Origin of the sequence: Mycobacterium sp. 012931, from assembly GCF_000419295.1 — a bacterium.
GTDB lineage: Bacteria > Actinomycetota > Actinomycetes > Mycobacteriales > Mycobacteriaceae > Mycobacterium > Mycobacterium marinum.
In genome coordinates this window covers 4,957,816-5,015,486 of the sequence record NZ_AOPX01000001.1, presented here as the reverse complement: position 1 = coordinate 5,015,486, position 57,671 = coordinate 4,957,816, and the positions used below count along the sequence as shown (strand labels likewise).

47 protein-coding genes and 4 pseudogenes (2 of these 51 only partly in view) are annotated in these 57,671 nt (G+C 66.1%); 30 read left to right on the top strand and 21 right to left on the bottom strand.

The annotated features are described in order from the left end of the window. Positions 1-5,562, top strand: the 3' portion of a protein-coding gene (locus MMSP_RS22010; protein WP_020788403.1) for a non-ribosomal peptide synthetase. The gene continues 3,831 nt to the left of window position 1, outside the view; 5,562 of the gene's 9,393 nt are visible here — the last part of the coding sequence; its start codon lies beyond the left edge, outside the window; the stop codon is at positions 5,560-5,562. Positions 5,563-5,583: 21 nt separating this feature from the next. Here MMSP_RS22010 and MMSP_RS22005 read toward each other — a convergent pair whose 3' ends face one another. The 6 genes and pseudogenes from MMSP_RS22005 to MMSP_RS21980 form a co-directional block, all read right to left on the bottom strand. Beyond that, on the bottom strand, positions 5,584-7,377 hold the full coding sequence (locus MMSP_RS22005; RefSeq protein WP_036426865.1) for an acetyl/propionyl/methylcrotonyl-CoA carboxylase subunit alpha: 1,794 nt from the start codon (positions 7,375-7,377) through the stop codon (positions 5,584-5,586). 110 nt (positions 7,378-7,487) lie between these two features. Beyond that, positions 7,488-7,907 carry a SufE family protein gene (locus MMSP_RS22000; protein ID WP_020788401.1) on the bottom strand — a complete coding sequence of 140 codons (420 nt, stop codon included), beginning with the start codon at positions 7,905-7,907 and terminating at the stop codon, positions 7,488-7,490. Beyond that, a pseudogene (locus MMSP_RS21995) lies at positions 7,904-8,808 on the bottom strand (sulfurtransferase). Before MMSP_RS21995 ends, MMSP_RS22000 begins: the two are co-directional and overlap by 4 nt. Positions 8,809-8,847: 39 nt before the next feature. Then, positions 8,848-9,498, bottom strand: coding sequence for a nucleoside triphosphate pyrophosphatase (locus MMSP_RS21990; protein WP_011740577.1), 651 nt, complete (start codon positions 9,496-9,498; stop codon positions 8,848-8,850). Continuing rightward, positions 9,495-9,704 (bottom strand): annotated as a pseudogene (locus tag MMSP_RS21985) (acyl-CoA carboxylase subunit epsilon); the annotation flags it as partial. The pseudogene MMSP_RS21985 and the gene MMSP_RS21990, both read right to left, overlap by 4 nt. Positions 9,705-9,811: 107 nt before the next feature. Continuing rightward, on the bottom strand, positions 9,812-11,452 hold the full coding sequence (locus tag MMSP_RS21980; RefSeq protein WP_020788398.1) for an acyl-CoA carboxylase subunit beta: 1,641 nt from the start codon (positions 11,450-11,452) through the stop codon (positions 9,812-9,814). A gap of 150 nt (positions 11,453-11,602) precedes the next feature. Here MMSP_RS21980 and MMSP_RS21975 point away from each other — a divergent pair, with 150 nt between their 5' ends. After that, positions 11,603-12,433 (top strand): biotin--[acetyl-CoA-carboxylase] ligase, encoded by an 831-nt coding sequence (locus tag MMSP_RS21975; RefSeq protein ID WP_020788397.1) that lies wholly within the window; start codon positions 11,603-11,605, stop codon positions 12,431-12,433. Between the two features lie 62 nt (positions 12,434-12,495). After that, positions 12,496-13,014, top strand: coding sequence for a PH domain-containing protein (locus tag MMSP_RS21970; protein WP_012393132.1), 519 nt, complete (start codon positions 12,496-12,498; stop codon positions 13,012-13,014). Here the strand turns inward: MMSP_RS21970 and MMSP_RS21965 are convergent. Next, the gene (locus tag MMSP_RS21965; RefSeq protein WP_011740572.1) at positions 12,969-13,652 is read right to left on the bottom strand and encodes a GtrA family protein; all 684 of its coding nucleotides are present in this window, start codon (positions 13,650-13,652) and stop codon (positions 12,969-12,971) included. The genes MMSP_RS21970 and MMSP_RS21965 overlap by 46 nt on opposite strands. 100 nt (positions 13,653-13,752) lie before the next feature. On the opposite strand from MMSP_RS21965, the gene MMSP_RS21960 reads away from it, so the two are divergent. From MMSP_RS21960 to MMSP_RS21935, 6 genes are all read left to right on the top strand, one after another. Further along, a complete protein-coding gene (locus MMSP_RS21960; RefSeq protein WP_161628272.1) occupies positions 13,753-14,967 on the top strand; it encodes a 5-(carboxyamino)imidazole ribonucleotide synthase in 1,215 nt (404 codons plus the stop codon). Beyond that, positions 14,960-15,475: a 5-(carboxyamino)imidazole ribonucleotide mutase gene (gene purE, locus MMSP_RS21955; RefSeq protein WP_011740570.1), complete on the top strand. Its 516-nt coding sequence runs from the start codon at positions 14,960-14,962 to the stop codon at positions 15,473-15,475. The genes MMSP_RS21960 and purE overlap by 8 nt, the downstream gene beginning before the upstream one ends. Before the next feature lie 24 nt (positions 15,476-15,499). Continuing rightward, positions 15,500-16,669: an acyl-CoA dehydrogenase gene (locus MMSP_RS21950; RefSeq protein ID WP_012393135.1), complete on the top strand. Its 1,170-nt coding sequence runs from the start codon at positions 15,500-15,502 to the stop codon at positions 16,667-16,669. A 193-nt stretch (positions 16,670-16,862) separates the two neighbouring features. Beyond that, positions 16,863-18,101, top strand: coding sequence for a PP2C family protein-serine/threonine phosphatase (locus MMSP_RS21945; protein ID WP_020727291.1), 1,239 nt, complete (start codon positions 16,863-16,865; stop codon positions 18,099-18,101). Beyond that, positions 18,098-19,720, top strand: coding sequence for a CHASE3 domain-containing protein (locus MMSP_RS21940; RefSeq protein ID WP_036426863.1), 1,623 nt, complete (start codon positions 18,098-18,100; stop codon positions 19,718-19,720). The genes MMSP_RS21945 and MMSP_RS21940 overlap by 4 nt, the downstream gene beginning before the upstream one ends. Further along, positions 19,717-20,157, top strand: a complete 441-nt coding sequence (locus MMSP_RS21935; RefSeq protein WP_020788394.1) for a response regulator — start codon at positions 19,717-19,719, stop codon at positions 20,155-20,157. Before MMSP_RS21940 ends, MMSP_RS21935 begins: the two co-directional genes overlap by 4 nt. 13 nt (positions 20,158-20,170) lie before the next feature. On the opposite strand, the gene MMSP_RS21930 is transcribed toward MMSP_RS21935, so the two are convergent. The 3 genes and pseudogenes from MMSP_RS21930 to MMSP_RS21920 form a co-directional block, all read right to left on the bottom strand. Beyond that, complete coding sequence (locus MMSP_RS21930) at positions 20,171-22,417, bottom strand: bifunctional SulP family inorganic anion transporter/carbonic anhydrase (protein ID WP_020788393.1); 2,247 nt, start codon at positions 22,415-22,417, stop codon at positions 20,171-20,173. A 275-nt stretch (positions 22,418-22,692) separates the two neighbouring features. After that, positions 22,693-23,880, bottom strand: a pseudogene (locus MMSP_RS21925) (CoA transferase). A gap of 176 nt (positions 23,881-24,056) precedes the next feature. Further along, positions 24,057-24,701, bottom strand: coding sequence for a TetR/AcrR family transcriptional regulator (locus MMSP_RS21920; RefSeq protein WP_232022774.1), 645 nt, complete (start codon positions 24,699-24,701; stop codon positions 24,057-24,059). Positions 24,702-24,785: 84 nt separating this feature from the next. Between MMSP_RS21920 and MMSP_RS21915 the strand changes: the two genes are divergently transcribed. Together MMSP_RS21915 and MMSP_RS21910 are read left to right on the top strand one after the other, a co-directional pair. After that, complete coding sequence (locus MMSP_RS21915; RefSeq protein WP_020788389.1) at positions 24,786-26,492, top strand: CocE/NonD family hydrolase; 1,707 nt, start codon at positions 24,786-24,788, stop codon at positions 26,490-26,492. 78 nt (positions 26,493-26,570) lie between these two features. Then, positions 26,571-27,272, top strand: coding sequence for a hypothetical protein (locus tag MMSP_RS21910; protein WP_020788388.1), 702 nt, complete (start codon positions 26,571-26,573; stop codon positions 27,270-27,272). Between the two features lie 43 nt (positions 27,273-27,315). On the opposite strand, the gene ctpC is transcribed toward MMSP_RS21910, so the two are convergent. The 4 genes from ctpC to MMSP_RS21890 form a co-directional block, all read right to left on the bottom strand. Further along, on the bottom strand, positions 27,316-29,514 hold the full coding sequence (gene ctpC, locus MMSP_RS21905) for a manganese-exporting P-type ATPase CtpC (protein WP_020788387.1): 2,199 nt from the start codon (positions 29,512-29,514) through the stop codon (positions 27,316-27,318). A 9-nt stretch (positions 29,515-29,523) separates the two neighbouring features. Then, positions 29,524-29,802, bottom strand: coding sequence for a DUF1490 family protein (locus MMSP_RS21900; protein ID WP_011740561.1), 279 nt, complete (start codon positions 29,800-29,802; stop codon positions 29,524-29,526). A gap of 115 nt (positions 29,803-29,917) precedes the next feature. Further along, a complete protein-coding gene (locus MMSP_RS21895; RefSeq protein WP_020788386.1) occupies positions 29,918-30,640 on the bottom strand; it encodes a TIGR03089 family protein in 723 nt (240 codons plus the stop codon). Beyond that, complete coding sequence (locus MMSP_RS21890; protein WP_036426862.1) at positions 30,628-32,085, bottom strand: LCP family protein; 1,458 nt, start codon at positions 32,083-32,085, stop codon at positions 30,628-30,630. Before MMSP_RS21890 ends, MMSP_RS21895 begins: the two co-directional genes overlap by 13 nt. A 67-nt stretch (positions 32,086-32,152) precedes the next feature. Here MMSP_RS21890 and rfbD point away from each other — a divergent pair, with 67 nt between their 5' ends. Genes rfbD through MMSP_RS21875 form a run of 3 tightly spaced genes read left to right on the top strand, consistent with a single transcriptional unit; the run spans position 32,153 to position 35,034 of the window. Then, the gene (gene rfbD / locus MMSP_RS21885) at positions 32,153-33,079 is read left to right on the top strand and encodes a dTDP-4-dehydrorhamnose reductase (RefSeq protein ID WP_036426861.1); all 927 of its coding nucleotides are present in this window, start codon (positions 32,153-32,155) and stop codon (positions 33,077-33,079) included. Then, complete coding sequence (locus MMSP_RS21880) at positions 33,072-33,956, top strand: glycosyltransferase family 2 protein (RefSeq protein WP_036426860.1); 885 nt, start codon at positions 33,072-33,074, stop codon at positions 33,954-33,956. Before rfbD ends, MMSP_RS21880 begins: the two co-directional genes overlap by 8 nt. A gap of 1 nt (position 33,957) precedes the next feature. Beyond that, complete coding sequence (locus tag MMSP_RS21875; protein WP_011740556.1) at positions 33,958-35,034, top strand: sugar phosphate nucleotidyltransferase; 1,077 nt, start codon at positions 33,958-33,960, stop codon at positions 35,032-35,034. 28 nt (positions 35,035-35,062) lie between these two features. On the opposite strand, the gene MMSP_RS21870 is transcribed toward MMSP_RS21875, so the two are convergent. From MMSP_RS21870 to cofD, 4 genes are read right to left on the bottom strand one after another with little or no spacing between them, the layout of a single operon-like run. After that, a complete protein-coding gene (locus tag MMSP_RS21870) occupies positions 35,063-35,611 on the bottom strand; it encodes an NUDIX hydrolase (RefSeq protein ID WP_012393149.1) in 549 nt (182 codons plus the stop codon). Further along, complete coding sequence (locus tag MMSP_RS21865; protein WP_020788382.1) at positions 35,608-37,194, bottom strand: class I SAM-dependent methyltransferase; 1,587 nt, start codon at positions 37,192-37,194, stop codon at positions 35,608-35,610. The genes MMSP_RS21870 and MMSP_RS21865 overlap by 4 nt, the downstream gene beginning before the upstream one ends. Positions 37,195-37,222: 28 nt before the next feature. Continuing rightward, the gene (locus MMSP_RS21860; protein ID WP_020788381.1) at positions 37,223-38,587 is read right to left on the bottom strand and encodes a coenzyme F420-0:L-glutamate ligase; all 1,365 of its coding nucleotides are present in this window, start codon (positions 38,585-38,587) and stop codon (positions 37,223-37,225) included. Then, the gene (cofD, locus tag MMSP_RS21855; RefSeq protein ID WP_020788380.1) at positions 38,584-39,573 is read right to left on the bottom strand and encodes a 2-phospho-L-lactate transferase; all 990 of its coding nucleotides are present in this window, start codon (positions 39,571-39,573) and stop codon (positions 38,584-38,586) included. The genes MMSP_RS21860 and cofD overlap by 4 nt, the downstream gene beginning before the upstream one ends. 419 nt (positions 39,574-39,992) lie before the next feature. Here cofD and MMSP_RS21850 point away from each other — a divergent pair, with 419 nt between their 5' ends. Further along, entirely contained in the window at positions 39,993-40,349 is a 357-nt protein-coding gene (locus tag MMSP_RS21850; RefSeq protein WP_020788379.1) for a WhiB family transcriptional regulator, read from the top strand. Between the two features lie 65 nt (positions 40,350-40,414). Here MMSP_RS21850 and MMSP_RS21845 read toward each other — a convergent pair whose 3' ends face one another. Continuing rightward, the gene (locus MMSP_RS21845; protein ID WP_020788378.1) at positions 40,415-40,837 is read right to left on the bottom strand and encodes a metallopeptidase family protein; all 423 of its coding nucleotides are present in this window, start codon (positions 40,835-40,837) and stop codon (positions 40,415-40,417) included. A 173-nt stretch (positions 40,838-41,010) separates the two neighbouring features. Here MMSP_RS21845 and MMSP_RS26390 point away from each other — a divergent pair, with 173 nt between their 5' ends. The 4 genes from MMSP_RS26390 (at position 41,011) to manA (ending at position 45,344) form a co-directional block, all read left to right on the top strand. Further along, a complete protein-coding gene (locus tag MMSP_RS26390; protein WP_181005660.1) occupies positions 41,011-41,457 on the top strand; it encodes a DUF3499 domain-containing protein in 447 nt (148 codons plus the stop codon). Positions 41,458-41,603: 146 nt separating this feature from the next. Beyond that, positions 41,604-43,004, top strand: coding sequence for a phosphomannomutase/phosphoglucomutase (locus MMSP_RS21840; protein WP_020788377.1), 1,401 nt, complete (start codon positions 41,604-41,606; stop codon positions 43,002-43,004). Next, complete coding sequence (locus tag MMSP_RS21835) at positions 43,001-44,110, top strand: hypothetical protein (RefSeq protein WP_020788376.1); 1,110 nt, start codon at positions 43,001-43,003, stop codon at positions 44,108-44,110. The genes MMSP_RS21840 and MMSP_RS21835 overlap by 4 nt, the downstream gene beginning before the upstream one ends. A 7-nt stretch (positions 44,111-44,117) precedes the next feature. After that, positions 44,118-45,344, top strand: coding sequence for a mannose-6-phosphate isomerase, class I (gene manA / locus MMSP_RS21830; RefSeq protein WP_020788375.1), 1,227 nt, complete (start codon positions 44,118-44,120; stop codon positions 45,342-45,344). Here the strand turns inward: manA and MMSP_RS21825 are convergent. Then, the gene (locus MMSP_RS21825; RefSeq protein WP_086084697.1) at positions 45,322-46,707 is read right to left on the bottom strand and encodes an NAD(P)/FAD-dependent oxidoreductase; all 1,386 of its coding nucleotides are present in this window, start codon (positions 46,705-46,707) and stop codon (positions 45,322-45,324) included. The genes manA and MMSP_RS21825 overlap by 23 nt on opposite strands. Positions 46,708-46,779: 72 nt before the next feature. Continuing rightward, on the bottom strand, positions 46,780-48,168 hold the full coding sequence (locus tag MMSP_RS21820) for an NAD(P)/FAD-dependent oxidoreductase (RefSeq protein WP_020788373.1): 1,389 nt from the start codon (positions 48,166-48,168) through the stop codon (positions 46,780-46,782). Between the two features lie 56 nt (positions 48,169-48,224). Here MMSP_RS21820 and MMSP_RS21815 point away from each other — a divergent pair, with 56 nt between their 5' ends. From MMSP_RS21815 to mtrB, 11 genes and pseudogenes are all read left to right on the top strand, one after another. Beyond that, positions 48,225-49,709 carry an APC family permease gene (locus tag MMSP_RS21815; protein WP_012393160.1) on the top strand — a complete coding sequence of 495 codons (1,485 nt, stop codon included), beginning with the start codon at positions 48,225-48,227 and terminating at the stop codon, positions 49,707-49,709. Positions 49,710-49,819: 110 nt separating this feature from the next. Then, entirely contained in the window at positions 49,820-51,070 is a 1,251-nt protein-coding gene (locus tag MMSP_RS21810) for an alkane 1-monooxygenase (RefSeq protein WP_020788372.1), read from the top strand. Continuing rightward, complete coding sequence (locus MMSP_RS21805) at positions 51,070-51,240, top strand: rubredoxin (protein WP_020788371.1); 171 nt, start codon at positions 51,070-51,072, stop codon at positions 51,238-51,240. The genes MMSP_RS21810 and MMSP_RS21805 overlap by 1 nt, the downstream gene beginning before the upstream one ends. After that, the gene (locus MMSP_RS21800) at positions 51,241-51,423 is read left to right on the top strand and encodes a rubredoxin (RefSeq protein WP_011740541.1); all 183 of its coding nucleotides are present in this window, start codon (positions 51,241-51,243) and stop codon (positions 51,421-51,423) included. Positions 51,424-51,464: 41 nt separating this feature from the next. Then, on the top strand, positions 51,465-52,070 hold the full coding sequence (locus tag MMSP_RS21795) for a TetR family transcriptional regulator (RefSeq protein WP_036427480.1): 606 nt from the start codon (positions 51,465-51,467) through the stop codon (positions 52,068-52,070). Between the two features lie 104 nt (positions 52,071-52,174). After that, positions 52,175-53,653 carry an adenosylhomocysteinase gene (gene ahcY, locus MMSP_RS21790; protein WP_012393163.1) on the top strand — a complete coding sequence of 493 codons (1,479 nt, stop codon included), beginning with the start codon at positions 52,175-52,177 and terminating at the stop codon, positions 53,651-53,653. A 531-nt stretch (positions 53,654-54,184) separates the two neighbouring features. Beyond that, on the top strand, positions 54,185-54,466 hold the full coding sequence (locus MMSP_RS29975) for a PE domain-containing protein (protein WP_369797334.1): 282 nt from the start codon (positions 54,185-54,187) through the stop codon (positions 54,464-54,466). Further along, positions 54,373-55,452, top strand: a pseudogene (locus MMSP_RS21785) (hypothetical protein); the annotation flags it as partial. The gene MMSP_RS29975 and the pseudogene MMSP_RS21785, both read left to right, overlap by 94 nt. A gap of 63 nt (positions 55,453-55,515) precedes the next feature. After that, the gene (locus MMSP_RS21780) at positions 55,516-56,169 is read left to right on the top strand and encodes a dTMP kinase (RefSeq protein WP_020788368.1); all 654 of its coding nucleotides are present in this window, start codon (positions 55,516-55,518) and stop codon (positions 56,167-56,169) included. 70 nt (positions 56,170-56,239) lie between these two features. Then, positions 56,240-56,926: a two-component system response regulator MtrA gene (gene mtrA / locus MMSP_RS21775; RefSeq protein ID WP_015354856.1), complete on the top strand. Its 687-nt coding sequence runs from the start codon at positions 56,240-56,242 to the stop codon at positions 56,924-56,926. Positions 56,927-56,975: 49 nt separating this feature from the next. Next, positions 56,976-57,671, top strand: the beginning of a protein-coding gene (mtrB, locus tag MMSP_RS21770; protein ID WP_012393168.1) for an MtrAB system histidine kinase MtrB. 984 nt of this gene lie beyond the right edge of the window; only the first 696 of its 1,680 coding nucleotides appear in the window; its start codon is at positions 56,976-56,978; its stop codon lies off the right edge, out of view.

The window sequence follows — 57,671 nt, the reverse complement described above, 5'->3', positions numbered from 1 at the left end:
TATTGGAGTGAGTATCTGCGCGATGCGCCGCCGGCGATCGATCTGCCCAGGGATTTCCCGCGCCCGCTGCGGGGTAGCTTCCGCGGGGCGCGAGTGCCGATCGTGATCGACGACGACGACCGGGCGGCGGTGCGAGCACTGGCTCGCGAGCATGGCGCGACCCCGTACAGCGTGCTGGTCGCGGCCTTCATGGCGTGGATCGCCAGCCGTGGCCGCCAGCGCGACATCGTGATCGGCGGCGTGACCGCCGGGCGTGAGCATTCCGGCATCGAGAACGTGATCGGCAACTTCGCCAGCACCCTGCCGTTGCGCTGCCGGCTGCGCGACAACCCCACGTTCGCCGACCTGGTCGTCCGCGCCCGCGATGAGGTCCAAGCCATGGTCGACCACAGTGCTTTGGCATTCCCCGACATCGTCAATGTGGTCCGCGCGGAGCGCGCTGGTACCCGCAACCCGATCTTCCAGGCCGTGGTCACGTTGTTCGACGGCGATATCGCCCCGGTGCGCATCGAGGGTGCCGAGGTCAGTCACGTGGCGGTCGACCCGGGGTCGGCCAAATTCGACTTGGTGGCGTCGTTTGCCGACGACGGGAAAACGCTGGGCGGTTTCCTGGAATACGACCGCGAGCTGTTCAAAGCGGCCACGGCCGAACGGCTGGCGGCCGAGCTGGTCGCGACCATCGGTTCGCTCACCCGAACACCCGAATGCCGCATCGAGGACTACGCCGTGGGCGGTGGGGCCTTCGTTGCGGTCACCCCAGCCCCGCTGACCCATGCCCAGCTGCGGATCTGGCTGCTCGACCGGAGGAACGCGGGTGGCCCGGAACTGTGTGCGCAGCGGTATTTCGACCTGCGCGGCAAGGTTGACGTCGAGCGGTTGCACGACGCCCTGGAGCTCCTTGCACAGCGCCACCCCGTGCTGCGGACCAGATTCCCCGAACGCGCGACCGGGCCGGTCCAGATAATCGGGGATGCCGAGCCGGTGCAAGTCCGCGATCTGCGCGGCCATGACCCAAGCGATCAGGAATCGCTACTGCGAGAGCTGGTCTGCGCGGATGCCGCCAGACCGATCGACATCACCACCGACTCTCCGCTGCGTGCGCTCATTCTTCGGCTGGCCGACGACCGGGTGGTGCTCGGACTCAACTACCACCAAATCGTTGCCGATGATTGGGCCGGGGCGACGATCTTGGCCGAACTGTCCCGGCTCTACGGCGCCCTGGGCGACGGGCCGCTCGATGATGAACCCCCCGTCGCGCCGACCATGGGGCAGCTGGCCCTGGCCGAGTCCGCCCAACCCCGCCATCGGCTGGAGGAAACCGACCTGCCGTTCTGGGACGAGATGCTCTCCGGCCTCCCGGGTCGCCTGGAGCTTCCCACTGATTTCCCGGCGCCGTCGGTGGCGTCGTTTTCCGGGGCCAGGTTCGAATCGCCGCTGCCCGATGATGTGCTCGAGCGGCTGGACCGGTTCGCGGCGCAGATCCAGGTGCAGCGGTCCACGGTGGTGCTGGCGATGTGGCAGTACCTGCTGCACCGCTACTCCCAGCAAGACGCGTTGCTGGTTGGGCTGCCGTTCCCGGCCCGCCCCGCCGGGGTGTCCGAGGCCGCGATCGGATATTTCGCAAACCTCCTGCCGGTGCGCGCGGATTTCTCGCCGGCGCTCACCTTGCGGTCGCTGACGACCGCGACCGCCGAGCGGCTGGCCGCGACGACGGCCCACGCCGACGTGCCCTTCGAAGAGCTGCGGGAGCGGTTCGCGGCGCGGGACAAGGCCGCGTCGCTGATCGAGGCGGCGTTCGTTCCGGAGGTCCCCGGCTCCTATCGGCCGACGCTGGACGGGCTCGACGTCACCCCGGTGCCACACGACCCCGGCCGTTCGCTGTTCTGGCTTTCGCTGTCCTTGCAGTCCGATGGGACCGCATTGCGGCTGGTGTTCGAATACCGCGATGCGTTGTGGGACGCACAGAGCATCGCGCGGATGGCCGCTCATCTGGTGACACTGCTGGCCGCGGGTCTCACCCAACCCGACGCCACGTTGGCCGAGTTCTCCATGCTCACCCAGGGCGAGACCGACCAGTTGCGGGCTCTGGATGGACGCCGCGAGATTCGGCCCGCACACCCTGCGCTGCACCGATGGTTCGAGGACCGGGTGCGAGTTGATCCGGACGCCGAAGCCGTCCGGTTCCTGGGGCGTGGGCTGACCTATGCCCAGCTGGACGCCGAGTCGAACCGGCTGGCCAGGTTACTGATCGCCGGTGGCGTGCGCCCCGGTGACAAGGTCGCGATGCTGCTCGAACGCACCCCGCTGATACCCATTGCGGTACTGGCCATCATCAAGACCGGCGCCGCCTATGTGCCGCTGGACCCGAGCTGGCCACCGCAACGAGCCGAACTCGTGCTGTGCGACTGCGCCCCGACGGCAATCCTCACCGAGACCGCGCTTCAACACGTGGTGGCCGACCATGACGCGCCGATCCTGCAGCTGGATGCGCTGGACCTCTCCGACCAGCCCGGGACCGGGGTCGACATCGAGGTGAACGACGACGACGTCGCCTATGTCATCTACACCTCGGGCTCGACCGGCCGCCCCAAGGGTGTCGAGGTTACCCACGCCAATGTGATGCGGCTGTTCAGCGCGACCGAGGGGCTCTTCGAGTTCACCAGCGCGGACCGTTGGACGATGTTCCACTCCATCGCCTTCGACTTCTCGGTTTGGGAGCTGTGGGGACCGCTTCTGTACGGCGGATGCGTGGTGATGGTGCCCTATCTGGAGACCCGGACCCCGCGCGCGTTTCGCGAATTGCTGTCACGTGAGCGGATCACCGTACTCAACCAGACGCCGTCCGCGTTTCGACTGCTGCGCGACGCTGACGCCGAGGCCGACACACCGCTGTATTTGCGCTACGTGATCTTTGGCGGCGAAAGGCTGACGTCCTCGGACCTGATCCCCTGGATCGAGGCACACGGCGATTCCCATCCCGACCTGATCAACATGTACGGCATCACCGAGACGACGGTGCATGTGACGTTTCGTCGATTGCGCCGCGAGGATGTGCTGGGCGGGCGGGGTTCGCGGATCGGACGCCCGATACCCGACCTCGAGTGCCTGCTCACCGACGCTGCCGGCAACCTGGTCCCGCTCGGTGTGCGCGGCGAGATCTGCGTGGCCGGTCCCGGGCTGGCAAAGGGCTACCTGGGGCAGCCGGAACTGACCGGTCAACGCTTTGTCCCACACCCGTTTCGCCCTCGGGAGCGGCTGTACCGAAGCGGCGACGTCGGACGGCGACTGCCGTCGGGCGAGATCGAGTACTTCGGCCGCCTCGATCACCAAGTCCAATTGCACGGTTTTCGGATCGAGCTCGGAGAGGTCGAAAACGCCGTCTCGGGGCTGGAAGAGGTGGTGGCCTGTCATGCGATGGTGCGCCACGACGACGACAAACCCCGGTTGGTGGCCTACGTGGTGACCTCGACCGGCGAGCAACTGCCGATCAGTTCCAGCCGCCAGAAGTTGGCCGCCCGCCTTCCCGGCTACATGCTCCCGTCAGCGATCGTCACCGTCGAATCCCTGCCACTGACCGCGAACGGCAAGATCGATCAGCGGGCGTTGCCGGCACCGATGGTGGCGGCCGGGGCGCCCAGCGCAACGCCGAGTGAGACCACCGACTCCACCCGGAATCTCGCCGCCTCGACGGTTGACCAGATCCGGCAGGTGTTCGCCGAGGTCCTGGGACTTCCCTCGGTCGGTGCTGACGACAACTTCTTCGATATCGGCGGCGACTCGATGCACGCGGTGCAGCTCTCGGCGAAGGCCAGAGCGTTGGGGCTGGCGGTGGAGGTTCAAGATCTCTTCCAGTGCCAGACGCCCGAGCAACTCGCGGCCGGCATGATCCGCACCGGTTCGGCCGGTGCGGCGCTGCAATCGGAGCCGCGAACGCCGATGGTCGAGGGTCCGCAACCCAGCGATCTGCCGCCGGGTGTGGAGGATGCCTACCCCCTGGCCGCCCTACAGGCCGGGATGCTGCTGCACAGCCGAGTCGATGGGCCGTGCATCTATCACGACGTGTTCAGCTATCTGGTAGACGCCCCGTGGGACGAGATCGCGTTCCGCGCCGCCGTCGACGTGGTCACCGCCCGGCACCCGATCCTGCGGACGACCTTTGATCTGTCCGGCTATTCGCGACCGCTACAGGTGGTGCGTGAAGAGGCGTGCACCCCACTGACGGTGATCGACCTGTCCGGGCAGAGCGCCGCCGAACAGGAGGCCACCGTGGCGGCCTGGATGGAAGCCGAATCGAGTGCGGCCATGCAGTGGCAAACCCAGACTCCGTTCGGGGTGGTGATCCACGTGCGCGATGGCGAACGCTTCGAACTGGGGCTGACGGTCCACCATGCGCTTCTGGATGGGTGGAGCGTGGCCGAACTTCAGCGTGACCTGCTCGTCAGCTACGACGCATTGCGGACCACCGGCGCGCCCCCGGCCCGACCGCGGCTGCAGAACCATTTTCGGGAATTTGTCATGCTCGAGAGCGAAGCCGAGGCCAGCCCGTCGAGGGCCTTCTGGCTCGATCGGCTACAGGGCTTCCAAACGCTGCGCTTCGCGGGTGACCGCCTGCAGCACGTCCGCCCCAAGTTCCGGTGGATCGAGCTGCCCGAGCGCATCGAGGCGGGCCTGGTGCGGATGGCTCGCAGTCGACACGTACCGCTGAAAAGCACGCTGCTGGCCGCCCACCTGGCGGTCAACGGCCGTCTCGGCGCCACCGACGACGTCCTGAGCGGGGTTGTCGTCAACGGCAGGCCCGAAACCGACGACTCGGCCAGCGCCCTGGGGATGTTCTTGAACACGGTCCCGTTGCGGATCAAGATGACGGCACCGGACTACGCCGGGCTGGTCGACCAGGCGTTCGCCGCCGAGCGCGACCTGTTGCCGCATCGTCGGGTGCCGTTGCGGGCAATCCGGCGTGACATCGGCATCGGCGGATTGTTCGAGACGGCGTTTAACTTCGTCAGCTTCGACAAGGCCGGTGCCAGTGAGCGCACACCGGTTTCCGCGGGTGCCAGGGATTCGAGAACCTTGCGGCGCAAGATGATCGCCCACACCAATCTGCCGTTGGTCACCATATTCGCCCGCGAGTACGGTGCCCTCGGCATCGGCATCGAATACGATCCGCGGCTGGTTTCCGACGAACAGTTCGACGCGATTGTCGCCGCCTATCTGGATGCCATCGAAGCCATCGCCGATGGTGGATCAGCTCGACTTCCGGTGTTTCGGCACGAGACGGAGTTGAACTTCCTTCGCCCGACGGGTCTGGTGGCGCCACACGTGGCGGCCAACCCCCAGGAAGTCACCCGCAGGCAGCTGGAGCGGATCTGGGAGCGGGTTCTGGGCCATCCCGTGGTCGGTACGGATTCGGTGCGCGATTGCGGCGGCGACTCCATCGACGCTTTGGTCATCGGTGAGCACATCGCCACCGAATTCAAGTGCGATCCGCCCCTTGCCGAACTCCTCGACGGTGCCACCGTGCATTCGCTGGCGTCGACGCTGACGCCGGCGGGCACCGGGTGAAATCTGTGGCCGGGGGCGGCCCTACTTGATCTCGGCGAGCACCGTTCCCTGGGTGATGGCCGCGCCGGCCTCGACCGCAAGCCCGGTGATGACACCGTCTTTGTGAGCGGTGACCGGGTTCTCCATCTTCATCGCCTCGAGGACCACGACGAGCTCGCCGACGACGACCTCCTGGCCTTCTTCGACCGCCACCTTCACCACGGTGCCCTGCATCGGCGCAGTCACGGCGTCGCCGGAGGCGGCGGCACCGGTGTGGGCACCGCGCTTGCGCGGCTTGGGCTTGCGCCGGATGACACCCGCATCGGCGCCGGAGCCGTTGGACATCGCCAGATCGGCGGGCAGCGAGACCTCGACCCGGCGACCATCGATTTCGACGACCACGGTTTGGCGTGGGCGGAAGTCTTCGTCGTCGAGCGGTTCACCGGCGGTGAACGGTTCGATCGTGTTGTTCCATTCCGTCTCGATCCAGCGCGTGTGCACCGAGAAACCGTGCTCGTCGCCGATGAATGCCGGGTCGGAGACCACCGCGCGGTGGAACGGGATGACGGTGGCCAGGCCCTCGACCTGGAACTCGGCCAGAGCGCGTCGAGCTCGCTTCAGCGCCTCGGTGCGGTTGGCGCCGTACACGATCAGCTTGGCCAGCATCGAGTCGAATTGGCCGCCGATCACCGAGCCGGTCTCCACGCCGGAGTCCATCCGCACGCCAGGACCGGCCGGCGGGTGGAACTTGGTGACCGGACCGGGAGCCGGTAGGAAGCCGCGGCCGGCGTCCTCGCCGTTGATCCGGAACTCGATTGCGTGTCCCCGCGGGGTGGGGTCTTCGGTCAGGTCCAGCTTCTCGCCGTTGGCGATGCGGAACTGCTCGCGGACCAGGTCGATCCCCGCGGTCTCCTCGGTGACCGGGTGTTCGACCTGAAGACGGGTGTTGACCTCCAGGAAGGAGATCAGGCCGTCCTGGCCGACCAGGTATTCGACCGTGCCGGCGCCGTAGTAGTGGGCCTCTTTGCAGATCCGCTTGGCCGACTCGTGGATCTCCTTGCGCTGGGCGTCGGAGAGGAACGGCGCCGGAGCCTCTTCGACCAGCTTCTGGTAGCGGCGCTGCAGCGAGCAGTCGCGGGTACCGGCGACCACGACGTTGCCGTGCTGGTCGGCGATCACCTGCGCCTCGACGTGGCGCGGCTTGTCCAGGTAGCGCTCGACAAAGCACTCGCCGCGGCCGAATGCCGCGGTGGCCTCGCGCACCGCCGACTCGTAGAGCTCGGGAATCTCTTCCATGGTGCGGGCGACCTTCATGCCGCGCCCGCCGCCACCGAAGGCCGCCTTGATGGCGATCGGCAGCCCGTACTCCTGGGCGAAGGCGACCACTTCTTCGGCGTTCTTGACCGGGTCGGGAGTGCCGGGCACCAGGGGCGCCTTGGCGCGGGCGGCGATGTGGCGGGCGGTGACCTTGTCGCCGAGGTCGCGGATGGACTGCGGGCTGGGACCGATCCAGATCAGGCCGGCGTCGATCACGGCCTGGGCGAAGTCGGCGTTCTCCGACAGGAAGCCGTAGCCGGGGTGGATCGCGTTGGCTCCGGACTTCGCCGCCGCGTCGAGGAGCTTCTCAAAGTCCAGGTAGGACTCGGCGGAAGTCTGGCCGCCCAGGGCGAACGCCTCGTCAGCCAGGCTGACGTGCGGGGCCTCGGCGTCGGGTTCGGCGTAGACCGCCACGCTGGCCAGGCCCGCGTCCCGGGCCGCCCGGATCACTCGGACTGCGATCTCGCCGCGATTGGCCACGAGAACCTTGGAGATCCTGGAGCTGGCGTGACTGGCCACTGCGCCTCCTGTAGGGCTGGAAGTCTCTTCGTCTTTAAGAGAATTTCTTACAAGTCTTGTCCGGGGAAGTTTAAGCGGCGCGCCGGAAGCTCGGTCACGCGGTTCCCCTTTCACAAGGTCTCGCGCAGCCGCCGCTTGATTCGGGCGAGCATCGCCGACATCCCGCGCAGCCGTAACGGGCTGATCAGATCCGCCAGGCCCAGTTCGCTGTAGAAGTCCTCAGGCACGGCCAAGATCTCGGATGCGGGTTGCTCGTCGAGGCCGGCGGCCAGGATCGCGGCAAAGCCACGGGTGGTCGGCGCCTGCGCCGGGGCGCTGAAGTACAGCCGCACCCGGTCCGGGTCTTGCGCGTCGACATGCAGGAACAGGGGGGACTGGCACTCGGGCACGGGCTCCATGGCGGCCTCGGCGAGGTCGGACGGCAGCGGCGGTAGCTCGTTGGCGAATTCCAACAGCAAGGCGAGCTTGTCCTGGCCCTGGACTTCGCCAAAGTCGGACACCACCTCCGCCAGCGGAGCGGGCATGCTCATCGCGGCGACGCAAGTCCATCGGCGGATCCGGGGCTCTCGCCCCCGACGATCGGCACCCGCACGGTATTGCCCCACTCGGTCCAGGATCCGTCGTAGTTGCGCACCCCGGGCTTGCCCAACAGATGGGTGAGCACGAACCAGGTGTGGCTGGAGCGCTCGCCGATGCGGCAGTACACGATGGTCTTGTCATCGGGGTCCAGGAAGCCGTAAAGCTCGTCGAGCTCGGCGCGGCCGCGGAACCGCCCGCTCTCGTCGACCGCCTTGGCCCACGGAATGGACTGCGCGTGGGGATGTGGCCGCCCCGCAACACGCCTTCCTCCGGGTAGTCGGGCATATGCGTGCGCTTGCCGGTGTACTCGTCGGGGGAGCGCACGTCGATCAGCGGCTGGGTGCCCAATGTGGCCAGCACGTCGTCCTTGTAGGCCCGGATGGGGGCGTCGTTTCGCTCCACGATCGGATAGCCCGCGGAGGTCTTGGCGGGCACGGTCAGCGAGGTGTCCCGGCCCTCTGCGATCCACAGGTCGCGGCCCCCGTTGAGCAAGCGCACGTCGGGGTGGCCGAACAGGGTGAACACCCACAGGGCGTAGGCCGCCCACCAGTTGCTCTTGTCGCCGTAGATCACCACGGTGTCATCGCGGCTGATGCCCTTGCGGTCCATCAACTCGGCAAATTGCGCACCGTTGATGTAGTCGCGCACGCGCGGATCGTTGAGGTCGGTATGCTAGTCGATCTTGACGGCGCCCGGGATGTGGCCGATGTCGTAGAGCAGGACATCTTCGTCGGACTCCACGATTGCCAGGCCGGGAACGCCCATGTGTGCGGACAGCCAGTCGGCGGTCACCAGGCGTTCGGGGTGGGCGTAGGCCGACAGGGTGGGATTTGGGTCTGGGGGCAACGGCACGGTGTCAGCCTACCCATCGCACTATCAGGTCAAGCAGCATCAGGGGAGCGGATTCGACGCCCAAAGTGCGGCTATGGATATACCGGCGCGGCTGATCAGGTCCCGCGTCAGCGGCAGCCCAATTCCCACCACGGCGGACGGATCGCCCTCGACGCCGGTGATGAACCAGCCGCCCAAGCCGTCCAGGGTGAACCCGCCGGCCACCTTCAACGACTCCCCGGTGGCCAGATAGGCCTCCAGGTCGTCGTCCGAGGGGGCCGCGAAGTGGACCGTGGTGGTCGAGGTCTCGTCGTCGCGGTGCGTGACGCGTTGCTCGGTCAACCGTACGACGCTGTGCCCGGTGTACAGGTGCCCGCAGCGACCGGCCATCGAGCGCCACAATTGCCGGGCGTCGTCGACGGTCTCGGGCTTTCCGCACAGCCGGCCGTCAATGTAGAGCATCGAATCGCAGCCGATGACAAGGCAGTCCGCGGCGACGGAAGCCTGCTGCCCGGTCAGGGTGGTTGCTACCTGTTCGGCCTTTGCGCGTGCCAGCACACGCACCACATCCGCCGGTGTTGCGGCCGGACCCAGCCCGGCCATGATGGCGTCCTCGTCGACTCCGGAGACCACCACCAGCGGATCAACGCCAGCCTGCTGAAGCACCTTGAGCCGACCCGATGAGGCCGAGCCCAGTACCAGTCGGGTCATCGCCGCATGTGCGTCATTTCCTGCAACGTGATGCGCTGCCAACTGAAGACGGGGTAGCGCAATCTGTCTACCGGCAACCCCCACCGGGATGGCTCGGGCGCTGCGGCCGGGGCTGCGCTGCGCAGGCTGCCCAGCACCGCGACCAGCGCCGCGAGCTCCTGTTCGGTCGGCGCTCCCTTGAGCACGTGGATGTGCGGTTCCAGCGGGTCATGCGCCGGCGCGGTCACCGTACCCTCGCCGCCCTCGCTGGCCTCGGTGGCGTCGCTGGTCTCGGGCTGTTGATCGATCGGCTGGTTGCCGTTGTTCACGTCGCTCACAGGGGGATGTTCCCATGCTTCTTGGGGGGCTGCTGGGCGATCTTGCGTTCCAGCAGACGCAACGCGGTTCCGATGTACCCGCGGGTGTACGACGGCGGGATCACCGCGTCGACGTACCCGCGTTCGGCGGCGATGTAGGGATTGACCAGGGTGTCCTCGTACTCCTGCTGCAGCTGCAGCAGGAGCGCGTCGACATCCTTGCCGGCCTCGGCCGCTTCCTTGAGCTGCTGGCGATACACGAAGCCGACCGCCCCGGACGCGCCCATCACCGCGATCTGCGCTGTCGGCCAGGCCAGGTTGACGTCGCAGCCCATGTCTTTGGAACCCATCACGCAGTACGCGCCGCCGTAGGCCTTGCGGGTGATGACGGTGACCTTCGGGACGGTGGCCTCGCCGTAGGCGTAGAGCAGCTTGGCGCCGCGGCGGATGATGCCGTTGTACTCCTGGCCGGTTCCGGGCAGGAAGCCCGGAACGTCCACCAGCATCACGATCGGGATGTTGAAGCAGTCGCAGGTCCGCACGAAGCGGGCCGCTTTCTCGGAGGCATCGATGTCCAGGCAGCCGGCGAAGTGGGTCGGCTGGTTGGCGACGATGCCCACCGGCCGGCCCTCGATGCGCCCGAACCCGACCACGATGTTCTGCGCATAGCCGGCCTGGATCTCGAGGAACTCGTCCTCATCGAGGATCCGGGTAATGACCTCATGCATGTCGTAGGGCTGGTTGGGCGAGTCCGGGATCAGCGTGTCCAGCTCCAGGTCCTCGTCGGTGAGGTTCTCCTCGATGGGCCCCTCGGGGGCGGGAGCGGGGTAGCGCGGTGCGTCGGTGGCGTTGTTGGGCGGCAGATAGCTCAGCAGCTCGCGCACATATTCGAAGGCGTCCTGCTCGCCGGACGCGACATAGTGGGCGGTACCCGACTTGACCATGTGGGTGTGGGCACCGCCGAGCTCCTCCATGGTGACGTACTCGCCGGTGACGGTCTTGATGACGTCGGGTCCGGTGATGAACATCTGACTGGTCTGGTCGACCATGACCACGAAGTCGGTCAGTGCCGGGGAGTAGACGTGCCCGCCCGCGGCGGCTCCCATGATCAGCGAGATCTGCGGGATGACGCCCGAGGCCAGGATGTTGTTGCGGAAGATCCGGCTGTACAGGCCCAGGGAGACGACACCTTCCTGGATGCGCGCGCCGGCGCCGTCATTGATGCCGATCAACGGTCGTCCGGTCTTGACCGCCAATTCCTGAACCTTGACGATCTTCTCGCCGTACACCTCACCCAGGCTGCCGCCGAACACGGTGGCGTCCTGGCTGAAGATGCACACGTCGCGGCCGTCGATGGTGCCGTAGCCGGTGACCACACCGTCGCCGACCGGGCGGTTGCTCTCCAGGCCGAAGTTGGTGCTGCGGTGCTTTGCCAGCGCGTCCAGCTCCACGAACGAGTCCTCGTCGAGCAGCGCATAGATCCGTTCGCGTGCGGTCAGCTTGCCTTTGGCGTGCACCTTCTCGATGGCGCCCTCGCCGACCGGATGCAGCGACTCGGCGCGGCGCTTGTGTAGCTCTGCGAGCTTGCCCGCGGTGGTGTGGATATCGATGGCGTGCTCGGCAGCGGGCTCAGCAGTGTGGTCGGTAACGCTGGTCATGGGAGTTGATGGTATCGGCCGCACCCGCATCGGTTGGCCCGGGCGTGCCTGAGCACCCGACGGTCGCGCGGGGATTGCCGATGTGCGCCGCGGCGAACCGTCCGACAATTGATCTCCCACGGCCGGCCCGGCGTTCTCTAGGCTTGTGCCGTGACGGACCGCGATCAGCTCAGGTTGCCGTTGGACGCCAGCAAGCTGCGTAGTGAGGCGATCGACTCGGGATGGCGCCAGCTCGACGTCGTCGATGAGACCGGCTCCACCAACGCCGATCTGCTGGCCCGGGCCGCTGCCGGGGCCGATATCGAAGGGGCGGTGCTGATCGCCGAACACCAGACGGCCGGACGGGGGCGGCTGGGGCGCGGCTGGTCGGCCACGGCGCGAGCGCAGATCACCATGTCGGTCGGGGTGCGGGTGGACGGCGTCCCCACCGCCACCTGGGGCTGGCTGTCGCTGGCCACCGGGTTGGCCGTGGTGGACACGGTGACCCCGTTGCTTGACGGCACGGCGGCGCAAGCGGGTTTGAAGTGGCCCAACGATGTGCTGGCCGGTCTGCCCGGATCGCTGGGCAAGCTGGCGGGCATTCTCGCCGAGGTGGCGATGCCCTACGCGGTGATCGGCATCGGGCTCAATGTCACCCAGGCGCCCGACGAAATTGCGGGGCCCGCAGCGACCTCGCTGCTGGACCTCGGGGTGCCGGCACCGGATCGCAACGAACTGGCTGCCCGGCTGTTGCGCGAGCTTGCGGCGCGGATCGATGAGTTCAGACGCGCTCACGCGCGGCTATTGGCGGACTACCGGGCCCGCAGTCTGACCATCGGTTCGCGCGTGCGTGCGCAACTCCCCGGCGGGCGCGAGATCGTCGGGATCGCCCGCGACATTGATGAGCAGGGGCGATTGCGCCTGCAGACTACGCCCGACGAGGCGGGCAAGTCCGGCGAGACGGTCGTGGTCGCCGCGGGTGACGTGGTGCATCTGCGCTAGTGCGGCGCGGCCATCCGTCCAACTTCAGCAAACAGCAGCCAACGGGGGATAGGGTCGCCACCATGGGCTATCCGGACAATGCCATGGCCGCAGGCGAGCAGGTCGTCCTGCATCGTCACCCGCACTGGACCCGGCTGGTCTGGCCGGTCGTGGTGTTGATCCTGATCACCGGGCTGGCCGCGCTGGGTTCGGGGTTCGTCAACTCGACGCAATGGCAGCAGCTGGCCAAGAACATCATCCATGGCGTCATCTGGGGGATCTGGCTGGTGATTGTCGGCTGGCTCACACTATGGCCGTTCCTGAGCTGGCTGACCACACATTTCGTGGTCACCAACCGCCGGGTGATGTATCGCCAGGGCGTGCTGACCCGCAGCGGGATCGACATCCCGTTGGCCCGGATCAACAGCGTGGAATTCCGGGACCGGATATTCGAGCGAATGCTTCGCACCGGGACGCTGATTATCGAATCGGCGTCACAGGATCCGTTGGAGTTCTACAACATTCCGCGCCTGCGAGAAGTGCACGCGCTGCTCTATCACGAGGTTTTCGACACCCTGGGCTCCGAGGAAGCCCCCAGCTGAGCGGCCGATCGCGCATCTGAGCGGTTGGCCCTGGCGGACTTGTTGCGCCAGGAGCGCAGCAGGGTGACGTTGCCGCCCTCGATCTCGTCTTCGAAGACTTCGGCGATACCGCCCGCGGTCAGTGCCGACTCCAGCGCCTTGTCCGGGTTGCGTGCGAACTCGTCGGGGAACACCCAGCGGCGGAACGCCCAGAACCGGAAGGCCATCTGCAGCAGATTTCCGATGATGTAGGCCGAGACAAAGTCGGCCAGGTTCTCCACGGTCAGCGAGACCATCGGCACCCGTAACTGCAAGACATAGCTGGAGAACCACAGCGGGGCCATGCTCAGCAGCACACCCACGCCGCTGAACGCGAAGAACAGCAGCGCCTCGTGGTGGCGCTCCCGGCCGCCACGGTCGCGGAAGCTCCATTCCCGGTTGAGCACATAGGACGCGATGACAGCGACGATTCCGGCGATCACCTTGGCCGTCACCGGCTTGGGTTCCAGAATCGTCAACTTCAGCGTGTAGAAAATTGCCGAGTCGATGATAAAAGTAGTGCCGCCGACGATGGCAAATTTGATCAGTTCATGATGACGCTGCGCAAAGGGCTGAACCACCCTGGGAAGGCGCGCGATTGTGGCATCGGCAAAGGACACAACAAGTCAGTGTACGGATTGACACGAACATAGACGCAAAATGATACATAACGATTTGGTGTTGCAGCCGCCAAACACGCCGGTCATGGGCCATGACACCATGATGGCCGTGCCAAGTTCTCGCACCCCCCAGGTTGCCATGGTCGGTGGTGGCCAGCTCGCCCGGATGACCCATCAGGCCGCTATCGCCCTGGGTCAGAACCTGCGTGTGTTGGTTAACTCCGCCGATGACCCGGCGGCGCAGGTGACACCCAATGTGGTGATCGGATCGCACACCGATCTGGACGACCTGCGCCGCATCGCGGCCGGAGCCGACGTGGTGACCTTCGACCACGAGCACGTTCCCGCCGAGCTGCTGGACAAGCTGGTGGCCGAGGGAGTCGTGCTGGTGCCGCCGCCACAGGCTCTGGTGCATGCGCAGGACAAGCTGGTGATGCGCCGGCGGCTGCAGGCACTCGACGTCCCGGTGCCGCGCTACCTGGGCATCCACCAGCTCGAGGAACTCGGTGAGCTGGACGCGTTTGCCCGCGAGCTGGACGCGCCGCTGGTGGTCAAGGCGGTCCGGGGCGGTTACGACGGCCGCGGTGTGCAGATGGCGCGCGATCTGGCCGATGCCCGCGACATCGCCAGCGGCTACCTGGCCGGGGGTGTTCCGGTGCTGGTCGAGGAGCGGGTCCAGTTGCGTCGAGAGCTCTCGGCGCTGGTGGCACGCTCGCCGTTCGGCCAGGGGGCGGCGTGGCCGGTGGTCGAGACGGTGCAGCAGGACGGCATCTGCGTCGCGGTGATCGCGCCCGCGCCGGCGCTGTCCGCGCAAGCTGGCGCCGATGCGCAACAGCTGGCGCTGCGGTTGGCCGCCGAACTGGGCGTGGTCGGGGTGCTCGCCGTGGAACTCTTCGAGACCACCGACGGCGCTTTGGTGGTCAACGAGCTCGCGATGCGGCCGCACAATTCCGGGCACTGGACCATGGACGGATCGCGCACCAGCCAGTTCGAGCAGCACTTACGCGCGGTGTTGGACTACCCGCTCGGCGATACCGAGGCGATCGCGCCGGTGACCGTGATGACCAACGTGTTGGGGGCGGCCGCGCAACCGGCGATGAGCCTGGACGAGCGCCTGCACCACCTTTTCGCCCGGATGCCCGATGCCCGGGTGCACCTCTACGGCAAGGACGAGCGTCCCGGCCGCAAGGTGGGACATATCAATTTCCTCGGTTTCGACCCGGCGGCCGTTGCCGGGCTGCGAGAGCGGGCCGAGCTGGCGGCACACTGGTTGTCACACGGACAGTGGACGGACGGATGGGATCCCCATGGCTGAACAGCCCCGGGTCGCGGTGATCATGGGCAGCGACAGTGACTGGTCGGTAATGGCTGACGCCGCCAAGGCGCTGGCCGAATTCGACATCGCGATGGAGGTGCGCGTGGTCTCGGCGCATCGCACCCCGCAGGTGATGTTCGACTACGCGCGCGACGCGGCCGGTCGTGGCATCGAGGTGATCATCGCCGGCGCCGGCGGAGCCGCGCACCTACCCGGAATGGTGGCCTCGGCCACCCCGCTGCCGGTGATCGGGGTGCCGGTGCCGCTGGCCCGCCTCGACGGACTGGACTCGCTGTTGTCGATCGTTCAGATGCCGGCCGGGGTGCCGGTGGCTACCGTGTCCATCGGAGGCGCCCGCAATGCCGGCCTGCTGGCGGTGCGGATGCTGGGATCATCCGATCCTGCGCTGCGCGCGCGGATCGCCGCTTTCCAAGACCAGCTGGCGCAGACCGTGCAGGCCAAGGATGCGGAACTTCAGAAACTTGCGGGTAAGTTAACCCGCGACTAGAAGCCGACTAGGAGGGCTCGCAAGATGGCTGGTTGGGCCGGAAACCCGTCTTTTGATTTGTTCCAGCTTCCGGAGGAACACCAGGAGTTGCGGGCGGCGATACGCGCGCTGGCGGAAAAGGAGATCGCGCCGCACGCCGCGGACGTGGATGAGAATTCCCGGTTTCCGCAGGAGGCCCTTGATGCGCTCAACGCTTCCGGGTTCAATGCGGTGCACGTCCCCGAGGAGTACGGCGGCCAGGGGGCCGACTCGGTGGCGGCCTGCATCGTCATCGAGGAGGTCGCTCGCGTCGACGCCTCAGCCTCGTTGATCCCGGCGGTCAACAAGTTGGGCACCATGGGCCTGATCCTGCGCGGTTCCGACGATCTGAAGAAGCAGGTGTTGCCGTCGCTCGCCGATGGCGCCGCGATGGCCTCCTACGCGCTCAGCGAGCGCGAGGCCGGTTCGGACGCCGGAGCGATGCGCACCCGGGCCAAGGCCGACGGTGACGACTGGATTCTCAACGGCACCAAGTGCTGGATCACCAACGGCGGCAAGTCCTCCTGGTACACGGTGATGGCCGTGACCGACCCCGAAAAAGGTGCCAACGGGATATCGGCGTTCATGGTGCACAAGGACGACGAAGGCTTCGTCGTGGGCCCCAAGGAGCGCAAGCTGGGGATCAAGGGCTCACCGACCACGGAGTTGTACTTCGAGAACTGTCGGGTTCCCGGCGACCGGATGATCGGGGAGCCCGGCACCGGCTTCAAGACCGCCCTGGCGACGCTGGACCACACCCGCCCGACCATCGGTGCCCAAGCGGTGGGCATCGCTCAGGGCGCCCTGGATGCCGCAATCGCCTACACCAAGGACCGCAAGCAGTTTGGGAAGTCGATCAGCGATTTTCAGGCGGTGCAGTTCATGCTCGCCGACATGGCGATGAAGGTGGAGTCCGCGCGGCTGATGGTCTACTCCGCCGCCGCGCGCGCCGAGCGTGGCGAATCCAACCTCGGATTCATCTCCGCCGCGTCGAAGTGCCTGGCCTCCGACGTGGCGATGGAGGTCACCACCGACGCGGTGCAGCTGTTCGGTGGCGCCGGATACACGGTTGACTTCCCGGTCGAGCGGATGATGCGCGACGCCAAGATCACCCAGATCTACGAGGGCACCAACCAGATTCAGCGCGTCGTGATGTCGCGGGCATTGCTGCGCTGAGGTACCGAACCGCAGATTCGCTTCATCGCATCCGATCCGCCAGTACAGTCAAGGTCACGGCACCGCCAATCAATCGGGTGGGCAGGCAGGTGGCCGAAATAAGCTGGCGCGCCGAGTATCGTCGGCCTTCGTCTGACTCGAGCAAACGGGTTATCCGCGGCCAGGGGGTGTGAGGTAGAGGACGTGGTTACCTGTGCGCGTACCACATGAGCATGATCTGACTGCGGGGCTTGGTCCCAGCACCGGCCAGCGGGCTCAGTGGCAGACGTTGTCGCTGCTGCTGGTCGAGGACGATCGGGCCGACGCAATGCTGGTCGAGGAGCTGATCGCGGACGCGGCCGTCGACATCCAGGTGGTGTGGGCGCGCTCGATGGCTCACGCCGAGCGCGAATTGAGCGCGGCCCGGCCCGATTGCGTGCTGTTGGACCTCAACCTTCCCGACGCCAGCGGCATCGACGCGCTGGACCGCATCGCCAACCGCGATGCCACCGTCCCGGTGGTGGTGCTGACCGGGCTGAACGACGAGTACTTCGGCGCGACGGCGGTCGCCGCCGGTGCACAGGACTATCTGGTCAAGGGTCGCGTCGATCCGGAGATGCTGCGGCGCGCGATGCTGTACGCGATTGAGCGCAAACGTGCCGAGCTGATCGCCGCCGACCTGCACGCAACCCAGCTCCGAGCCCGCGAGAATGCGCTGCTGGAACGCGGCCTGCTGCCCTCGCCGCTGCTGCTCGACTCGCCGGGAGTCGACATCGTCGCCCGGTACCGGCCCAGCCGCGAAGACGCGTTGCTGTGCGGCGACTTCTATGACGTCGTGCAAACGGCCGACCGGGTGGTCCACGTGTTGATCGGTGACGTCGCGGGGCACGGCCCCAATGAGGCCGCGCTGGGCGCGGCGCTGCGCATCGCGTTTCGGGCCCTGACGCTGGCCGGCGTGCACGGCGGCGAGCTGATGCGCCAGCTCGACCGGGTGCTGCGCGCCGAACGCACCGGCGAGGGGATCTTTGCGACGGTGCTCAGCCTGGCCATTCCGCCCCAGCCCGCCGGCTCGGCCGACGGCGCTCACATCCAGGTGATCCGTGCCGGACATCCCGGGATGCTGCTGCACGGCGGTGGCACCGTGCACTGGCTCGAGCCGCCGGCCGGGCCGGCGCTGGGGCTGAATTTGGGCAACTGGTGCCAGCATGAGGTGGAGCTGCCGGTGGACCACGGGCTACTGCTGCTCACCGACGGGCTCTTCGAGGGGTATTCGGGGCACCGTCGGGAACGGCTGGGCGAGCATGGGCTGCTGTCGCTGGCCCGTTCACACGCTGGCTTGTCGGGTCCGGCGTTCGTCGACGCACTCATCGACGGTGCGCAGCAACGCGCTCAATCACTCGGCGGGCTCACCGACGACATAGCGGTGCTGCGAGTGGAACGCACGCCTGCATGACTCCGGAACCGCCCATCCGGCCCCGCACGCGGCGCCGTATCGCGCTCACGGTGCGGGGATGGCAAGCCCTGGTGCTGTCGATCATGGGCGTGATGGTGCTCGCCGGCACCGTCGCCGGCGCGGTCCTGCTCAATCGCACCGACGGTGTATCGCGGGAACTCGGCGACAACATCGAGCCCGCACGGGTCGCGGCTTTCCAGCTGCAGTCGGCCTTGCGCGACCAGGAATCGGGGATCAGAGGCTATGTGATTTCCTCCGACAGCCAGTTCCTCAGCCCCTATTACGACGGCCGGCGCACCGAAGAGGCTGCGGCCCAAAATATCCGGCGACTACTGGGGCGCCGGGGTGACCTGCTTGCCGACCTGGACGCGATCGAGAAGGCGGCGCGCGCGTGGCGGGCCAGCTACGCCGAGCCGCTCATCGCACAGGTCAACTCGAATGCTCCGGTCATGCTCAACGGCGCGGCAACCGCGATCGGTAAGGCCCAGTTCGACCAGCTACGAACCCTTTTCGAGGACCAAAACCGGCATCTGGGTGCCGCCCGCGCGCAGGCCGCCGAGCGCCTGCAACGAATGGACGACTGGCGTGACCGGGTGCTGGCCGCAATGGTGCTGTTGTTCTTCGCGACGGCAGCGCTACTGGGAATCCTGACCAGGCGTGCGGTCACCATTCCGCTGGCCGCGCTGGCTGCGGCCTGCCGCCGGGTCACCGAAGGCAACTTCGGCGAAGGCATCGTTGCGCCGCGCTGGCCCAGAGACATCCGGGGTATCGCGATCGACGTCGAGAACATGCGCCAGCGAATGGTCGAAGAGCTCGACACCTCACGTTGCGCCCGAGCTCAATTGGACGAACAGGCAGAGGAATTGCGACGGTCCAATGCCGAGCTCGAGCAGTTCGCCTACGTCGCGTCCCACGATCTGAAGGAGCCGCTGCGCAAGGTCGCCGCATTCTGCCAGTTACTGGAGCGGCGTTATGCGGATCAGCTCGACGAACGCGGCATCGAGTACATCGGCTTCGCGGTCGACGGCGCCAAACGCATGCAGGTCCTGATCAACGACCTGCTCAGTTTCTCCCGGGTCGGCCGGCTGGGTGCCACCAGCGTCGAGGTCGAACTCGGCGCGACCCTCGATGCTGCCGTGGCCAATCTCGGCGCGGCCATCGAGGAATCAGACGCCGAGATCGTGCGCCTCGAGCACGGCTTCCCACCGGTTGTTGGAGATCCGACCCTGCTGACGATGTTGTGGCAGAACCTGATTGGCAACGCGGTCAAATTCCGGCGCGAAGACCTGCCGCCCCGGGTGGTCATCGATTGCCAGCTCGGCACGGGAGATCACCAGGGCCTGTGGCTGTTGAGCGTGTCGGACAACGGTATCGGCATTGCGCAGGAGTTCGCCGACAAGGTCTTCATCATCTTCCAGCGCCTGCATGGTTGCGATTCCTACGGCGGAACCGGTTTGGGCCTTGCGCTGTGCCGAAAGATCGTCGAGCACCACGGCGGCACGGTGTGGATTGACTCCTCGTACACCGATGGGACTCGCTTCCAGTTCACCTTGCCCGTCGCCGCGCCCGCGACCGCGGACCCAGAACACCTCGAACCTGCCGAAGGGATAGCCGAATGACAGCACCGGGTCGACCCATTGACATCCTGCTCATCGAAGACGATCCCGGGGATGAACTCATCACCCGGGAGGCGTTCGAGCACAACAAGGTCAACAACCGGCTGCACGTCGCCCACGATAGCGAGGAGGGGCTGGATTACCTTTATCAGCGGGGCAAGTACCAGCAGGCGCGCCGGCCCGATCTGATCCTGCTCGACTTGAACCTACCGAAGTACGACGGTCGGCAGTTGCTGGAGAAGATCAAGTCCGACTCCGAGCTTTGTCGTATCCCGGTGGTGGTACTGACCACGTCCTCGGCCGAGGAGGACATTCTGCGTAGCTACAACCTGCATGCGAACGCCTACGTCACCAAGCCGGTCGATCTCGACCAATTCATGACCGCCGTCCGGCAGATCGACGAGTTCTTTCTTCAGGTGGTTCGGCTTCCGCAAAGCTGAGTAGCGCGGCGGCTCAAGGTTTTCCGACAGGCTGGTTGGACGCCACGATCCCGAGTTGGTCGACCTCGTGTACGTGGACGGTCGAGAAATCGAAGAACATACCGACGATCTGTATCGCACCGGAGGCTATCGCGGGAGCCAAGACCTGGTTGTGCGCAAGCCTTTCCAGCTGAACCGCCACATTGACCACAGCTAGCTGGTCGAGTTCGCCGAACCCGACGGACGCCGCGCTCGCCCGTGCCGGATGACCGTATCGGAACGCGGCCAAACTATCGTGTGCGTGTTCAAGCCAGTGGTTCATCGGGCGGTCGACGTCACTCGCGCCGTTGTCCAGCAACGCCTGCATTGACCGGCACGACGAGTGTCCGCATACGACAACCGAACTCACACCGAGTTGGTTGACCGCGAAGTCCAGGGCGGCATCCACCGAGCGTTCGGTTGGATCGATCGGTACCAGGTTGCCGACGTTGCGGACGATATACAGGTCGCCCGGTTTGCTGGCCGTGATGACGTCGGGCAGGATCCGGGAGTCGGCGCAGGTGAGAAAGACCGTGTCCGGGTTGGCCGGATCCATCAGTTCCCGCACATGGTGGTGCAGCGTGCCGATGCCGTTGCGATGGTATTCCTCGACACCGTGCCGAATCGAGGGTTCGGCATCGGGATGGCTGTCGCGCCTCGATGTCCAGGGTTCCCGCAGCGCTCGAGACATGAAGTGGCGTTTCGGCGGACTGGTGTGCGCGCTGACCAGGTTGGCCGGCGACGTCTCGATGATGGTGACTTCGCCGCCGGTTGCTTCGTGAGCGGTCTTCCAGTCGGAAATGGCTTCGGAGACGGAGTGGTCGATGTAGTCGGCATTCAGGTTCAGCGTGATGTCGCTGCCCTCTGGCAGCTCGGAGAGCACGTTGGTCAGCCGCGGCAAGAGCAGGAAACTCAACGTGCCATCGATGTCGACCCGCCAGCGCTTCGCCTCTTCGCTCACCAGCCTGGCCTCGATCGGGGCGCGGATGACCCTGATCAACAAGAAGGCGATCGCAACACCGAGTCCAATGACCACGCCCTCGAGCAGGTTGAGGAATATGACGCCCAGGATGGTGATGACGTAGATCGCAAAATTGCCGGTCCGCCACGCAATCTGGATGTGTGCCAGCTGGATGAGCTGGGCGCCGACCACAATCAGGAGCCCGGCGAGCGCCGCTTTGGGGATGAGTTCCACCAGGCCGGTGAACAGCGAGGCGAACAGCAAGATCCACACCCCGTGCAGCACCGCTGAGGTGCGGGTGCGGGCTCCGGCTGCCACATTGGCCGAACTGCGCACGATGACGCCGATGACGGGAAGACCGCCGAGCAGCCCGGAGAGGACGTTGGCGCTGCCCTGCCCGAGCATTTCCCTGTTGAAGTTGGTCCGCGGGCCATGGTGCAACTTGTCCACACCGACCGCGCACAGCAGCGATTCGACGCTGGCGATCAGGGCGATGGTCAACACGCCGACGGCGATGATGCTGATGTCATTGCTCCAGGGCTGACCGTCGGGGGTCAGCTCGGGCAGCCGGGGCAGCGAGATGGCCTCGAAGAAGTTGCCCGAAAGGTTGATGCGCTCCACATCTAGATTCACCATCAACGACAGTGCGGTGGCTCCGGCGATGGCCACCAGGGGGCCCGGAACCATCCGCACCATGGCGGGCAACCGTGACCACACCAACAATATTGCGATCACCGTTCCGCCGACGATCACTTCGTGTAGCTCGTGATGAAGGATGCCGTTGGGCAACGCCGCAATGTTGCGCCACGCCGAGCTGTGCGCCGAGCCGCCCATCAGGACATGGATCTGTTGCAGCACGATGGTCACGCCGATGCCGGCCAGCATGGCGTGCACCACCACCGGTGCAATGGCCAGCGCGGCGCGTGCCATCCGGCTCAGCCCGAAAATGATCTGCAGGACGCCCGCGCCGAGGGTCATCAGGCACAACATCTGCCAACCGACCTGTTCGATCAATCCGGCGACCACCACGGTGAGGCCGGCGGCCGGGCCGCTCACCTGAACCGACGACCCGCCGAGCAGTCCGGCGACAATGCCACCCACCACCGCGGCAATCAAACCGGCCATCAACGGAGCACCGGAGGCAATGGCGATCCCCAGCGACAGGGGCAGCGCTACCAGGAAGACGACGAGCGACGCGGGGAAGTCATGGCGCAAGTTGGCCCGCATCCACTGGGATCGAGATTCGGGTGCCTCGGCGGAGTTCTTGACTGCGGTGGTCATTTGTTGACTCCTCAAAGCCGGTCAAAGAGGTCATCCCGGGCGGGCCGGCAATCGAGACCTGACACCCCTTCGACACCGGCTGGAATGTGGTCTGTCAAATCAAGTGTCCGCCGAGCGTCGTAGGTGCGTGTGAGGCAGTTCATATTTGTGCGCAGCAAATCTATGAGTCTGCAGGTTTTATATCCAAAATCCTCCACGCTTCACCGGCCCGTGCGGCAAACCCCCGCACTGATTCATTGACAACTCACAAGAAAGTTTCCGGTGCTGACCGCGAATTAGGATTCGCCCAGAAGTGTTTCGTTGTGCTCGCCGGTGGCCGGCGGGGGATCGGCGAGCACCGCGCTAAAGCTCGAGTAGCGCGCGGGCGTCCGGATCACCGTGACGGCGTCATCGCCACTGCCGACCTGCAATGCCAGCTCGTTCTCGGCGAACAACGGCGTTGTGACGACCTGTTTCCAGGTGTAGGCCAGGCAGGCCATCAACCCGCCTTCGTGCAGCAGTTCGACCCATTGCGCGGCGGTCTTGGCGGCCAGGGTCGATTCCAGTTCTTCGGTCAATTCCGCGTAGTTGATCGCCCGCGCGCGTTGGTCGATGAAGCGCTCGTCGTCGAGGAGATCGGGCTGGCCGATGATCTCGCACAGCCGCTGTCAGTGCTTGGGCACGTAGGCGCTGATCAGCAGGTAGCCGTCGGCGGCGCGGAAGGCATCCGATGGCTGGGTCGCAAAGGCAACCCGTTTGCGGCGCGCGCCCGCGGGTGTCTGCTCGGGCCTTTTCGGCGCGTCCGAACTGGGACGATTGAGGTGCATGGTGAGCTGGTTGGCCTGCAGCCCCACCGCGACGTCGTACATCGCCACCCGGACGGTGTCGGCCACCCCGTGCCGCTCGCGGTTGAGCAGCGCGGCCAGGACCGCCTGGGCCAGCACATGCCCGCTGGCATTATCGACCAACTGAAACGGGATGATCTGTGGCTTGCCGTCGGGGGTGGGCATTCCGGTGGTCATTCCCGCCTCGGCGGCGACTATCAGATCGACGCCCGGTCGAGTGCCGTGCGGGCCGTTGCCGCCGAATGCCGACAACCGGGCATAGATCAGTTTGGGGTTGCGGGCGCGCAGGTCCTCGGGGCCAAGGCCCATTCGCTCCATCACGCCGGGCCGAAACCCCTCCAGCACCACGTCGGCGGTGTCGGCGAGCCGCAGGATCTGCCGGCGAGCCGTGTCGGTGGACAGATCCACCGACACCGACTTCTTGCCCCTGTTGTTCGGTAGGAAATAGGTCGCTAGCGGCGGGCGGTGCGGCAGCACGGCGGTGATGTGCCGCGCCGCCTCACCGCCGGGGGCCTCAACCTTGATCACCTCGGCGCCCAGGTCGGCCAGGACCTGTCCGGCCAGCGGCCCGGCAACGTTCTGGGTGAAATCGAGCACCCGAAACCCATCGAGTGGTTTGGCGGGGTTGCCCTCGGGCATCGGCAAATCCTTCCCTGCGGCGCGTGTCACCAGGCGACCGGCTCGGCGCGCTCGGTTGGACGAGTCGCGACATCGTGACGTTCGCCCCGAAAACTCAAGCTGTCAAGTGGGACATCAAGATCGGCCACTGCTCAGCCCGGTTGACGAGCCGCCGGGGCGGCGCGGCACGACGTGGCTCACCCGCTGCCCTCCGGATCGCGCAGGATGGCGTTTTGCAAGGTGGTGGTGAGCCAGGCTTCAAAGCGCTGCAAGGTGAACCCGCCGTGGGTAACCATGATCTCGTGGCTGGCTGGACTGGTGATGGCCCAGGCGGTATCCACCGCGTCTTGACGGGGCAATCGCAGGGCGTCGTCGGGAATGGTCACCAGCAGTGCCCGCATCGTTTCCCGGCGCAGCATCTGGATCTGATGCCACTCCGCTGCGATGGCGCTGTCGACGCCGGATCCGTCGCGGTAGGCGCGCCACGCTATCGCCGAGCGCCGTGCCGCGTCGCAGACTAATGCCGAAACCTGGGCCAGGGTCCCGGCGGGGCTATCGGGTTGAAGTTGAGCGGCAAAGTGCTGTCCCGATGGCGCGGCGTCGGGGGCGAGGGTGCTCTCGAGATAGCCGCGGAGCAGCGCGCGTTTGCCGCCCCAGGCGAGGTAGAGCGTTTGCACGGTCACCCCGGCTCCCTCGGCGATCCGGCTGACCGTCGAGGCGACGTATCCGACACGAGCGAATTCTTCGGCGGCGGCCGTGAGCAGCAAGTGACGGGTCTGCGCGCGCGACGCGGCCCCCGCTTCGCGTACCCGGGTTGTATTTCGCTGCCGCTTTCTTTCCATCGAAGTCAGCATACTTCAGCGTGCTAGATTGTAACTCAATCAGGATTGAGTGCCACTCAAGTGTGTGCGTGAACAGGAGTTATCGTGCCGACGCGAAATCCAATCTACGACCGTCCATGGCGGCGGGCCGGGGTTGTCCGCTACGCGGCGGCTCGGGTACGGGCAATCCTGCGGCCGCCGGTGACGGTGTCGGCGGCGCCGCCGGACCTGGTGGTGGACCGCGACGTTTCGGTTCGGATGCGCGATGGCGTGGTGCTGCGGGTCAACGTCTACCGGCCCCCCGGTTCGGGGCCGTTTCCCGTCATCCTGGCGGCCCATCCCTACGGCAAGGACCGGCTGCCCAAGCGCAGATGGTGGGGCTGGGGCATCAATCCGCAGTTCAGGATCCTGCGCCAGCCCGGCCAGGTGGAGATCTCGAGCGAGACCAGCTGGGAGGCGCCCGATCCGGTCTGGTGGCTGGCCCATGGCTATGCCGTTGTCAACGCCGACATCCACGGCGCCGGGACATCCGATGGCGCCGGGGCGTTGATGTCCGACCAAGAAGCCGAGGACGTCTACGACCTGATCGAGTGGGCCGGCGCCGCGCCTTGGTCCAGTGGCGGCGTCGGCATGGCGGGCGTGTCCTACCTGGCGATGGCACAGTTCAAGGCCGCCGCGTTAAGACCGCCGAGCCTCAAGGCGATTTGCCCCTGGGAGGGGTTCACCGATGCGTACCGGGACATGTTCAACCCCGGGGGAGTGGCGGAAAAGGGCTTCTCGCGAGTCTGGCAGACCGGCACCAAGCATGTGATGCGGGTGACCGAGGACATCGGCGCGCAGCGCCGGGTGCACCCGCTGCGTGATCAGTGGTGGCAGTCCCTGGTACCCGACCTCGGCCGGATCGAGGTCCCGATGCTGGTCTGCGCCAGCTTTTCGGATAACAACCTGCATGGGCGCGGTTCTTTTCGGGCATTCGAAAAGGTCGGTGCCGAAGACAAGTTCGCCTACACCCACCGGGGCGGCAAGTGGACGACCTTCTACAGCCCCGAGGCCCGCCAGGCCCAGCTCGCCTTCTTCGACCGCTATCTCAAACACTTTGATGTGCCCAAACCGCCCCGGGTTCGGCTCGAGGTGCGCGAGCGGGGCGACGTCATCGCGGAGACTCGCGCCGAGCGGCAATGGCCACTGGAAAACACCGACTGGCGCGACCTCTACCTGGCCGACGACGGTGTGTTGGACCATGAGCCCTCGGCAGCCGAGGGATCGGTCACCTTCCACACTCGCAGGCGCGCAGCGGCATTCACCCTTCCCGTGGTGGCAGATCTCGAGCTCACCGGTCCGATGAGTTTGGCGCTGTGGGTGTCAGTCGAGGGCGCCGACGATGTCGCGTTGTTTGCCGGCGTTGAGAAATGGGTTGGCAACAAATGGGTTTCGTTTGAAGGGTCCTACGGTTACGGCCGGGACCGGATCACCACCGGGTGGCAACGCGTATCGCTGCGAGAACTCGATGTCGAGCAGTCGACGCCGTACGAGCCGGTGCACACTTTCGCACACTCCCAGCCGCTGTCGCCGGGTGAGGTTGTTCCCGTCGAACTCGCATTGGGCCCATCAGCAACCGCCTTTCACCACGACGATCGCATCCGGCTGGTCATCGCCGGTCGCCAGCTTGCCCCGCGCAATCCGCTCTACGGAAGTTTTCCCGCCCTGTACGCGCCCAGCCCGCCGGCGCGCTGCACCCTGCACTGGGGAGCGGACCGGCCGGCACGGTTGCGGGTGCCGGTCACCAGCTCCGGCGACAACGCCCCAGCCTGAGAATTACTACCGCCCAGCTCAACCGCGCCGCGCGCCAACCTGTCCGAGGGGCACAGAAACTTGACCTACCATCGCCTGATGAACACTTCCAGTTCGGTCGGCAAGGTAGGTGACTTGGCCGGCGACGCCTGCTGCGATGTGTCCACAACAGCTGCGCATACCGGGCACTCCGGCGATGCGGCCTGGCAACAGGGCGTTCGATGGGCGCGCCGACTGGCCTGGATCAGCTTGGCCGTATTGGTCACCGAGGGTGCTGTCGGGGTGTGGGAGGGCGTTGCCGTCGGGTCCGTCGCATTGACCGGATGGGCCCTCGGTGGCGCATCCGAAGGGCTGGCCAGCGCAATGGTGTTGTGGCGGTTCACCGGTTCCCGCACGTTGTCGGAGACCGCCGAGCGCCGCGCCCAACGTGGCGTCGCCGTGTCTTTCTGGTTGGTTGCGCCGCTGGTTGCCGCGGAATCCATTCGCCACCTCACCGACAAGCACGAGGTTGGCACCTCGGTGATCGGAATCGGGTTGACGGCCTTCGCTTTGGTCGTCATGCCCATCCTCGGCCGGGCCAATCACAAGCTGGGTGTGCTCTTGCAGTCCGGGGCCACCGAAGGTGAAGGCACCCAGAATTATCTGTGCGCGGGCCAAGCCGCCGGGGTGTTGCTTTGGCTTGCGATCACCGCGGCCTGGCCCGGCGGTTGGTGGATCGACCCGGGGATCGGGCTCGTCATCGCCGGCATAGCCGTCTGGCAGGGTGTCAGAGCCTGGCGCGGCCAGGACTGCGGCTGCTGAGTAAGGCCTCGCCGATCCGAGGCCCTACTCGAGCATCGAGGCCTCACTCCAGGCGGTACCGGATCAGCCGGGAGCTGTTGGCTACCACCGCCACTGAGGACGCGTTGTGCAGGATCGCGGCCAGCACCGGTGAGAGCGCACCGCCCGCACCGATCAGCAGACCGGCGGCATTGACGGCGATCGACATACCGTAGTTCTGCCGGATCACGTCGACTGCCCGCCCACCGAGATCGCGGACGTCGAGCAGCCGATGCAGATCGTCGTTGGCCAGCGCCACATCGGCGGTCTCCACGGCGACGTCGGTTCCGGCCAGGCCCATCGCGATTCCGATATCGGCGGCGGCCAGTGCCGGGGCATCGTTGATGCCGTCACCGACCATGCCGACCACGTAGCCCTCGTCCTGCAGGTCCCGCACCACTTCGAGCTTGTCCTCGGGCATCACCTCGGCGCGCCATTCGTCGATCCCCAGCTCTTCGGCGACGACTTTGGCGATGTCGGGGTGATCCCCGGTGAGCATGACGATCCGGCGAACTCCGTTGTCCCGCAACTTGGTCAGCACCTCGGCGGCCTCGGGCCGCACTTCGTCGCGCAGGCTGATCAGCCCGACCAGCATGCCGTCCACGGCGAGCAGCAGCGGTGTTTCGGCCTGTTGCCGCAGCTTGCCGACCCATTCCGATGCCTTCTTGGATACCTTGACCTGCTCCGACTCGAGCAGCGATGGGCTGCCGAGCAGCAGGGTCCGGCCGTCGGCCCAGGTTCGCATGCCCAGACCCACCAGGACCTCGCACTCCTCGTGCGGCGGGATGCTGATGCGGCGTTCCTCGGTCGAACGGATCACCGCCTCGGCCAGTGGGTGACGGGAGTGGATTTCCGAGCTGGCGGCGTAGGCCAGAACCTGCTCGGGCTCCCAATCCTTGTGCATCGCAATAATGTTGGTGACCACCGGACGTCCCACGGTGAGCGTTCCGGTCTTGTCGAACACGATTGCGTCGACCCGGCCGGCCTGCTCGAGGTGCGATCCGCCCTTGATCAGGATGCCGCGCCGGGCGCCGTTGCCGATGGCGGCGCTGATCGCGGTCGGGGTGGACAGGCCTACCGCGCATGGGCACGCGATCAACAGCATCGTCATCGCGCGCCGGACATCCCCGGTGACCAACAAGGTGATGGCCGAGACGATGAACGAGGTGGGCACGAAGCGGCGAGAGAAGTTCTCGCCCACCGTTTGAATCGGTGCCCGGTCGTTCTGGGCTTCTTCGACCCTGGTGATGATCCGCCCGATCGTGGTCTGGTTGCCGACCGCCTGCGCACGCACCACCAGGCGCCCGCGTACCACGACGGATCCGGCGTGCACGGTCGCGCCGGCCACGACGCTGACCAGCAGGTTTTCCCCGGTGATCGCCGACTGGTTGACGATGGCCTCACCGTCGACCACTTCACCGTCGACCGGGATGGCAACGTGATCGTGCACGACGACCTCGTCGCCGATCTGCACACTGTCGATCGGTACCTGGACCTCGGTTCCTGCTTCGGGGCCGTCGGTCAGCCGGATCCAGGCGGTGTCCTGGTTGCCGCGCAGTAGCTCCGAGATGGCGCGCCGGGTCCGGCGCAGGGTCAGATCCTGCAGGTACTCACCGATATTGAGCAGCCACAGCACGGTGAGCGCGACGACGTTTTCCCGCAGGATGAGGCTGGCGATCGTGGCCGCCGAGACCAGCGCGTCGGTGCCGGCCTTGCCGGAGCGCAAGGAGCGCAGGGCGCCGCGCAGGAAGGGATAGCCGGTGAAGATGGTGACACCGGTGGCCACCATCCTCCCGCTCGGCCCCAGCAGTGGTGGGCGCGCGAACACATACCGGCGAACGCCCAGCAGGGCCAGTGCCGCTCCACCGATCACCATGCGCAGCACATCGGTGTTGCGGATCTCGGTCGAGTGGGGTGCGCGCGCCGGGATCAGTTCGGCGGCAACGTGCTTGGCGCCGCCGATCGCTTCCAGTACCGCGGCGCGATCACAACGTCGCGGTGAGTACCACACCACGACCGACCCGGTGCGCGGGTAGGCGTGGACGACCCGTACCCCGTCCTGCTTGGCGACGGCCTCTTCGACGGCTACCGCGCGCCGGGAATTGCCGCGTACCCAGTCCGCCCGGACGCGCATGCGTCCGGCCGCGTCGGAAAGTACGACCAGGTCGGTGGTGTCGTCACCGTCCGCACCTGCTGGGACCTCTTTAACGATCGCTAGGGTCATGTCGCCGGATCAGTGGTCGTGGTCGTGCGCGCCGACGGCGGGGGTGGGCGCCTCTTCGCCAATGCGTTCGCGGGCCTCGGACATCACGTCGGAAATCTTGAGCCGGGCCGACTCCGCGGCCTCTTCGGCCTTGCGGGTTCCGCGCAAGCTCAGCTCCGCTGCCGACACCGCGGTCTGGCGCAGTGGTGCCTTCTTCGCGGCCTTGCGGACCACGTCATAGGCTGCCGCCCCGACCACACCGTGGACCACGAGTGTGCCTAGCTTCGCGAACAATCCGTACGCCACCATTACCTGAACCTACCTTCCGTCGTGTTCTCGCCTTGGGCCTTCGACGCTAACATCTAAATATCGCGATATCAACATGTATTGGGCGTGCCGAGTGCGGCGCTGATCACGCGCCGGATCACAAGACGCGCGACACCTTTTCCATCTCGATCCGGCGCTGCATGGCCGCCGGATCGGGGTTGGCTAGCTGCACCAACGACGCGCCCACGGACAGAATTGCCAGCAGGTGATCCACCAACTCACCGGGGCTGGTCCAGGTACCGGTGGACAGCACCCGGTCGGCCGCCGTCAGGTGCCGCGCCGCCGCCGACTCGGCGCACTCTCGCAGCACTTGTTCGACCGATCGGCCGGCCAGCGCCGGTCCGGGCAGCCGTTCGGGACTGATCTGGTCGCCGTGCACCCGCACCGAGGTCGCGTAGTCGGTGACGCCCACCGGTAGGTCGGGAGCGGGGCGGCCGAACGGGTCCAGTGACAGCACCGCCACCTCGCCGGCCGCGTCCTGCACGGCACTGTCGGCTTCATCGAGGCGCCCCGCGGTGCACAGCGCGACGTCGGCCGCACCGTCGAGCACCACTTCGGCCCCGATCCGCCACACCCCGAACAGCACCGCAGCGGTCTGCCAATGGGCCGGCAGCAGAATCGCGACCCGGCTTTGCGGCCCGGCGGCCAGTTCGTCGCGCAGCAGGTTGGCGGTCTTGGCGGCCCAGTTGGCCAGTGTCACCGCCGACAGTTCGATGTGCTCGCCGGTGGCATCGTCGTAATAGGTGATTCGGGGGCCGACGGGATCGGCCCGCAGCATCGGGTCGAGGATCGCCGCGCTGAGCGTGCTCAGTTGATGCACTCCGGCTGATCTGATCCGGCGGTCAGGATCGGCGACGGCGGGGGAGCGGTGTCGGAGTACCCGGGGTTGGACGCATGCGCGGGAGCCATCGCGCCGCCCAGCCCGGAGCCCGGGCCGCTGTAGTCGTTGGACAGCACCACCCGAACGGATCCGCTCGGTATCGACGTGTCGGCGACCACCGGTAGGCCGCCCAGTTCCTTGGCGACCTGCTGTGCTCCCAGATCGTCGGTGGTGGCGGCGCGAACCTGGCTGAGCTTGACATGGCCGGCCTCGTTGTTGCCGACCGAACCGGTGGTAAACCCTTTTGCGCTCAACACGTCTGACACCGCTGCCGCCAGTCCGTTGATGTCGGTGTCGTTGACCACGTCGGCGGTGGTCTTGGCGGGCGCGTACGCGAGTTCCGCGGTCTTGCCTTCGTTCTGCTCGTTGAGCAGGCTGCCGACCCAGTCGGCAACCTGGTGCGGGTCGACGCGGACCACGCTTTGCATGCCGTCGTCACTCCAGCCGGACCCGTCGAGCACCGGGATGGTGGCGAAGGCGACGTTGCCGCCGGTCAGCTGTTGTAGCTGTTGGACGAAGTCAATGATGTTCCAGCCGGAAGACAGCACCACCGAGCGCTGCACGGCCTGCTCCAGGCGCCGCACCGTCGTCGGGCTGGACAGTGTCTTGCCGGAGATGACCCGGTGGGCCAGTGAGGCCATCACCGCTTGCTGACGCACCACCCGGTCCAGGTCGCCTCGGGGCAGCTCGTGGCGCTGACGCACGAAGGCCAGTGCCTGCGGACCGGTGAGTTTCTGTCGCCCGGCCGGAAAATCCGCTCCCGAAAGCGATTCGTAGACGGGCCCGTTGAGGCAGACATCGACGCCACCGAGCGCATCGGTGATCAACGCGAAACCCAGCAGGCCGATCTCGGCGTAGTGATCGACGGTGACACCGGTGAGGTCGGCAACGGTCTTGATCAGCGCCTCACGCCCGGCCTCGGTACCCGCGGCCGCGGCTTCCGCCGCCGACGCGCCGGCCTGGACCAGGCCGGCCCGCTTGGTCTCCCTGGTCTGGCCGTAGACGCCGTTGATCTTGGTCTTGCCCAGGCCGGGGGCCTGGACATAGGAATCGCGCGGGATCGATATCGCGGTGGCCGACCTCCCGTTGTTGGGGATCCGGACCAGGATGATCGTGTCGGTGTTGGTGGCTTCCTCGTCGCCGGCCCGCAGGGTCGCCAATTCCTCGGGCGTCAGCGGGTTGCCGTGGGCATCGGTACGGCTGTCGAGGCCGACCAACAGAATGTCGATCGCTCCGTCGTTGGCGCCGTGTCCCAGCGAGGGTGCGGACATGTGGAAGATGCCGCCTTCGAAGGACCGGACGTTGGTCCACGCCAAACCGGTGCCCAGGACGACCACGACGGCCAATGCGGTAGCGACCGCACGAACCACACGTTGCACAGGCATCACTGTAGGTTACTTGTGTAACAGCCGCTTTCCTGTTAGCCCGCTCCGGCGTGCCAGACTCGAACGCATGGTTGGCAGGTCGGAGAGGCTGGTTATCACCGGCGCAGCGGGGCAGCTCGGCGGTGTTTTGGCTGCCCAGGCGGTGCGTGCGGGCCGTGATGTGTTGGCAAAAACGTCATCGGAATGGGACATCACCGACGCTGCGGCCACCGAGGAGATCATCGGAACCGGTGATGTCGTGATCAACTGCGCGGCCTACACCGACGTCGACAGCGCGGAAAGTGACGAGGCTCGCGCCTACGCCGTCAACACCACCGGCCCGGAAAATCTCGCCAAGGCCTGTGCGCGCGCCGGTGCGGCGTTGATTCACGTCTCCACCGACTACGTATTCGATGGTGATCACGCTGATCTGCCCGACGGGGCGCAGCCGCAACCCTACGAGCCCGGCGACAAAACGGCGCCACAGGGCGTGTACGCGCGCAGCAAGTTCGCCGGTGAGCGGGCGGTGCTGGCGGCCCTGCCCGATGCCGTCGTGGTGCGGTCGGCCTGGGTCTATACCGGCGGGACGGGCAGCGATTTCGTCGCCATCATGCGCCGACTGGCCGCTGGAGAGGGCCCGGTGGATGTGGTGGACGACCAAACCGGGTCACCGACCTATGTCGCTGACTTGGCGGCCGCGCTGCTGGAGGTGGCCGATGCCGGCGTGCGCGGGCGCCTGCTGCACGCCGCCAACGGGGGCGCGGTCTCGCGGTTCGGGTTGGCCCGCGCGGTGTTCGAGGAATGCGGCACCGATCCGCAGCGGGTGCGCCCGGTCAGCACCGCACAGTTCCCCCGGCCGGCGGTGCGGCCGGGCTACTCCGCGCTGGGCGGGCGGCAGTGGGCCGCAGCAGGCCTGACTCCGCTGCGTCCGTGGCGCAGTGCCCTGGTCGCCGCGTTGGCCGCGGCTTCGGACCGGGCGTTGGCCGGTCGACCGGTACCCTCGACGAGTGACTGACGTCCTGCCGGTCGTGGCGGTGACCTACTCGCCGGGCCCCCACTTGGAGCGCTTCTTGGCGTCTTTGTCGCTGGCCACCGACCGTCCGGTGAGTGTGCTGCTGGCCGACAACGGCTCCACCGACGGAACACCTCAGGCGGCCGTCGAGCGCTACCCCAACGTGCGGATCTTCCACACCGGGGCCAACCTCGGGTACGGCACCGCGGTGAACCGGGCCGTCGCCCAGCTCACCGAACAACCGGAGTCAGACGACTGGCTGATCGTGGCCAACCCGGACGTGCAGTGGGGTCCGGGCAGCATCGACGCGCTGCTCGAGGCCGTCGAGCGCTGGCCCCAGGCCGGGGCGTTGGGCCCGCTGATCCGCGATCCCGATGGATCGGTGTACCCCTCGGCGCGCCATCTGCCCAGCCTGGTCCGCGGCGGTATGCACGCGGTGCTCGGGCCGGTATGGCCCCGCAATCCCTGGACCAAGGCCTATCGCCAGGAACACCTCGAGCCCAGCGAACGGCCGGTGGGCTGGCTATCGGGTTCGTGCCTGTTGGTGCGCCGCTCCGCGTTCCGCCAGATCGGCGGTTTCGACGAGCGCTACTTCATGTATATGGAAGACGTGGACCTCGGCGACCGGCTGGGCCAGGCCGGCTGGCTCAGCGTCTATGTGCCGTCGGCGGAAGTGCTGCACCACAAAGGCCACTCCACCGGACGCGATCCGGCCAATCACCTGGCGGCACACCACCGAAGCACCTACATTTTCCTGGCGGATCGCCATGCCGGCTGGTGGCGGGCCCCATTGCGCTGGACTTTGCGGGGATCGCTGGCGGTACGCTCCCGTCTGATGGTGCGCAGTTCGCGCCGAAAGCTGGTAGAAGGGCGGCACTGACTTGGCAACCAACGGCGTCGACGCGGTGGTCCTGGTTGGCGGTAAGGGCACCAGGCTGCGCCCGCTCACCTTGTCCGCACCCAAGCCCATGCTGCCCACGGCTGGGCTGCCGTTTCTCACCCACCTGCTCTCGCGCATCGCCGCGGCGGGGATCGAACACGTGGTGTTGAGCACGTCGTATCAGGCCGGGGTGTTCGAGGCCGAGTTCGGCGACGGATCCAAGCTGGGCCTGCAGATCGACTATGTCACCGAAGACAAGCCGTTGGGGACCGGTGGCGGCATCGTCAACGTCGCCGGCAAGCTGCACCACGACACCGTGATGGTGTTCAACGGCGACGTGCTCTCCGGTGCGGATTTGGGCCAGCTGCTCGACTATCACCACCAGAACCAGGCCGACGTCACCCTGCACCTGGTGCGGGTGGGCGACCCCCGGGCATTCGGCTGCGTGCCCACCGAGGACGGCCGGGTCACGGCGTTCTTGGAAAAGACACAGGATCCGCCCACCGACCAGATCAACGCCGGCTGCTATGTCTTCAAGCGCGAGATCATCGACCGGATTCCCCGGGGCCGTGAGGTATCGGTGGAACGCGAGGTGTTCCCCTCGCTGCTGTCCGACCCCGACATCAAGATCTACGGCTACGTCGATGCCACCTACTGGCGGGACATGGGCACGCCGGAGGACTTCGTGCGCGGCTCGGCGGATCTGGTGCGCGGGATCGCGCCTTCCCCGGCGCTACAGGGCCAGCGTGGCGAACAACTGGTACACGACGGCGCGGCGATTGCTCCCGGCGCGGTACTGATCGGCGGCACCGTGGTGGGCCGAGGCGCCGAGATCGGACCCGGTGTCCGGCTGGACGGCGCCGTCATCTTCGACGGCGTCAAGGTCGAAGCGGGCAGTGTGATCGAACGATCGATCATCGGCTTCGGTGCGCGCATCGGCCCCCGTGCGCTGGTCCGCGACGGCGTGATCGGCGATGGCGCCGACATCGGCGCGCGCTGCGAGTTGCTGCGCGGTGCCCGCGTCTGGCCCGGCGTCTCCATTCCCGACGGCGGCATCCGCTACTCGTCGGACGTGTGATCGCCGGCCGCCCAGGCTGCGGTCGGTGTCAGGCCCTCTGTGCCGCGCGGTCGACCAGGTATCGCAGCGCGTGATCGGTGCCCGGCGGCAACGCATCCGGTGGCCACCACTGCAGATCGTCGGATTCCTCGCTGACCGTTATTTGCGCCCCGGCCGGCGCACGCGCCACGAACTGCAGGTCGAGATGACGTGTCGGCACGCCCAGTGAACAGGTCACCGGGTGGACATGCACGGCCACCAATTCGGGGTCGATGAGCAGGTTGTCGATGCCGGATTCTTCGGTCGCTTCCCGCAATGCCGCGGCGACGATGTCATGGTCGTCCTCGCAGTGCCCGCCCAGCTGCACCCAACGGCCCAGCCGCGGATGCAGGGTGAGCAGCACGTGGCCACGCTCGTCGAGCACCAGCGTCGACGCGGTGATATGACCGGCTTCGCACTCGCGCAGACACGCATCGGCGCGGGCGTGCAGGAAGGCCAGCACGGCATGACGTAGCGAGTCCTGGGCCGGGTCAGGGGCCCGCCACTGCGACAGCATCGCGATCGCGGACTCTCGAACACCGACGGGGGCAACCTTCATCGTGATCCCCGTTTGATCCGGCGATCACGCAGCGTCATCCAGGCCGAGCGGCATCGCGCCACGGCGTCTGGAGCCATGCCCAGTTCGCCGATCAGCACATGTCGGTCCACCAGGTCCAGCGCCTTGTCGATCTCATCGGCCTTGAGCAGCAGGTCCACATCGGTGGCCAGCTCGGCACCCGCACGGGTGGGCGGGGGAATCGGAAGTAGCTCGGCCTCACGGGGTTCCAGTTCCAATATGCCTCCTCCGTAACTGCGGCCCATGATCTCGGCGAAGGCGAACGTCACGCTGTTGTGGAACGCCACGGCCAGGGCCGTCGGGTCGACCCGGGGCCCTGCCGTCTTGATCCGGACCCGATGCACCGTGTCGGTGCTGGTTGCCGCCGCGGAATTGACGCTCAGACGCGGCGTCCGATGGATTTGGCGCAGCATGAACAAATCTGGGACCCACAGCGACGGTGTGCTCCACCACGGCTTGCGGATCGAGCACTTGTAGCCCAGGTGGACACCAGCCGCCTCGCCGGCGTCGATGTGCGCGATCAGCGCTGGGTCGGCCGGATCGGCGGGAGCGTCGAGCAACCAGGTCCGATGATCGGCGGCGATATCGCTTGCCCGGCAGTCCGGGTCGTAGACCAGACCACGCAACTGCGCGCTGCGCGAAACCAGCGGCACGCAATGTGCCGCCAGCCCCAATTGGCGGGCCACGGTGTCGGTGAAAGTGAAGAAGCTGTTGCGGCCCGTCACGATGCCCACATTCACATCGGCCACCGCGCCCAGCCGGATCATCGCATCGCATTGTTTGAGCGCGCGCATTGTCTGAATTTGACGGGGGTCAAGAAAGTATTTTGTCCACTTCTCATTTTCGTGACGCAGCGCGGCCGCGGGCTCGACTTCAAGATCAGCGGTCGCAAGCGCGTCGGCGTCGCCGAGGTTGACCGTGCGGATCTGCGCGGCGTCACTGCCGACGACACCACAGAACAAAACAACTTCCTGCAAGACTCCGTCGAATACCAACCGGTCGAAGGTCACCAAGGTGATTTCCCGGAACCGGTTCAGCAAGAATTCGCGTAATTGACCGGCGTAGCCGACCTGAAGCAGTTCGGCGGGTAGCACCAGACCCACTCGTCCGCCGTCGCGCACCACGATGGTGCTCGCCACAACGAACGGTACCCATGCGTTGGTCAATTTGGTGGGGTTCAGTCCGACCTGTCGCATGAGTTCCAAAGCCGGGTCTCGTTGGTCGGCCGGCCAGTTTCCGAACCTGATGTAGGGCGGGTTGCCGGCCACCCCGTCCCAGCGGCCGGTCGCTGACTCGTCCAGCCAGGTGAACAGGTTCGTATTGTCGACGGGCGCGAACCGTCGAGCCTTGGCCGCTTCGTCTGCGATGAGCTCCACACCCCGGGCGCTGCCACTGGCCGCGGCCAGCTCGGCCAGGATCCGGCCGTCGCCGCACGATGGCTCCAGGATCTTCGTCCCGGCCCGGCCGACCCAGCGCGCCAGAAATCGGGCTACCGGCGCCGGGGTGTAGTAGCCGCCGCGGACCTTGTCGGCAGACGCGGCGGTCTTGCCCGCGAACGTCTTCATAGCTCCAAGTATCGTCGCAGCCGTCGGCTCACTTGCGGATCAGCAGGTCCCCGGGGTGCACCGGGTCGCGTAACTCGGCCGGCTGCTGCGCGTAGCCGATCGCGATGGCGCCCAATGGCTCCCAGTCGGCAGGCAGCTGCAACTGTGCGCGTACCAGGTCGGCGGCAAAGATCGTGGAGCCGATCCAGCAACTGCCCAGCCCGCGCACCGCCAAAGCCACCAGCAGGGCCTGCACGGCCGCTCCCACCGCGACGGTGAACATGGTGTGCTCGGCTTGGGTGCGGGCCCCGTCGGGGTAGGTGTGCGCGCCGTCGGGGACCAGCATCGGAATCACGACCTCGGGCGCATCGTAGAGAATCTGACCGCGCGTGACTCGGCGTTCGATCGAATCAGCCGACCTGCCGTCGCCGGCGAGGTCGTGGCGCCACTTGTCTTTCATGGCGTCGAGCAGCGCAATTCGGGTGGCATGGGATTGCAGCCAGACGAACCGCACCGGGCGGGTGTGGTGTGGCGCCGGAGCGGTAAGCGCCTCTGCGACGGCGGCCTCCAGCAGCTGCGGAGGGACCGGCTCGTCGGCGAACTGCCGGATCGACCGGCGCATCAGTTGGGCTTGTTGGTGGCCCAGCTCGATGGCTTCGGCGGTGCCCAGCCAGAACAAGTCTTCCTCGCCCGGCCGCACCAGATTCCGGGCGGTTGAGCCGTCGTCGCGCACCGGCAGCCCGCGCACCACGGCCACTGGCATCGCGGTCAGTTTGCCCTTGACCAGATCCGCCGCGGCGGCGATTTCGTCGCCGACCGCGATCTCGGTGACAATCAACTCGTTGCCATGCCGGTCGGTGGCGCCCGAATAGTTGTGCAGTACCGAGACGCCGGCGGCGCCGACCGCGGCGTCGATCTGGCCGTTGCGCCAGGCGCGGCCCATGGTGTCGGTGATGACCACGGCGACGGTGACACCGAGCCGCTCCCGCAGGCCGGTCCGCAGAGCCGCCGCACTGGCGTCGGGATCGACTGGCAGCAATGCCAATTCAGATCGATCCACGTTGGAGCCGTCCACGCCGGCGGCAGCCTGGACCAGTCCGAGCCGGCTCTCGGTGATCAGGGTGCGGCCCTTGCGTGCGAGTACCCGCACCGCTTCGTCGTCGACCAACTTGCGGCGCAGCTGATCTCGGGCTTCTTCATCGGCAGGTGCGGTCACCAACCGGCCCTCGCACTTGGACACCACTTTGCTGGTGACCACGACTACGTCGCCGTCGCGCAACCACGGTGCGGCCGTGGCGATGGCCGCGCTGAGCTCATCACCGGGGCGGAATTCGGGCAGGCCCTCGACCGGCAAGATCTCGATGGCCGATGCCGTGCCGTGTTCGCCCGTTGGCGGTAGCGCAGGACCGCTCACACCGTCACGCCTGCAAGCTCGAGACCGGCCCGCACCATCTGTGCCGTCGCTTCCGGGTCACTCATTAGCAGCGGTATCGATCGCACCGTGACCGAGTCGATTTCGGCCTGATCGCCCTCGGCGACCAGCCAGTAGTCGAGTACACCGGTGGCGGCGCGGGCGCCGTAGTGCCGGCCGACCGCCTCCGCGGTGGTGTCCACACCGATCACCGAAAGGCAGGCATCGGCCATGCCGCGCACCGGCTTTCCGGCGATGATGGGGGAGTAGCCGATGATCGGGGCGCGGGTGGCCCGCAGCGCGGCGCGGATGCCGGGAACCGCAAGGATGGCCCCGATGCTGACCACCGGGTTCGACGGCGCCAGCATGATGCCATCTGCATCGGCAATCGCTGCCGTGACTTCTGTTGTGGCGCTAGCTATTTCGGTGCCGATGAAGGCAAAGCTATGTGTTGGCAGTTCGGCGCGATAGCGCACCCACCATTCCTGGAAATGGATCGCCCGCTGCTGCTGGTCGGTCGGATCGGTGACCACAACGTGTGTCTCGCAACGATCGTTGCTCACCGGTAGCAACGTCGCGCCCGGTTGCCAGCGATCGCACAGTGCCGTGGTGATCTGTGCCAGCGGGTAGCCGGCCCGCAGCATCTGGGTGCGCACCAAATGGGTTGCCAGGTCTCGATCACCCAGCTGGAACCAGTCGGGCTGGACGCCGTAACGTGCGAGTTCCTCTTTGGCATGCCAGGTTTCGTCTCGATGGCCCCAGCCGCGCTGGGGGTCCACGCCGCCGCCGAGGGTGTACATGCAGGTGTCCAGGTCTGGGCAGATGCGCAGCCCGTGGATCCAGGCGTCATCGCCGATGTTGACCACTGCGGTCAGTTCGTGGCGCGCGTTGTCGTCGGGTGTGGCAAACTGGCCCAGGCCGAGCAGACGCTGCGCCCCGAGTAGGAAGCGGGCGCCGCCCACTCCGCCGACGAGAACGGTGAGCTTCACAACGCAGGACAGTACCTGTTGGCTAAGGCAGGGTCGGGCGGGGTCAGGTACGCGGGATTAGTCGGGCGGGTAGTCTGTCGGCGCACATCGTGACCGACCCGTGACCGAGCCAGGAAGGACTTTCGGCAAGTACTGTGACGAGTTCCATTCGACACGCCCGGACCGCAACTGAAACAGAAACGCCGAATTTTCATCACGAGATGATATGGAAATGCGCCGTAGTGCTTGACCAGGCTGCCCAACCCGTGTCTAATCACGTCAGTGTCATTTCCCGGTTGGCCGGCCGGTTTCGGTGTCGCAGACCGAGATTCGATCACTAGTTCGAATTGGGTTGGCTGTACATCAAAACAGTGGGAAACCATTCATTATCTATTAGGTGAGGAGGCGGAGGCATGCCCTATGAGCACCTTCGGGGCGTAATGGGAGGCACACCGCACACCACGGCCGGTTCGGTGACGGTGTCGCCGATGGAAATTGCCCGGCCGCATTTGAGTTTGGTTCCCGATGCGTCTGCCGCATTCGAGCCTGAACCGCTGCCGGAGCCGGTAGACCCGCCCGCCGACCAGTGGCAGGACCGCGCCCTTTGCGCGCAAACCGATCCCGAGGCTTTCTTCCCGGAGAAGGGTGGCTCCACCCGGGAGGCCAAGAAGATTTGTCTGGGCTGCGAGGTGCGGCACGAGTGCCTGGAGTACGCACTGGCCCACGACGAACGCTTCGGCATCTGGGGCGGCCTGTCCGAGCGCGAACGCCGCCGCCTCAAGCGCGGCATCATCTGATCAGAGCTGAGTCGGATAGGGTCCAGATCTGATCCACTGCGGATGCGACTGGGCCAACCGTCGATCTAGTCGTCGCCGATGGTCGGATCGATGACCGAGGGTTCAACGTCCAAATGAATGGCCACCTGGGCCACCAAGATCTCATGCAGTAGTTCGCCAAGCTCGATGGTGTCTTTAGCCCGTCGCTCTATTGGCTTGCGGAACAAGACAATTCGCGCCCGCGTGGAGTTGCCGCGGACGTCCACTCCTGCCGGAATCAGCCGGGCAAGCGCAATGGGGCCGTCGGCGATCACTTCGGGCGGCCACTGCACACTGTGCGGATCCTTGGCTGCGATGCGGGGGATCTCGTCGACCGCGATGTCCAGTTCGGACAACCGATCTTGCCAACGACGCTCGATGGGTTCGTATGCCTTCAGCACCGCCATGTCGAAGCGCTCGGCGCGGCTGCGCCAGCCGGGCACCGTGGGCGGCAGCAGCGGGCCGCGCAAATCGCGACCCCGGCGTCTGGCTCGGCGCGACGCGGGCCTGCCGCTGGGCCGACCGCTTCGCTCGAAGCCGCGGTAATCGCTCACGCGCCGATGGTAACGGTTGGACATCGTGGCTAGAGCGGATGCGCGTGTCCGCCCCTTCGGCGGCGTTTCCGCACGATAGCCTTTGCCTCGTGAACGTACCCCGTCGCTGCTGCCGGCCCGGGTGTCCGCACTATGCAGTGGCCACGTTGACGTTCGTCTACTCGGACTCGACTGCGGTAATAGGTCCGCTCGCTACCGCGCGGGAACCACACTCCTGGGACTTGTGTGTTGGTCACGCTGGCCGAATTACCGCCCCGCGCGGGTGGGAACTCGTGCGCCATGCGGGCCCACTGCCTACCCACCCGGATGAGGATGACCTGGTCGCGCTCGCTGACGCCGTGCGCGAACAGGGCCCAACCGCGGATGCATCCTGCGCGGGTGCAACAGGTGCGGCACACAACGGATTCTCTGACCAGGTGATGCGTCATGCCGGAGCGCATGCCACCGCGCCGAGCGGTGGCGTGCTGGCTTCACCCGAACATCGCTCCGGCCGGCGCCGTGGACACCTGAGGGTGTTGCCCGACCCCTCCGATTAGTTCTGGGCCCGACTTCGGCCCAGCCCCGGTCGGTCGCTGTCGGCGGCCCCGGCAACTCGACACCGTTCGGGTCCCCGGCTGATTCGGCGGGCCGATAGGCTGGCGGCCAAGAGTCCAACCAATCTAGGTCGTCAGGAGCCCCCGCCATGTCTTGGCCCGCCGCGGTTATCAATCGTGTCATCAAGGCTTATGACGTCCGAGGGCTGGTAGGCGAAGAGATCACCGAAGCCCTGTGCGCCGATATCGGCGCCGCGTTCGCGCGGTTGATGCGCGGCGAGGGGGCGCGGCAGGTGGTGATTGGCTACGACATGCGCGACAGCTCGCCGGCGCTGGCCGCGGCCTTCGCCAGTGGGGTGGTCGCGCAAGGCCTCGACGTGGTGCGCATCGGTCTGGCATCCACCGACCAGCTGTATTTCGCCGCCGGGCAGCTCGATTGTCCGGGCGCGATGTTCACTGCCAGCCACAACCCGGCGGCCTACAACGGCATCAAGCTGTGCCGGGCCGGCGCCAAGCCGGTCGGTGCGGACACCGGGCTCAACGCCATTCGCGAGGACCTGGTCAATCCGGTGGCGATCGCCGTGGCCGAGACCGCCGGAACAATCGCCGACAAGGATGTGCTCGGGGACTACGGGGTGTTTCTGCGCTCGCTGGTCAACACCGCGGATCTACGACCGCTGCGCGTGGCCGTGGACGCCGGTAACGGGATGGCCGGGCACACCGCGCCGGCCGTGCTCGGTGCGATCGATTCGGTCACGCTGTTGCCGTTGTATTTTGAGCTCGACGGCACCTTCCCCAACCATGAAGCCAACCCGCTGGACCCGGCGAATCTGCTGGACCTGCAGAAGTTCGTGGTGGCAACCGGTGCCGACATCGGGCTGGCCTTCGACGGGGATGCCGACCGCTGCTTCGTGGTGGACGAGCGTGGGGAGCCGGTCTCTCCATCGACGGTGACCAGCCTGGTGGCGGCGCGCGAGCTCAGTCGGGAGATCGGCGCCACCGTGATCCACAACGTGATCACCTCGCGCGCGGTGCCCGAGCTGGTCGTCGAGCGCGGCGGCACGCCGCAGCGTTCGCGGGTCGGCCACTCCTACATCAAGGCCCTGATGGCCGACACCGGCGCGATATTCGGCGGGGAGCATTCGGCGCACTACTACTTCCGCGACTTCTGGGGCGCCGACTCGGGAATGCTGGCCGCGCTGTACGTGCTGGCGACCCTCGGTGAGCAGAGCCGACCATTGTCGGAGTTGACCGCCGACTATCAGCGCTATGCATCCTCGGGCGAGATCAATTTCACCGTGGCTGACGCGCCGGCGTGTGTCGAGGGCGTCTTGAAGTCATTTGGTAGCAGGATTGTGTCCATCGACCACCTGGATGGGGTGACGGTGGATTTGGGTGACGACAGCTGGTTCAACCTGCGCAGCTCCAACACCGAGCCGCTGCTGCGGCTCAATGTGGAAGCCCGCAGCGCCGAGGATGTCGACGCGGTGGTCCAACAGGTCAGCGCGGAAATCGCTGCCCAGTCACCCCGGGGAGAGGCGGGACCGTGAAGGCCACCCAGGCGATCGATCTGGAAGATGCCGATAGCCTGATTGCTGCTGATCGAGACGGCCTGTTGCGGGCCGCATCGACGGCCGGCGCGCAGGTGCGCGCCATCGCTGCCGCGTCCGACGAAGGCGAACTGGACTCACTGAACATCGATGACCGACCACGTACGGTTATCTGGGTGGCCGGCCGGGGCACCGCCCAGACCGCCGGGGACATGCTCGCCGCAACGCTGGGGGCGACGGTTGGTGAGCCGATCACGATCGCCACTGAGGCGCCGCCGTGGGTGGGCCCGCTCGACGTGATGGTCGTCGCCGGCGACGACCCCGGAGATCCCGCGCTGGTGGGAGCGGCCGCGATGGGAGTGCGTCGAGGTGCGCGGGTTGTGGTCGCGGCCCCCAACGAGGGGCCACTGCGCGATTGCGCGGCGGGTCGGGCCGCGGTGCTGGCACCGCGGTTGTCGGTTCCCGACGAATTCGGGCTGTGCCGCTACCTGGCCGCGGGGCTGGCCGTGCTGCGCACCGTGGATCCCAAGCTGCGCATCGACCTGGCGGCGCTGGCCGACGACCTGGACGCCGAGACGTTGTGCAACAGCGCCGGTCGCGAGGTATTCACCAACCCGGCCAAGGCACTTGCCGCGCGCATCTCCGGTCGCCGGATTGTGCTGGCCGCCGATGGTGCCGCGACATTGGCCCTGGCCCGCCACGGCAGTTCCGTGCTGCTGAGGATCGCGCACCAGGTCACCGCTGCCACCTGGCTGGCCGACGCGGTTGTCGCGCTGCGTGCCGGGGCGGCTTCCGGGTACGACGACGGTGTGGACGCGTTGTTCCACGACGAGGAGATAGACGGCCCGCGGCCGGAGCAGATGCGAGTGCTGGCACTGACGCTGGCCGCCGAGCGCACGGTGGTCGGCGCACGGGTCGCCGGGCTCGACAACATCGACCTGATTGCGGCCGAGGATGCGGCGCAGGTTCCAGGGGGACCCGGCGGGCCCGCCGGCTCGGACCGTGCGCCGGCTCCGACCGCCGAACCCCGTGCCGAACAAAAACTGGCAGTATTGGCCGTTCGCCTGGAGATGGCTGCGGTGTATTTGCGACTCGTGCGGGGATAGGTAGAAGGTGGAACTACTACGCGGAGCGTTACGGACATACGCGTGGGGATCGCGCACCGCCATCGCCGAGTTCACCGGTCGGCCGGTACCGGCCGCTCATCCTGAGGCCGAACTCTGGTTCGGTGCGCACCCCGGAGACCCGGCCTGGCTGGAAACCGATGGCGGCGAGAGCTCGCTGCTCGAGACGCTGTCCGCAGATCCGGAGGGACAGCTTGGGCCCGGCGCACGAGCCCGGTTCGGTGACGTGCTCCCGTTTCTGGTCAAGGTGCTGGCCGCCGACGAACCGCTGTCGCTGCAGGCCCACCCGAGTGCCGAGCAAGCCGTCGAGGGATATCTGCGTGAGGAACGAATGGGCATCCCGGTGTCCTCACCCGTGCGCAACTACCGCGACACCAGCCACAAGCCGGAACTGCTGGTGGCGTTGCAGCCCTTTGAGGCGTTGGCCGGATTCCGTCAAGCGGCCCGTACCCGCGAACTCCTGCAGGCGCTGGCGGTGTCGGACCTCGACCCGTTTATCGACTTGCTCTTTGACCAGTCCGACGCCGATGGCCTGCGTGCCCTGTTCACCACTTGGATCACCGCTCCCCAGCCCGACATCGACGTGCTGGTGCCGGCCGTGCTCGACGGCGCCATCCACTACGTCAGCTCCGGCGCGACAGAATTCGTTGCCGAAGCCAAGACGGTGCTCGAACTCGGTGAGCGTTATCCCGGTGACGCCGGAGTGCTGGCGGCGTTGCTGCTCAACCGCATCAGCCTGGCACCCGGGGAGGCCATCTTCTTGTCGGCCGGCAATCTGCATGCGTACCTTCGCGGTTTTGCGCTTGAGGTAATGGCCAACTCCGACAACGTATTACGCGGCGGACTGACTCCGAAGCACGTGGATGTCCCGGAACTGCTGCGGGTGCTCGACTTCGCTCCGACTGCCGCTTCCGACCTGCGGCCGCCGGTTCGCCGGGAAGGCCCGGAACTGGTGTATGAGACCCCGACCGACGAGTTCGCCGTCGCGCTGCTGGTGCTCGACGGCGACTACCTCGGCCATGAGATCGACGCATCCTCGAGCCACGAGGGACCGCAGATCTTGTTGTGCACCGAGGGTTCCACGGTGGTGCATGGGAAGTCTCAGTCGCTGACGCTCGAACACGGTAATGCCGCTTGGGTGGCGGCTGACGACGGCCCGATCCGGTTGCTTGCCCAGGAGCCCACCAAGCTGTTCAGGGCGACCGTGGGGCTGTGAGGGTTCGGCCGCGGCTGCTGGCCGATTGCCGGCGTTCGCGCAACCACAGTCCTACATTGTGGGCGATGGTGCGACCGATCAGCCGCGGTGGCGGGACGATGTAGAGGCTGTCCAGCAATGAGAACCTGCGCAGAAACCATTCGGCGAGAACGGGATCGGTTTCGGCGGCCCCGAGGAACTGATCGAACAGGGCCCCGGCCGGCCGCCACCAGGCCGGTGGCGACTGCGTGAGGCCATGGTGGAAGCTGATGTCGCCGATAGCGTTCATCGTCCACACCGGGTAGGTCGTTTTGGCGGTGGCCCGATTCAGTTGGGTGGCCAGGTCACCGTGCGGGGATTGCAGCGCGCGGCGCAGATGACCGGCTTGTAGCGATGTCATCGTCATGCCCTGCCCGAAAGTGGGATTGAAACTGGCCACCGCGTCACCGAACGGCACTATCCCGGCCGGGAAGCGGTCCAGTTTGTCGTAGCGGCGCCACTTGCTGGCGGGGAAGGCGTGAAACATCGGGGCCCCGATGGGTTCGGACTGTGCCAGCGCGGCGTTGAATCGGGCCGGGAGCAGCCGCTCGGCGAGCGCGCGCATCTCGCCGAAGGTCGGCGGTGGCTTGGCGCCGGCGACTCCGAAGGTGGTCATGACCCAGGTGCCGTCCTCGTAGCACAGCATCCCAAGCCCAAGCGAGCGGTCATGTGCGACACCGGCTACCACCACTTTTTCCTGGATCAGGCCGTCGGGGATGCGTAGCTGTTGACTCGCGTAGTTGATGCCGATGTCCATGCTTTGTTCGGCGGGGCGCTGATACCCCCACTTGCTCAACCAAACCGGTAGGCGGGTACCCCGGCCTGCCGCGTCGACCACGAGGTCGGCGGCCAGAAACTGTGGCTCAGCACCATCGTCGTCGTCGGGGGGTGCGACCAGCACCCCGCTCACTGTCTGGGTCGTCGGTTCGAAACGGGGCTCGATGACAAGTCCCCGCACGATTTCGATGTTGTCGAGTTCGAGCACTCGCCGGCGCAGCTGCCACTCCAGATGTGGCCGACTGGGTACGTAGGCGGTGAATTCTTTGCGCAGGGTGTGACCCGTGCCCAGGGCGTGGCCCGCGGCGGCGAAGTAGATGCAGTCCGGCCGGTTCTCCAACATGGGCACGCCCGCGGCCACCATGTCGGTCAGCAGGCCGGGGAACAGGTTCTCGAATTCGTTTGCCCCACGGGCCATCAACATGTGCAGGTGGCGGTCCTGCGGAACGGTCGCACGACCGTGTGGCACGCTAGGTAACTCGTCGCGCTCGATGAGAGTCACTCGGTGGAAAAAATCCGAGAGCACCCGTGCCGCGCAGAGCCCCGCGATGCTTGCCCCGATGACCAGCGCATGGTTATTCGAAGTGCTCAAGGTCCCCCTCATCTGCGCAGGGTACCCATTGCCATGCCGTTACTACCGTCATGTGGCCGGTGGTTTCGGCCGGCGCTGCCGAAGCCACATCCGCGCGTTGTGTGCGACGGCGCGGCCGATGATCAGTGGCGACGGCACCATGTAGAGACTGTCGAGCAGCGAGATCCGGCGCAAGAACCATTCGGCGAGAACGGGATCGGTTTCGGCGGCACCGAGGAATTGGTCGTAGAGCCCCCCGACCGGCCGGTACCACCGCGGCATCCGTCCCTCGGCGTGTTGGAAGCAAAGGTCGGTGAGTGCGTTCATCGTCCACACCGGTCGGATGGTCTTGGCGGTCGCCCGGTTGAATTCGTTCGCCGGTTCGGCGGGGTGGGATTGCAGGGCCCGGCGCAGATGACCGGCTTGCAGCGACGCCATGGTCATGCCCTGCCCGAAGGTGGGGTTGAAGCTGGCCACCGCATCCCCCAACGCCACGATTCCGGCCGGGAAGCGGCTCAGCTTGTCGTAGCGGCGCCATCTGCTGGCCGGAAATGCGTGAAACACCGGTTCGCCGATGGGTCCGGCCGCCGCCAGCGCGGCAACGAATCTGCTGGGGAGCAGCCGGTAGGCGAGTTCGCGCATCTCGCCGAACGTCGAGGGCGGCTTGACCTTGGCCACCCCGAAGGTCGTCAAGATCCAGCTGCCGTCCTCGTTGCACAACATGCCCAACCCCAGTGATTGTCCTGGGCCGACACCGGTGACCACGATCCTTTCCCGCATCAGGCCGTCCGGGATACGGAGCCGCTGGCTGGCGTAGTTGATGCCGATGTCCACGGTTTCCTCCGGTGGGCGCTGATATCCCCATTGGGTCAACCACACCGGCAACCGGGTGCCGCGTCCGGCCGCGTCGATTACCAGGCCGCTGGCGATCAGTTCTGGATCGCCGTCGTGGTCATCGAGCAGCAGTCCGGTAACCCGCTGGCGTACCGGATCGAAGTGCGGCTCACGAACCTTGCGCTGCCGGATTTCGACGTTGCCGAGGGCAAGCACCCGTCGTCGCAGCTGCCATTCCAGGTGCGGCCGGCTCGGCAGATAGGCGGTGTATTGCTTGCGCAGCTTTGCGCCGGTGCCCAGGACATGGCCCGCGGCACCGAGATAGATGCAATCCGGACGGTTGTCGAGCATGGGCACCCCCGCGGCCACCAGGTCGGTCAGCAGTCCCGGAAACAGGGTGTCCAACTCCGCCGCGCCGCGGACCATCAGCAGGTGTAGGTGCTGGTCCTGAGGAACCGTGCCGCGCCCGGATGGCGTGCTCGGTAAGTCGTCGCGTTCGCAGACAATGACCTTGGAATAGAAATCGGATAGCACCGGCGCGGCGCACAAACCACCGATACTGGCGCCGATTACGGTCGCGTGTTCGGCGGGATTTACGGCGCGCTTCTCTACGCTCGCGCCCATCCCGGAAGCGTACCCAGTACTGTGCGTTCACATCCGTTGATGAGAGGGACAAATTGATGGCCGGTCGTTTGCGCACGAAGTCGGTAGAACAGTCAATCGCCGACACCGACGAGCCGGAGACACGGCTGCGCAAGGACCTCACCTGGCGTGATTTGGTGGTCTTTGGTGTCTCGGTGGTGATCGGGGCGGGTATTTTCACGGTTACGGCGTCGACCGCGGGTGACATCACCGGCCCGGCCATCTGGATATCGTTTCTGATCGCCGCGGGCACCTGCGCGCTGGCGGCCCTGTGCTATGCCGAATTCGCCTCGACGCTGCCGGTGGCGGGGAGCGCTTATACGTTCTCCTACGCCACTTTCGGTGAGTTTTTGGCGTGGGTGATCGGCTGGAACCTGGTGCTGGAATTGGCCATCGGCGCGGCGGTGGTCGCCAAGGGCTGGTCCAGCTACCTCGGCACCGTATTCGGATTCTCCGGTGGCACCGCCGATTTCGGATCGATACGCCTCGACTGGGGTGCGTTGCTGATCGTTTCCATCGTGTCGCTGCTGGTTGCCTACGGCACCAAATTGTCCTCGAGGTTTTCCGCCGTGGTCACCACCATCAAGGTGGCGGTCGTGATCTTGGTCGTGGTGGTCGGGGCGTTCTACGTCAAGGCCGCCAACTATTCGCCGTTCATTCCTGAACCCGAGGCCGGGCCAGAGGGCAGAGGCGCCGATCAGTCTTTGCTGTCACTGCTGACCGGTGCTCCGGGCAGTCATTACGGCTGGTATGGCGTGTTGGCCGGGGCCTCGATCGTCTTCTTCGCGTTCATCGGTTTCGACATCGTGGCCACCATGGCAGAGGAGACCAAACATCCCCAACGCGATGTCCCGCGGGGAATTCTGGTGTCGCTCGGTGTTGTCACCCTGCTGTACGTGGCCGTTTCGATCGTATTGTCCGGAATGGTCTCCTATACCCAGCTACGCACGGTCTCCGGCGGCGGACACGCGAACTTGGCCACGGCATTCAAGGCCAACGGTGTGTATTGGGCCAGCGGCATCATCTCGGTGGGTGCGCTGGCCGGATTGACCACCGTGGTGATGGTGCTGATGTTGGGGCAGTGCCGGGTGTTGTTCGCGATGGCGCGCGACGGACTGTTGCCGCGCCAGTTGGCCAAGACCGGGGCACGCGGCACCCCGGTTCGGATCACCGTGCTGGTGGCGGTGGTGGTGGGTGCGACGGCATCGGTGTTCCCGATCACCAAGCTTGAAGAGATGGTCAACGTCGGCACGCTGTTTGCGTTCGTCCTCGTTTCGGCCGGCGTGATCGTATTGCGCAAGAAACGGCCTGACCTGGAGCGTGGGTTCCGCGCGCCCTGGGTGCCAGTGCTGCCCATCGCCTCGCTCTGCGCGTGCCTTTGGTTGATGCTGAACCTGACGGCCCTGACATGGATCCGATTCGGCGTCTGGTTGTTGGTGGGCACCGTGATCTACGTCGGGTACGGGCGCAAGCACTCGATGGTGGGTCGTCGGCAGCTGGCCGAAGCCGCGATGGACAAATAATGATCGTTTGATAATTAACTGGACAAAATAGGTAGCTGTGTCTAGACGGCCGACGAATAGGTGCGTATTGTCCAAACCTACGTGGTGTGACTCACGAGGAGGTTTGGCATATGACCACACAGTTCAGGTCCGACGTACCTGATGCGCCGGAAACCGAATGGCGAGACAAGAAGCGCTATCTCTGGCTCATGGGGCTCATCGCCCCCACCGCGCTGTTCGTGGTCTTGCCGATCGTCTGGGGGCTGAATCACTTTGGCTGGCACCTCGCCGCCCAGGTGCCCCTGTGGGTGGGCCCCATGCTCGTCTACATCCTGCTGCCGCTGCTCGACCTGGGGTTCGGGCCTGACGGGCAGAACCCGCCGGACGAGGTGATGGAGCGGCTGGAAAACGACAAGTACTACCGCTACTGCACCTACATCTACATCCCGTTCCAGTACCTCAGCGTGGTGCTGGGGGCCTACCTGTTCACCGCCTCGGACCTCGGCTGGCTTGGTTTTGACGGCGGCTTGAACTGGTTGGGGAAGATCGGTGTGGCGTTGTCGGTCGGGGTTCTCGGCGGCGTCGGCATCAACACCGCCCACGAGATGGGGCACAAGAAGGATTCGCTGGAACGCTGGCTGTCCAAGATCACCCTGGCGCAGACCGGCTACGGCCACTTCTACATCGAGCACAACCGGGGCCACCACGTGCGCGTCTCCACACCGGAAGACCCGGCATCGGCGCGCTTCGGGGAGACCTTCTGGGAATTTCTGCCCCGCACCGTTTTCGGCAGCCTCCGTTCGGCGATCGGGCTGGAGGCACAACGGCTGCGCCGGCAGGGGTGCAGCCCCTGGAACCCCAAGACCTATCCGTCCAACGACGTGCTCAACGCCTGGGCGATGTCAGTGCTGCTGTGGGGCGTGCTGATCGCGGTCTTCGGGCTGGGGCTGATTCCCTTCGTGATCATCCAGGCGGTGTTCGGCTTCTGCCTGCTGGAAGCGGTCAACTACCTCGAGCACTACGGGCTGCTGCGGCAGCCGACCTCCAACGGCCGTTATGAGCGTTGCGCGCCGGTGCACAGCTGGAACTCCGACCACATCGTCACCAACCTGTTCCTCTACCACCTGCAGCGACACAGCGACCACCACGCCAACCCCACCCGTCGGTACCAAACGCTGCGCAGCATGGACGGCGCTCCCAACCTGCCCAGCGGGTACGCGTCGATGATCTCGCTCACCTACTTCCCGCCGCTGTGGCGCAAAGTGATGGACCACCGTGTGCTCGAGCACTACGGCGGTGACATCACCAAGGTCAACCTGCACCCCCGGGTGCGGGACAAGATGCTGGCCCGCTACGGGGCTTCGCACCAAGGCATCGGGTGATGACCGCCTACCGGTGTCCCGTCTGCGATTACACCTATGGCGAGGGCAAAGGCGATCCGCGGGAAGGTTTTCCGGCCGGCACCCGGTGGGACCAGATTCCCGACGACTGGTGCTGTCCGGACTGCTCAGTGCGCGAGAAAGTTGATTTCGAAAGGATGGGAGGCAAGTAAGTGAGTGACTACAAGTTGTATCAGTGCGTCCAATGCGGCTTCGAGTACGACGAAGCGCTGGGCTGGCCGGAAGACGGTATCGCACCCGGCACCAGATGGGACGACATCCCGGAGGACTGGAGTTGCCCCGACTGCGGTGCGGCAAAGGCGGACTTCGTGATGGTGGAGGTGGCTCGACCGTGATCGACACCAACTCCTTCGCCAAAAGAGATATCGTCGGCCCTGTGAAGCGCGTTCCCTACGCCGAAGCCTCCCGCGTCCTGCTGCGTGATTCGGTCCTGGATGCCATGCGTGATCTGCTGTTGACCCGCGACTGGTCGGCGATCACCTTGTCCGACGTTGCCCGGTCCGCGGGCATCAGCCGCCAGACCATCTACAACGAGTTCGGCTCGCGGCAAGGCCTTGCGCAGGGCTACGCATTGCGTCTGGCCGACCGCCTGGTCGACAAGGTGCATGCCGCCCTGGACGCCAACGTCGGCAACATCTACGAGGCGTTCCTGCAGGGCTTTCGGTCATTCTTCGGTGAGTCGGCGGCCGACCCGCTGGTGATCTCGCTGCTGACCGGGGTGGCCAAGCCCGACCTGCTACAGCTCATCACCACAGACAGCGCGCCGATCATCACGCGTGCCTCGGCTCGACTGGCGACGGCCTTCACCCAGACCTGGGTGACGACCAGCGACGACGACGCCAATGTGATGGCGCGGGCGATCGTACGTCTGTCGTTGAGTTATGTGTCGATGCCGCCGGAGGCCGACCACAATGTGGCGGCGGATCTGGCTAGGCTGATGACCCCGTTCGCCGAGCGTCATGGTGTGATTAACGTCCCCTGACCTGCGCGGCTTGGGGGCCGAGGGATACAGTGGCGCGAGAGCATTTATAGCCAGAGTAGTCTGCTCAGTTTTTCATAGGTCCCCTAAGTAAGGATGTAACCCGTATGACGACTACCGAAACTTCGCTATCTGCCGACACGAAGAACGGCATCGATTTCAAGATTGCCGATTTGTCGCTAGCGGATTTCGGGCGCAAAGAACTGCGGATCGCTGAGCACGAGATGCCCGGCCTGATGTCGCTGCGCCGCGAGTACGCCGAGGTGCAACCTCTCAAAGGTGCCCGTATCTCGGGTTCGCTGCACATGACCGTCCAGACCGCGGTGTTGATTGAAACCCTCACCGCGCTAGGCGCCGAAGTTCGTTGGGCGTCATGCAACATCTTCTCGACCCAAGACCATGCGGCGGCCGCCGTTGTCGTCGGCCCGCATGGCACCCCCGAGGAGCCCAAGGGCGTCCCGGTGTTCGCCTGGAAGGGCGAATCGCTTGAAGAGTACTGGTGGTGCGCCGAGCAGATGCTGACGTGGCCCGACTCGGACAAGCCGGCGAACATGATCCTCGACGACGGTGGCGATGCCACCATGCTGGTGCTGCGCGGGATGCAGTACGAGAAGGCCGGTGTGGTGCCTCCGGCCGAGGAAGACGACTCGGCCGAGTGGAAGGTCTTCCTGGGCCTGCTGCGCAGCCGCTTCGAGACCGACAAGGGCAAGTGGACCAAGATCGCGGAGTCGGTCAAGGGCGTCACCGAGGAGACCACCACCGGCGTGCTGCGGCTTTACCAATTCGCCGCGGCCGGGGATCTGGCCTTCCCGGCGATCAACGTCAACGACTCGGTCACCAAGTCCAAGTTCGACAACAAGTACGGCACCCGGCACTCGTTGATCGACGGCATCAACCGCGGCACCGATGCGCTGATCGGTGGCAAGAAGGTGTTGATCTGTGGTTACGGTGACGTCGGCAAGGGTTGTGCGGAGGCGATGAAGGGCCAGGGTGCCCGCGTCTCGGTCACCGAGATCGACCCGATCAACGCGTTGCAGGCCATGATGGAGGGCTTCGACGTGGTTACCGTCGAGGACGCCATCGGCGACGCCGACATCGTCGTCACATCGACCGGTAACAAAGACATCATCATGCTCGAGCACATCAAGGCGATGAAGGATCATTCGATCCTGGGCAACATCGGCCACTTCGACAACGAGATCGACATGGCCGGCCTGGAGCGTTCCGGAGCCACGCGTACCAACATCAAGCCGCAGGTCGATCTGTGGACCTTCGGCGACACCGGTCGCTCGATCATCGTGCTGTCCGAGGGCCGTCTGCTGAACCTGGGCAACGCCACCGGGCACCCCTCCTTCGTGATGAGCAACAGCTTCGCCAACCAGACGATCGCCCAGATCGAGCTGTGGACCAAGAACGACGAATACGACAACGAGGTCTACCGGCTGCCCAAGCACCTCGACGAGAAGGTGGCGCGCATCCACGTCGAAGCCCTTGGCGGTCGCCTGACCAAGCTCACCAAGGACCAGGCCGAATACCTCGGCGTGGACGTCGAAGGCCCCTACAAGCCCGACCACTACCGCTACTGACACTCAACGGAAGCCACGCTGGTAGCTGCACCGCTGCCCGCGTGGCTTCCGCTTTTGGCGGGTACGGCAAGTGCCCGCTGCAATCGCGCTGTTGTGGCTTCGACCGTTAGGCGGTCGTGAGCGGACGCGCGACCCAAGTGTCGGTAGCGGCGATCGCCATGACGGCCACCGCGGGACTGCCCGTTCCCCCGAAGCCCCCATAGGCGGCCGCTGATCCGAGTGGCGACATCATCGAAGACCGCAACCCCAGACACCCGAGTGCATGAGTTGGGGTGTGGTGGGACCGGGGCGCGGGTGATGGTTGGGGTGTTTGTGGGTCTGTCTCGGTGTTGAGACGGGTTTGGTGGTTGCCGGTGGTTGTTTGTGCAGTTTGGGTTGGGGTGGCTAAGACGCTGGTGGGCGGCGTGCGGGAGCGGTGCTACTCAACTTTCGACAACCTGATTTTTCTACGGATACATCGCTGACCTGCGAATATAGCGTGTTTGGACCGGTTGGGTCCGGGTCGGGTCTTTGCCTTTGGGTGGATGGGCGGTGGGTGTTGTGTCGTTTGTGAGTGTGGTTCCGGAGTGGGTGGCGGCCGCGGCAACCGATGCGGCCGGGATTGGGTCGGTGGTGGGTGCGGCTAATGCGGCGGCGGCGGGGGCGACGACGTCGGTGACGGCGGCTGCCGGTGATGAGGTGTCGGTGGCGATTGCGGCGGTGTTTGGGGGGTTTGGCAGGGCTCCGGCGTTAACGCCGGAGCCCTGGGGAACCTGGGTAGCCATAACCTCGGCTTCGGAAACAACGGCAGCAACAACATTGGTATCGGGCTGACCGGCGACAACCAGATCGGCATCAACTTCGGTGCGCTCAACAGTGGCCACGGAAATATCGGCCTGTTCAACTCCGGCAACGACAATGTCGGTTTCTTCAACTCCGGCGACAAGAACATCGGCATCGCGAACTCGGGCTTGGGAGTTGGGCCGCTGAGCACGGAATTTTTCACCTCGGGGGAGTTCAATTCGGGTGTCGGGAGCTCGGGGACACTAACCACCGGCTGGGGAAACTCGGGTTCCACCAACACCGGCTACTTCAACGCGGGTCACACCAACACGGGCCTGTTCAACTCCGGTGACACCAGCACCGGCCTGTTCAATGACACCAACACCGGCCTGTTCAACTCCGGTGACACCAACACCGGCTTCTTCAACGCCGGCACCGCCAACTTCGGTAGCTTCAACGGCGGCAGCACCAACACCGGCGACTGGAACTCGGGCAGCATCAATACGGGCTACGCAAATTCCGGCGGCACGAATACCGGCATCCTCAATGCGGGCAACCTCAATACCGGCGCGTTCAGTCCCTTTGATCAGCCGGTGGTGAACTCGGGCTTCTCCAATGATTTCGATGGCCCATTCGGTAAAGGGGGCGTCAACCAATCGGGCGCCTTTAACCAGGGCGTCGGTAACTCGGGCTTCGATTCCGGCGACAACATAAAGGGCGGCACCGTGAGCTCTTCGGGCTTCGAGAACCACGGAAACTTCGGATCCGGTTTCCTGAATGCCGGTTCGTTTAGTTCGCAGGGAACGCCGGAGCCCTGGTTTAGTTCGGGCTTTCGCAACACCGGCCCCGAGGGCATCAACCCCGGCTTCATGTCGGGCTTCGTCAACAGTTCCGGGACGTTCATCTCCGGCTTCTTCAATGCGGGCACCTTCACCCCGGGGTTGTTGGAGACCTTCAATTCGGGGTTCGGGAACCTGGGTAACCAGGTATCAGGCTCGTTCAACGCCCAGAACGTCAAGTCAGGGCCGATTCACTGACCGTGCGGATGGGCACCGACATGCTCCGCAGAAGTGCCGCACGGCGCGCAATAGGCTGATGCCGTGCTGATCGCGATCGAAGGCGTTGACGGCGCGGGCAAGCGAACTTTGTCCGAGGGTCTGCGCAAGGAGTTCGAAGCCGCCGGAAGATCGGTGGCCACGCTGGCCTTCCCGCGCTACGGAAACTCGGTCGCGGCCGATATCGCGGCCGAGGCGCTACACGGCGAGCACGGCGATCTCGCGTCCTCGGTGTTCGCGATGGCGTCCCTGTTCGCGCTGGACCGCGCCGCCGCGGTCGACGAGATCCACGGCTTGTGTCTGGCCTACGAGGTGGTGATTCTGGACCGCTACGTGGCGTCCAACGCCGCCTACAGCGCGGCGCGCCTGCATCAGGACTCGGCGGGGGAAGCTGTGGCCTGGGTGGGGCGGATGGAGTATGAGCGGTTCGGGCTGCCCGAACCGGACTGGCAGGTACTGCTCGCGGTGCCTGTCGAGCTGGCCGACGAGAGGTCGCGTGGGCGGGCCCGCAGCGACCCGGGCCGGCCCCGCGACAGCTACGAACGCGACGATGGGCTGCAGCAGCGCACCGGCTCGGTGTACGCCGAGCTGGCCGCCGCGGGCTGGGGTGGTCGGTGGCTGGTTGTCGACGCGGACGTCGATCCGGGGGCTCTGGCGGCGACATTGATGTCGCCGACGGCCCCAGAGGGGGGAAATTGAGGGGTATTTGCCCTAATCAAGCGCGAAACGCCCGTGTGGTGCGCCAGTTTTGTCCCAATCTGGTGCCACCATGGACACCATGAGGCAAAGGATTCTGGTTGTCGACGACGACGCTTCGTTGGCGGAGATGCTCACCATTGTGTTGCGTGGGGAGGGTTTCGATACCGCGGTCATCGGCGACGGTACTCAGGCCCTGACTGCGGTGCGCGAGTTGCGCCCGGACTTGGTGCTGTTGGATTTGATGTTGCCCGGGATGAACGGGATCGACGTGTGCCGGGTGCTGCGCGCCGATTCCGGGGTGCCGATCGTGATGCTGACCGCCAAGACCGACACCGTCGATGTGGTTCTCGGCCTGGAGTCTGGCGCTGACGACTACATCATGAAGCCGTTCAAGCCCAAGGAGCTGGTGGCCCGGGTGCGGGCGCGGCTGCGCCGCAACGACGACGAGCCCGCCGAGATGCTGTCCATCGCCGACGTCGACATCGACGTGCCGGCGCACAAGGTCACCCGCAACGGCGAGCAGATCTCGCTCACGCCGCTGGAGTTCGACCTGCTCGTTGCGTTGGCACGCAAACCGCGCCAGGTGTTTACTCGTGATGTGCTGCTCGAACAGGTGTGGGGGTACCGGCACCCGGCGGATACCCGCCTGGTGAACGTGCATGTCCAGCGTCTGCGGGCCAAGGTTGAGAAAGACCCTGAGAACCCGACCGTGGTATTGACCGTTCGAGGAGTGGGTTACAAGGCCGGACCTCCGTGATCTGCACCGGCGACGATGCAGAGCGCGGCGATGCTGAGGATCGGTGCCAGTGATCTGGGGCTCGCGACGGCGCATGCGGGGTCGCTGGGGGCGTTCCGGTCCGATGACGCGCGGGTTGAGCGCGTTGAGCCGAGCCGTTGGCGTTGCGTGGCGTCGGTCGCTGCAACTGCGCGTGGTGGCGCTGACGCTGGGGCTTTCGCTGGCTGTCGTCATGGCGCTGGGCTTCGTGCTGACCAGTCAGGTCACCAACCGCGTGCTCGATATCAAGGTCAAAGCCGCCATCGACCAGATCGAGCGGGCCCGCAACACCGTTAGCGGAATAGTCAACGGCGAGGAGACCCGCTCGCTGGACAGCAGTCTTCAGCTTGCCCGCAACACTTTGACCTCGAAGACCGATCCGGCCTCGGGTGCCGGTCAGGCCGGTGCGTTTGATGCGGTGCTGATGGTGCCGGGTGACGGTCCGCGCGCTGCCTCCGCGGCCGGCCCTGTCGACCAGGTGCCCAGCGCATTGCGCGGCTTCGTCAAGGCGGGGCAGGCCGCATATCAGTACGCCACCGTGCATACCGATGGCTTCTCCGGGCCGGCGCTCATCGTCGGCACCCCGACGTCGTCGCGGGTGGCCAATCTCGAGCTGTACCTGATCTTTCCGCTGGCCAATGAGCAGGCCACGATCACGCTGGTGCGCGGCACGATGGCCACCGGCAGCCTGGTACTGCTGGTCCTGCTGGCCGGTATCGCGTTGCTG

Excerpts from the sequence above, each read along its gene's own strand:
- MMSP_RS21940 (WP_036426863.1), top strand. The coding sequence starts at position 18,098 with ATGACTCCGGAACCGCCCATCCGGCCCCGCACGCGGCGCCGTATCGCG.
- MMSP_RS21840 (WP_020788377.1), top strand. The coding sequence starts at position 41,604 with ATGTCTTGGCCCGCCGCGGTTATCAATCGTGTCATCAAGGCTTATGAC.
- ahcY (WP_012393163.1), top strand. The coding sequence starts at position 52,175 with ATGACGACTACCGAAACTTCGCTATCTGCCGACACGAAGAACGGCATC.
- MMSP_RS21890 (WP_036426862.1), bottom strand. The coding sequence starts at position 32,085 with ATGCCTGTGCAACGTGTGGTTCGTGCGGTCGCTACCGCATTGGCCGTC.
- purE (WP_011740570.1), top strand. The coding sequence starts at position 14,960 with ATGGCTGAACAGCCCCGGGTCGCGGTGATCATGGGCAGCGACAGTGAC.
- MMSP_RS21900 (WP_011740561.1), bottom strand. The coding sequence starts at position 29,802 with ATGGTGGCGTACGGATTGTTCGCGAAGCTAGGCACACTCGTGGTCCAC.
- MMSP_RS21935 (WP_020788394.1), top strand. The coding sequence starts at position 19,717 with ATGACAGCACCGGGTCGACCCATTGACATCCTGCTCATCGAAGACGAT.
- MMSP_RS21980 (WP_020788398.1), bottom strand. The coding sequence starts at position 11,452 with ATGACCAGCGTTACCGACCACACTGCTGAGCCCGCTGCCGAGCACGCC.
- MMSP_RS21920 (WP_232022774.1), bottom strand. The coding sequence starts at position 24,701 with ATGGAAAGAAAGCGGCAGCGAAATACAACCCGGGTACGCGAAGCGGGG.
- rfbD (WP_036426861.1), top strand. The coding sequence starts at position 32,153 with ATGGTTGGCAGGTCGGAGAGGCTGGTTATCACCGGCGCAGCGGGGCAG.
- MMSP_RS21810 (WP_020788372.1), top strand. The coding sequence starts at position 49,820 with ATGACCACACAGTTCAGGTCCGACGTACCTGATGCGCCGGAAACCGAA.
- MMSP_RS21910 (WP_020788388.1), top strand. The coding sequence starts at position 26,571 with ATGAACACTTCCAGTTCGGTCGGCAAGGTAGGTGACTTGGCCGGCGAC.
- MMSP_RS21970 (WP_012393132.1), top strand. The coding sequence starts at position 12,496 with ATGGGCTATCCGGACAATGCCATGGCCGCAGGCGAGCAGGTCGTCCTG.
- MMSP_RS21865 (WP_020788382.1), bottom strand. The coding sequence starts at position 37,194 with ATGAAGACGTTCGCGGGCAAGACCGCCGCGTCTGCCGACAAGGTCCGC.
- MMSP_RS21960 (WP_161628272.1), top strand. The coding sequence starts at position 13,753 with ATGATGGCCGTGCCAAGTTCTCGCACCCCCCAGGTTGCCATGGTCGGT.
- ctpC (WP_020788387.1), bottom strand. The coding sequence starts at position 29,514 with ATGACCCTAGCGATCGTTAAAGAGGTCCCAGCAGGTGCGGACGGTGAC.
- MMSP_RS21870 (WP_012393149.1), bottom strand. The coding sequence starts at position 35,611 with ATGAAGGTTGCCCCCGTCGGTGTTCGAGAGTCCGCGATCGCGATGCTG.
- MMSP_RS22000 (WP_020788401.1), bottom strand. The coding sequence starts at position 7,907 with ATGAGCATGCCCGCTCCGCTGGCGGAGGTGGTGTCCGACTTTGGCGAA.
- MMSP_RS21930 (WP_020788393.1), bottom strand. The coding sequence starts at position 22,417 with ATGACCACCGCAGTCAAGAACTCCGCCGAGGCACCCGAATCTCGATCC.
- MMSP_RS21805 (WP_020788371.1), top strand. The coding sequence starts at position 51,070 with ATGACCGCCTACCGGTGTCCCGTCTGCGATTACACCTATGGCGAGGGC.
- MMSP_RS21990 (WP_011740577.1), bottom strand. The coding sequence starts at position 9,498 with ATGACCCGACTGGTACTGGGCTCGGCCTCATCGGGTCGGCTCAAGGTG.
- MMSP_RS21850 (WP_020788379.1), top strand. The coding sequence starts at position 39,993 with ATGGGAGGCACACCGCACACCACGGCCGGTTCGGTGACGGTGTCGCCG.
- MMSP_RS21815 (WP_012393160.1), top strand. The coding sequence starts at position 48,225 with ATGGCCGGTCGTTTGCGCACGAAGTCGGTAGAACAGTCAATCGCCGAC.
- mtrA (WP_015354856.1), top strand. The coding sequence starts at position 56,240 with ATGGACACCATGAGGCAAAGGATTCTGGTTGTCGACGACGACGCTTCG.
- MMSP_RS21950 (WP_012393135.1), top strand. The coding sequence starts at position 15,500 with ATGGCTGGTTGGGCCGGAAACCCGTCTTTTGATTTGTTCCAGCTTCCG.
- MMSP_RS21820 (WP_020788373.1), bottom strand. The coding sequence starts at position 48,168 with ATGGGCGCGAGCGTAGAGAAGCGCGCCGTAAATCCCGCCGAACACGCG.